This is a genomic window from Mesorhizobium sp. A556, from assembly GCF_054489545.1.
In genome coordinates this window covers 110,579-165,443 of sequence record NZ_JBTMXA010000007.1, presented here as the reverse complement: position 1 = coordinate 165,443, position 54,865 = coordinate 110,579, and the positions used below count along the sequence as shown (strand labels likewise).

General features: G+C 61.7%; 59 protein-coding genes, 1 tRNA gene and 2 pseudogenes (2 of these 62 cut by a window edge). 31 read left to right on the top strand and 31 right to left on the bottom strand.

All coding sequences use genetic code 11. The annotated features are described in order from the left end of the window. The 4 genes in view from ACX3P0_RS15850 to ACX3P0_RS15835 are tightly spaced (at most 21 nt apart) and all read left to right on the top strand, a layout consistent with a single transcriptional unit that may run on beyond the window. Window positions 1–304, top strand: partial view of a tripartite tricarboxylate transporter TctB family protein gene (locus ACX3P0_RS15850; RefSeq protein WP_459089887.1) — the 3' portion only. It extends 155 nt beyond the left edge of the window; the window shows 304 of its 459 coding nt (coding positions 156–459); its start codon lies off the left edge, out of view; it ends in the stop codon at window positions 302–304. A 6-nt stretch (window positions 305–310) separates the two neighbouring features. Beyond that, window positions 311–1,810: a tripartite tricarboxylate transporter permease gene (locus ACX3P0_RS15845; RefSeq protein ID WP_459077712.1), complete on the top strand. Its 1,500-nt coding sequence runs from the start codon at window positions 311–313 to the stop codon at window positions 1,808–1,810. 21 nt (window positions 1,811–1,831) lie between these two features. After that, complete coding sequence (locus ACX3P0_RS15840) at window positions 1,832–2,227, top strand: GlcG/HbpS family heme-binding protein (RefSeq protein ID WP_459077713.1); 396 nt, start codon at window positions 1,832–1,834, stop codon at window positions 2,225–2,227. Then, on the top strand, window positions 2,181–2,585 hold the full coding sequence (locus ACX3P0_RS15835; RefSeq protein WP_459089885.1) for a type II toxin-antitoxin system VapC family toxin: 405 nt from the start codon (window positions 2,181–2,183) through the stop codon (window positions 2,583–2,585). Before ACX3P0_RS15840 ends, ACX3P0_RS15835 begins: the two co-directional genes overlap by 47 nt. On the opposite strand, the gene ACX3P0_RS15830 is transcribed toward ACX3P0_RS15835, so the two are convergent. Continuing rightward, complete coding sequence (locus ACX3P0_RS15830) at window positions 2,582–3,235, bottom strand: FadR/GntR family transcriptional regulator (protein WP_459089995.1); 654 nt, start codon at window positions 3,233–3,235, stop codon at window positions 2,582–2,584. The genes ACX3P0_RS15835 and ACX3P0_RS15830 overlap by 4 nt on opposite strands. Window positions 3,236–3,693: 458 nt before the next feature. On the opposite strand from ACX3P0_RS15830, the gene ACX3P0_RS15825 reads away from it, so the two are divergent. Both ACX3P0_RS15825 and mobF read left to right on the top strand, forming a co-directional pair. After that, entirely contained in the window at window positions 3,694–3,840 is a 147-nt protein-coding gene (locus ACX3P0_RS15825; protein WP_459089884.1) for a hypothetical protein, read from the top strand. A gap of 175 nt (window positions 3,841–4,015) precedes the next feature. Then, window positions 4,016–4,549: pseudogene (gene mobF / locus ACX3P0_RS15820) on the top strand (MobF family relaxase); the annotation flags it as partial. A 123-nt stretch (window positions 4,550–4,672) separates the two neighbouring features. Here mobF and ACX3P0_RS15815 read toward each other — a convergent pair. Continuing rightward, window positions 4,673–4,867, bottom strand: a pseudogene (locus ACX3P0_RS15815) (P27 family phage terminase small subunit); the annotation flags it as partial. Window positions 4,868–5,178: 311 nt separating this feature from the next. On the opposite strand from ACX3P0_RS15815, the gene ACX3P0_RS15810 reads away from it, so the two are divergent. After that, window positions 5,179–5,484, top strand: coding sequence for a hypothetical protein (locus ACX3P0_RS15810; RefSeq protein WP_459089882.1), 306 nt, complete (start codon window positions 5,179–5,181; stop codon window positions 5,482–5,484). A 2-nt stretch (window positions 5,485–5,486) separates the two neighbouring features. Here the strand turns inward: ACX3P0_RS15810 and ACX3P0_RS15805 are convergent, their stop codons facing one another. Continuing rightward, window positions 5,487–5,867 carry an HNH endonuclease gene (locus ACX3P0_RS15805; RefSeq protein ID WP_459089880.1) on the bottom strand — a complete coding sequence of 127 codons (381 nt, stop codon included), beginning with the start codon at window positions 5,865–5,867 and terminating at the stop codon, window positions 5,487–5,489. Window positions 5,868–5,937: 70 nt separating this feature from the next. Between ACX3P0_RS15805 and ACX3P0_RS15800 the strand changes: the two genes are divergently transcribed. The 3 genes from ACX3P0_RS15800 (at window position 5,938) to ACX3P0_RS15790 (ending at window position 7,526) form a co-directional block, all read left to right on the top strand. Further along, window positions 5,938–6,315 carry an MliC family protein gene (locus ACX3P0_RS15800; protein ID WP_459089878.1) on the top strand — a complete coding sequence of 126 codons (378 nt, stop codon included), beginning with the start codon at window positions 5,938–5,940 and terminating at the stop codon, window positions 6,313–6,315. Window positions 6,316–6,746: 431 nt separating this feature from the next. Continuing rightward, a complete protein-coding gene (locus tag ACX3P0_RS15795; RefSeq protein WP_459089876.1) occupies window positions 6,747–7,043 on the top strand; it encodes a DUF982 domain-containing protein in 297 nt (98 codons plus the stop codon). Window positions 7,044–7,103: 60 nt separating this feature from the next. After that, window positions 7,104–7,526 (top strand): hypothetical protein, encoded by a 423-nt coding sequence (locus tag ACX3P0_RS15790; RefSeq protein ID WP_459089874.1) that lies wholly within the window; start codon window positions 7,104–7,106, stop codon window positions 7,524–7,526. A 2-nt stretch (window positions 7,527–7,528) separates the two neighbouring features. Here the strand turns inward: ACX3P0_RS15790 and ACX3P0_RS15785 are convergent, their stop codons facing one another. After that, window positions 7,529–7,750 (bottom strand): TraR/DksA C4-type zinc finger protein, encoded by a 222-nt coding sequence (locus ACX3P0_RS15785; protein WP_459089872.1) that lies wholly within the window; start codon window positions 7,748–7,750, stop codon window positions 7,529–7,531. 224 nt (window positions 7,751–7,974) lie between these two features. Between ACX3P0_RS15785 and ACX3P0_RS15780 the strand changes: the two genes are divergently transcribed. After that, window positions 7,975–8,280: a DUF1236 domain-containing protein gene (locus ACX3P0_RS15780; RefSeq protein ID WP_459089870.1), complete on the top strand. Its 306-nt coding sequence runs from the start codon at window positions 7,975–7,977 to the stop codon at window positions 8,278–8,280. 115 nt (window positions 8,281–8,395) lie between these two features. On the opposite strand, the gene ACX3P0_RS15775 is transcribed toward ACX3P0_RS15780, so the two are convergent. Then, window positions 8,396–9,145 carry a hypothetical protein gene (locus ACX3P0_RS15775; RefSeq protein WP_459089868.1) on the bottom strand — a complete coding sequence of 250 codons (750 nt, stop codon included), beginning with the start codon at window positions 9,143–9,145 and terminating at the stop codon, window positions 8,396–8,398. A gap of 340 nt (window positions 9,146–9,485) precedes the next feature. Between ACX3P0_RS15775 and ACX3P0_RS15770 the strand changes: the two genes are divergently transcribed. Then, a complete protein-coding gene (locus ACX3P0_RS15770; RefSeq protein ID WP_459089866.1) occupies window positions 9,486–9,815 on the top strand; it encodes a hypothetical protein in 330 nt (109 codons plus the stop codon). Between the two features lie 112 nt (window positions 9,816–9,927). On the opposite strand, the gene ACX3P0_RS15765 is transcribed toward ACX3P0_RS15770, so the two are convergent. Genes ACX3P0_RS15765 through ACX3P0_RS15725 form a run of 9 tightly spaced genes read right to left on the bottom strand, consistent with a single transcriptional unit; the run spans window position 9,928 to window position 14,784 of the window. Then, entirely contained in the window at window positions 9,928–10,623 is a 696-nt protein-coding gene (locus ACX3P0_RS15765; RefSeq protein ID WP_459089864.1) for a hypothetical protein, read from the bottom strand. Beyond that, window positions 10,623–10,823 (bottom strand): hypothetical protein, encoded by a 201-nt coding sequence (locus tag ACX3P0_RS15760; protein WP_459089862.1) that lies wholly within the window; start codon window positions 10,821–10,823, stop codon window positions 10,623–10,625. Before ACX3P0_RS15760 ends, ACX3P0_RS15765 begins: the two co-directional genes overlap by 1 nt. Continuing rightward, the gene (locus ACX3P0_RS15755; protein ID WP_459089860.1) at window positions 10,820–11,443 is read right to left on the bottom strand and encodes a toprim domain-containing protein; all 624 of its coding nucleotides are present in this window, start codon (window positions 11,441–11,443) and stop codon (window positions 10,820–10,822) included. The genes ACX3P0_RS15760 and ACX3P0_RS15755 overlap by 4 nt, the downstream gene beginning before the upstream one ends. Continuing rightward, on the bottom strand, window positions 11,440–11,778 hold the full coding sequence (locus tag ACX3P0_RS15750) for a primase-helicase zinc-binding domain-containing protein (protein ID WP_459089858.1): 339 nt from the start codon (window positions 11,776–11,778) through the stop codon (window positions 11,440–11,442). Before ACX3P0_RS15750 ends, ACX3P0_RS15755 begins: the two co-directional genes overlap by 4 nt. Next, on the bottom strand, window positions 11,768–12,871 hold the full coding sequence (locus ACX3P0_RS15745; protein WP_459089856.1) for a DEAD/DEAH box helicase: 1,104 nt from the start codon (window positions 12,869–12,871) through the stop codon (window positions 11,768–11,770). Before ACX3P0_RS15745 ends, ACX3P0_RS15750 begins: the two co-directional genes overlap by 11 nt. Beyond that, window positions 12,769–13,275, bottom strand: coding sequence for a DEAD/DEAH box helicase (locus ACX3P0_RS15740; RefSeq protein WP_459089854.1), 507 nt, complete (start codon window positions 13,273–13,275; stop codon window positions 12,769–12,771). Before ACX3P0_RS15740 ends, ACX3P0_RS15745 begins: the two co-directional genes overlap by 103 nt. Beyond that, window positions 13,272–13,727 carry a helix-turn-helix domain-containing protein gene (locus ACX3P0_RS15735; RefSeq protein ID WP_459089853.1) on the bottom strand — a complete coding sequence of 152 codons (456 nt, stop codon included), beginning with the start codon at window positions 13,725–13,727 and terminating at the stop codon, window positions 13,272–13,274. Before ACX3P0_RS15735 ends, ACX3P0_RS15740 begins: the two co-directional genes overlap by 4 nt. Further along, window positions 13,724–14,608: a ParB/RepB/Spo0J family partition protein gene (locus ACX3P0_RS15730; protein WP_459089852.1), complete on the bottom strand. Its 885-nt coding sequence runs from the start codon at window positions 14,606–14,608 to the stop codon at window positions 13,724–13,726. The genes ACX3P0_RS15735 and ACX3P0_RS15730 overlap by 4 nt, the downstream gene beginning before the upstream one ends. Further along, complete coding sequence (locus tag ACX3P0_RS15725; protein WP_459089851.1) at window positions 14,605–14,784, bottom strand: hypothetical protein; 180 nt, start codon at window positions 14,782–14,784, stop codon at window positions 14,605–14,607. Before ACX3P0_RS15725 ends, ACX3P0_RS15730 begins: the two co-directional genes overlap by 4 nt. A 136-nt stretch (window positions 14,785–14,920) precedes the next feature. Here ACX3P0_RS15725 and ACX3P0_RS15720 point away from each other — a divergent pair, with 136 nt between their 5' ends. The 4 genes from ACX3P0_RS15720 to ACX3P0_RS15705 all read left to right on the top strand — a co-directional run bounded on the left by ACX3P0_RS15720 (window position 14,921) and on the right by ACX3P0_RS15705 (window position 16,812). Continuing rightward, a complete protein-coding gene (locus ACX3P0_RS15720) occupies window positions 14,921–15,124 on the top strand; it encodes a hypothetical protein (RefSeq protein ID WP_459089850.1) in 204 nt (67 codons plus the stop codon). Beyond that, window positions 15,115–15,318 carry a hypothetical protein gene (locus ACX3P0_RS15715; protein ID WP_459089849.1) on the top strand — a complete coding sequence of 68 codons (204 nt, stop codon included), beginning with the start codon at window positions 15,115–15,117 and terminating at the stop codon, window positions 15,316–15,318. Before ACX3P0_RS15720 ends, ACX3P0_RS15715 begins: the two co-directional genes overlap by 10 nt. A gap of 349 nt (window positions 15,319–15,667) precedes the next feature. After that, entirely contained in the window at window positions 15,668–15,967 is a 300-nt protein-coding gene (locus tag ACX3P0_RS15710) for a helix-turn-helix domain-containing protein (protein ID WP_459089848.1), read from the top strand. Between the two features lie 17 nt (window positions 15,968–15,984). Continuing rightward, window positions 15,985–16,812, top strand: coding sequence for a tyrosine-type recombinase/integrase (locus tag ACX3P0_RS15705; protein ID WP_459089847.1), 828 nt, complete (start codon window positions 15,985–15,987; stop codon window positions 16,810–16,812). Between the two features lie 62 nt (window positions 16,813–16,874). On the opposite strand, the gene ACX3P0_RS15700 is transcribed toward ACX3P0_RS15705, so the two are convergent. After that, window positions 16,875–16,951, bottom strand: a tRNA-Arg gene (locus tag ACX3P0_RS15700). A gap of 581 nt (window positions 16,952–17,532) precedes the next feature. Beyond that, window positions 17,533–19,458 carry a long-chain-fatty-acid--CoA ligase gene (locus ACX3P0_RS15695; RefSeq protein ID WP_459089993.1) on the bottom strand — a complete coding sequence of 642 codons (1,926 nt, stop codon included), beginning with the start codon at window positions 19,456–19,458 and terminating at the stop codon, window positions 17,533–17,535. A gap of 256 nt (window positions 19,459–19,714) precedes the next feature. Between ACX3P0_RS15695 and ACX3P0_RS15690 the strand changes: the two genes are divergently transcribed. The 5 genes from ACX3P0_RS15690 (at window position 19,715) to ACX3P0_RS15670 (ending at window position 24,979) form a co-directional block, all read left to right on the top strand. Beyond that, window positions 19,715–21,307, top strand: a complete 1,593-nt coding sequence (locus ACX3P0_RS15690; protein ID WP_459089846.1) for an ABC transporter substrate-binding protein — start codon at window positions 19,715–19,717, stop codon at window positions 21,305–21,307. Between the two features lie 65 nt (window positions 21,308–21,372). After that, a complete protein-coding gene (locus ACX3P0_RS15685) occupies window positions 21,373–22,380 on the top strand; it encodes an ABC transporter permease subunit (protein ID WP_459077781.1) in 1,008 nt (335 codons plus the stop codon). Further along, a complete protein-coding gene (locus ACX3P0_RS15680; RefSeq protein ID WP_459089845.1) occupies window positions 22,381–23,295 on the top strand; it encodes an ABC transporter permease subunit in 915 nt (304 codons plus the stop codon). A 2-nt stretch (window positions 23,296–23,297) separates the two neighbouring features. Next, window positions 23,298–24,155, top strand: coding sequence for an ABC transporter ATP-binding protein (locus tag ACX3P0_RS15675; protein WP_459077918.1), 858 nt, complete (start codon window positions 23,298–23,300; stop codon window positions 24,153–24,155). Continuing rightward, complete coding sequence (locus ACX3P0_RS15670; RefSeq protein WP_459089844.1) at window positions 24,152–24,979, top strand: dipeptide ABC transporter ATP-binding protein; 828 nt, start codon at window positions 24,152–24,154, stop codon at window positions 24,977–24,979. Before ACX3P0_RS15675 ends, ACX3P0_RS15670 begins: the two co-directional genes overlap by 4 nt. Before the next feature lie 10 nt (window positions 24,980–24,989). On the opposite strand, the gene ACX3P0_RS15665 is transcribed toward ACX3P0_RS15670, so the two are convergent. From ACX3P0_RS15665 to ACX3P0_RS15640, 6 genes are all read right to left on the bottom strand, one after another. Then, window positions 24,990–26,096, bottom strand: coding sequence for a DUF1513 domain-containing protein (locus ACX3P0_RS15665; protein ID WP_459089843.1), 1,107 nt, complete (start codon window positions 26,094–26,096; stop codon window positions 24,990–24,992). Between the two features lie 2 nt (window positions 26,097–26,098). Beyond that, window positions 26,099–27,202, bottom strand: a complete 1,104-nt coding sequence (locus tag ACX3P0_RS15660; RefSeq protein WP_459089842.1) for an imelysin family protein — start codon at window positions 27,200–27,202, stop codon at window positions 26,099–26,101. Beyond that, window positions 27,202–28,698 carry a di-heme oxidoreductase family protein gene (locus tag ACX3P0_RS15655; RefSeq protein ID WP_459089841.1) on the bottom strand — a complete coding sequence of 499 codons (1,497 nt, stop codon included), beginning with the start codon at window positions 28,696–28,698 and terminating at the stop codon, window positions 27,202–27,204. The genes ACX3P0_RS15660 and ACX3P0_RS15655 overlap by 1 nt, the downstream gene beginning before the upstream one ends. Window positions 28,699–28,896: 198 nt before the next feature. After that, a complete protein-coding gene (bfr, locus tag ACX3P0_RS15650) occupies window positions 28,897–29,382 on the bottom strand; it encodes a bacterioferritin (protein ID WP_459077786.1) in 486 nt (161 codons plus the stop codon). After that, a complete protein-coding gene (locus ACX3P0_RS15645; protein ID WP_459089839.1) occupies window positions 29,348–29,659 on the bottom strand; it encodes a (2Fe-2S)-binding protein in 312 nt (103 codons plus the stop codon). The genes bfr and ACX3P0_RS15645 overlap by 35 nt, the downstream gene beginning before the upstream one ends. Before the next feature lie 108 nt (window positions 29,660–29,767). Then, on the bottom strand, window positions 29,768–31,069 hold the full coding sequence (locus tag ACX3P0_RS15640; RefSeq protein WP_459077788.1) for an imelysin family protein: 1,302 nt from the start codon (window positions 31,067–31,069) through the stop codon (window positions 29,768–29,770). Window positions 31,070–31,544: 475 nt separating this feature from the next. Here ACX3P0_RS15640 and ACX3P0_RS15635 point away from each other — a divergent pair, with 475 nt between their 5' ends. The 4 genes from ACX3P0_RS15635 to ACX3P0_RS15620 all read left to right on the top strand — a co-directional run bounded on the left by ACX3P0_RS15635 (window position 31,545) and on the right by ACX3P0_RS15620 (window position 36,554). Then, entirely contained in the window at window positions 31,545–32,789 is a 1,245-nt protein-coding gene (locus ACX3P0_RS15635; protein ID WP_459089837.1) for an NAD(P)/FAD-dependent oxidoreductase, read from the top strand. A gap of 81 nt (window positions 32,790–32,870) precedes the next feature. Beyond that, window positions 32,871–35,393: a ligase-associated DNA damage response DEXH box helicase gene (locus ACX3P0_RS15630; protein ID WP_459089991.1), complete on the top strand. Its 2,523-nt coding sequence runs from the start codon at window positions 32,871–32,873 to the stop codon at window positions 35,391–35,393. Then, the gene (gene pdeM, locus ACX3P0_RS15625; RefSeq protein WP_459077790.1) at window positions 35,390–36,118 is read left to right on the top strand and encodes a ligase-associated DNA damage response endonuclease PdeM; all 729 of its coding nucleotides are present in this window, start codon (window positions 35,390–35,392) and stop codon (window positions 36,116–36,118) included. The genes ACX3P0_RS15630 and pdeM overlap by 4 nt, the downstream gene beginning before the upstream one ends. 40 nt (window positions 36,119–36,158) lie before the next feature. Then, a complete protein-coding gene (locus ACX3P0_RS15620) occupies window positions 36,159–36,554 on the top strand; it encodes an MAPEG family protein (RefSeq protein ID WP_459077791.1) in 396 nt (131 codons plus the stop codon). Window positions 36,555–36,561: 7 nt separating this feature from the next. Here ACX3P0_RS15620 and ACX3P0_RS15615 read toward each other — a convergent pair whose 3' ends face one another. From ACX3P0_RS15615 to ACX3P0_RS15605, 3 genes are all read right to left on the bottom strand, one after another. After that, entirely contained in the window at window positions 36,562–37,362 is an 801-nt protein-coding gene (locus ACX3P0_RS15615) for a TIGR02186 family protein (RefSeq protein WP_459089989.1), read from the bottom strand. A 26-nt stretch (window positions 37,363–37,388) separates the two neighbouring features. Further along, window positions 37,389–38,312 carry a sulfite exporter TauE/SafE family protein gene (locus ACX3P0_RS15610; RefSeq protein WP_459077793.1) on the bottom strand — a complete coding sequence of 308 codons (924 nt, stop codon included), beginning with the start codon at window positions 38,310–38,312 and terminating at the stop codon, window positions 37,389–37,391. 180 nt (window positions 38,313–38,492) lie between these two features. Then, window positions 38,493–42,365 (bottom strand): peptidoglycan-binding protein, encoded by a 3,873-nt coding sequence (locus ACX3P0_RS15605; RefSeq protein ID WP_459089835.1) that lies wholly within the window; start codon window positions 42,363–42,365, stop codon window positions 38,493–38,495. Window positions 42,366–42,886: 521 nt separating this feature from the next. On the opposite strand from ACX3P0_RS15605, the gene ACX3P0_RS15600 reads away from it, so the two are divergent. The 6 genes from ACX3P0_RS15600 (at window position 42,887) to ACX3P0_RS15575 (ending at window position 50,748) form a co-directional block, all read left to right on the top strand. After that, entirely contained in the window at window positions 42,887–43,342 is a 456-nt protein-coding gene (locus tag ACX3P0_RS15600; RefSeq protein ID WP_459089833.1) for a MerR family transcriptional regulator, read from the top strand. Window positions 43,343–43,452: 110 nt separating this feature from the next. Further along, window positions 43,453–45,225, top strand: a complete 1,773-nt coding sequence (locus ACX3P0_RS15595; protein WP_459089831.1) for an acyl-CoA dehydrogenase — start codon at window positions 43,453–43,455, stop codon at window positions 45,223–45,225. Between the two features lie 12 nt (window positions 45,226–45,237). Continuing rightward, window positions 45,238–46,410, top strand: a complete 1,173-nt coding sequence (locus ACX3P0_RS15590; RefSeq protein ID WP_459089829.1) for an acyl-CoA dehydrogenase family protein — start codon at window positions 45,238–45,240, stop codon at window positions 46,408–46,410. Window positions 46,411–46,439: 29 nt separating this feature from the next. After that, window positions 46,440–47,648 (top strand): acetyl-CoA C-acetyltransferase, encoded by a 1,209-nt coding sequence (locus ACX3P0_RS15585; RefSeq protein WP_459089827.1) that lies wholly within the window; start codon window positions 46,440–46,442, stop codon window positions 47,646–47,648. 13 nt (window positions 47,649–47,661) lie between these two features. Next, entirely contained in the window at window positions 47,662–49,881 is a 2,220-nt protein-coding gene (locus tag ACX3P0_RS15580; RefSeq protein ID WP_459089825.1) for a 3-hydroxyacyl-CoA dehydrogenase NAD-binding domain-containing protein, read from the top strand. Window positions 49,882–49,911: 30 nt separating this feature from the next. Further along, window positions 49,912–50,748, top strand: a complete 837-nt coding sequence (locus ACX3P0_RS15575) for an amidohydrolase family protein (RefSeq protein WP_459077800.1) — start codon at window positions 49,912–49,914, stop codon at window positions 50,746–50,748. A gap of 113 nt (window positions 50,749–50,861) precedes the next feature. On the opposite strand, the gene ACX3P0_RS15570 is transcribed toward ACX3P0_RS15575, so the two are convergent. The 6 genes from ACX3P0_RS15570 to dnaK form a co-directional block, all read right to left on the bottom strand. Next, window positions 50,862–51,149, bottom strand: a complete 288-nt coding sequence (locus ACX3P0_RS15570; RefSeq protein WP_459077801.1) for a DUF1330 domain-containing protein — start codon at window positions 51,147–51,149, stop codon at window positions 50,862–50,864. A gap of 23 nt (window positions 51,150–51,172) precedes the next feature. Continuing rightward, complete coding sequence (gene pyrF / locus ACX3P0_RS15565; RefSeq protein ID WP_459077802.1) at window positions 51,173–51,877, bottom strand: orotidine-5'-phosphate decarboxylase; 705 nt, start codon at window positions 51,875–51,877, stop codon at window positions 51,173–51,175. Next, the gene (locus ACX3P0_RS15560) at window positions 51,874–52,470 is read right to left on the bottom strand and encodes an NADPH-dependent FMN reductase (protein WP_459089823.1); all 597 of its coding nucleotides are present in this window, start codon (window positions 52,468–52,470) and stop codon (window positions 51,874–51,876) included. The genes pyrF and ACX3P0_RS15560 overlap by 4 nt, the downstream gene beginning before the upstream one ends. A gap of 115 nt (window positions 52,471–52,585) precedes the next feature. Beyond that, window positions 52,586–53,191 carry a phospholipid N-methyltransferase PmtA gene (gene pmtA, locus ACX3P0_RS15555; RefSeq protein WP_459077804.1) on the bottom strand — a complete coding sequence of 202 codons (606 nt, stop codon included), beginning with the start codon at window positions 53,189–53,191 and terminating at the stop codon, window positions 52,586–52,588. Between the two features lie 105 nt (window positions 53,192–53,296). After that, a complete protein-coding gene (dnaJ, locus tag ACX3P0_RS15550; protein ID WP_459089821.1) occupies window positions 53,297–54,427 on the bottom strand; it encodes a molecular chaperone DnaJ in 1,131 nt (376 codons plus the stop codon). Window positions 54,428–54,619: 192 nt separating this feature from the next. Then, window positions 54,620–54,865: the final stretch of a molecular chaperone DnaK gene (gene dnaK / locus ACX3P0_RS15545; protein ID WP_459089819.1), read on the bottom strand. Its footprint extends 1,671 nt past the window's final position; the window shows 246 of its 1,917 coding nt (coding positions 1,672–1,917); the start codon falls outside the window, past its right edge — the gene reads right to left on this strand; it ends in the stop codon at window positions 54,620–54,622.

Sequence of the window (54,865 nt, the reverse complement as noted above, 5' to 3'; positions counted from 1 at the left end):
CATCAGTATTGGTCGGGCCATTGCCGCCGGCCGGCCGAAATTTTCCTCCATTCGTTTAATATCCAAGGGTGCTCTGCCGATCATGATCGTGGTCGTGTCGGTCGTGACATTTGCAATTGTCTGCGATCGGATAGGCCTGTTCCCATCGACGCTGCTGCTCATTCTGATGGCTGCCACCGCGAGTCCCGAATTCAGGTTGAAGCCAATCCCGATTGCCGGCGCCATCGTCCTGACGGGAGGATTTTCTTATATATTCGTGAGATTCCTGGGCCTGCCGATCCCTTATATAAATCTGCCTGGGTAATTAATTATGTCCTATCTTGATAATCTTTCCCTCGGCTTCTCGACAGCGCTCAGCCTAGGTAATGTAACCTATTGCTTTATTGGCGTCTTCCTTGGAACCGCTGTCGGCGTCCTGCCCGGCCTCGGTCCGGTCGCCACCATCGCCATGCTGCTGCCGATTACCTACGGTCTCGATCCCACCACCGCGCTCATCATGCTTGCAGGCATCTATTACGGTGCTCAGTATGGCGGCTCGACGACCGCGATCCTGATCAATCTTCCCGGCGAATCCTCGGCTGTCGTGGCGACGCTCGACGGTCATCAGATGGCGCGCAATGGGCGTGCCGGCGTGGCGCTGGCCACCGCTGCGATCGGGTCCTTCGTTGCAGGCACAATTGCCACGGGCGTGATCGTGGTCTTCGCGCCAATCCTTGCCGGCCTCGCGATCCAGTTCGGGGCGGCGGAGTATTTCGCTCTCATGGTGTTGGGGCTGATTGCATCCGTTGTTCTGGCCAGCGGCTCGCTGTTTCATGCGCTCGCGATGATCCTGATAGGCATTCTTCTGGGCTTTGTCGGGATCGACGTGAATTCCGGGCTGGCGCGCTACAGTTTCGGCAGCATGCAGTTGTCCGATGGCATCGACTTCGTGGTGATCGCGATGGGCGTGTTCGGGCTTGGCGAGATCATGGCCAACATTCATGAGCAGTCGAAGCGTATCACCACGCAAAAGGTTACGTCCCTTTGGCCGACACGCGCTGATTATTCACGGATGTGGAAGCCGATTCTGCGCGGGACCGCCATTGGTTCGGTGCTGGGCGTGCTGCCCGGCGGGGGCGCGCTCATGTCGGCCTTTGCCGCTTACGCCATCGAGAAAAGATGCTCGCCCAACAGTGCGGAATTTGGCCATGGCGCCATCGAGGGGATCGCGGCGCCGGAATCCGCCAACAATGCCGGTGCGCAGACATCCTTCATCCCCATGCTGACGCTTGGCATTCCCTCCAATGCGGTCATGGCGATGATGGTTGGCGCGCTGATCCTGCAAGGCATACAGCCCGGACCGTCCGTGATCACGGAGAACCCGACCTTGTTCTGGGGGCTCATTGTCTCGATGTGGATCGGCAACCTGATGCTGGTGGTCCTGAACCTGCCGCTGGTAGGCATGTGGGCCAAGCTGGCCAGCATTCCCTATCATTTTCTATTCCCGGCGATCCTGATGTTCTGCTGCGTTGGCGTTTACAGTCTGGAGAACAACAATTTCGGCATCTTCCTGATGGCTGGCTTTGGTCTTTTTGGCTATGCGCTCAAGCGTCTTGGCGCGGAACCGGCACCATTGCTGCTAGCCTTCATTCTTGGGCCGATGCTGGAAGAGTATTTCCGGCGCGCGCTGCTCATATCACGCGGTGACTTGAGCGTTTTCGTCACCAGCCCGATCAGTGCCGCCATGCTGGCTGTTGCAGCAATCCTGATCCTGATCGTTGCCCTGCCAAGCGTTACCCGGAAACGCGAAATCGTCTTCAAGGAAGACTAATTCGTCACTAGGAGATAATCGATGAAGCTCGCCTATGCCCAAGCGTTGTGTACTACCATGATCGAGCAGGCGCGGTCCGGCGGGTTCAAGCCGGTTGCAGCGGCCGTACTCGATGCGAGAGGCTCGGTTCGTGCCGTTCTGGTCGATGACGGTTGCAGTATTCGGCGGGCCGAAATCGCCATCGCCAAGGCCAATGCCGCACTTGCGATGGGAGAAACCACCCGGGAACTGGCAGCAAAACCGCCACACTTCCTCGCAGGTATCGCGCATATAGTCGGGGGAATGGTTCCAACGGCTGGAGGTGTGTTCGTGCGGGATGCGTCTGGCGCTGTCATCGGCGCTGTCGGCGTGTCGGGCGAGTCTTCAGATAATGACGAGCGTATCGCACTGGCAGCGATCGAAGCTGCTTCTGCCTGACCAACGTTGGGCGGATTGGTCGATCGCGCAGCTTGAGGCGGCCAGCCTTGATGGGCCGCTGGTTATCAACGATGTCGTCTATGCAGAACTCGCTGTCCGCTACGACAGGGTCGAAGATCTTGACAGGTTTCTCGACGAGGCCGGGTTGGAGATGGTGCCGATGCCCCGGGCAGCCCTGTTTCTAGCCGGAAAGGTGCTCACAAAATATCGCCATGCGGTCGGATCGCGTACTGGCGTATTGCCGGACTTTTTCATTGGCGCCCATGCGGCGGTCAGCCAACTTCCTGTGTTGACCCGGGATGTTGGTCGCTACCGCACGTATTTTCCATCTCTACGATTGATAGCACCGGCTTTCTAGCGAATACCCAGACGCTTCTGAGCGCTTTCCAAATGCGCGCGCAGGCCGCGTCTGGCAGCCTCGGCATCGCCTCCGCAGATGGCGTCATAGATGACGCGATGCTCATTGAGAACCAACTCTGCATATCCGGCGGTTTTGGCTGAATTGTGCCGCGCTACGCTGATGTTCTCTCGCAGGACCTTCTCGAGATAACTGGTGAATCTGGTGATCTGGCTGTTCTTGGACATCTTCGAAATTGCCAGGTGGAACTCCAGGTCGGCCGCAACGCCCAATTCAAGGTCTGACGTTCCTGCCACCAGGCTCTTGAAAACGTCCTTGAACGTTCGCAGGTCAGTCTTGGTCCGGCGCAGTGCGGCGAGGGCGGCGGCCTCGGCCTCCACGCCGACGCGCAGCTCGAATATCTCGCGCACGATCTCAGGGTTCTGCGTGTCTTCGATTCGAAACGGTCTTGCGATGTCGTCCGCTGCGGTCACGAACACTCCCAGCCCCTGCTTGCTGATGACCAGACCGTCCGCCTTCATGCGCGAAATCGCTTCGCGGATGACCGAGCGGCTGACCTCAAAGCTGTCTGCCAGTTCCGCCTCGGAGGGAAGGCACTCCTGGGGCTGGATCGCGCCGCTGTTGATATCGGCGCTGAGCACCTCGACAATCTGGTCGGAAAGGCGGAGTTGATGGGGATATAGTCCGGTCGGCCCGAACCATGGATCCGCGCACGAAAGTCAGCGCGAGATACATCTTCCATCCGGTTCTCGAAACCGAGCTTGATGATGTCGTATAGCTCGCGCATCCCGGCGGCGTTGTCGCCCCAGCTAAAATTCTTCGTAAAACTTCCAGGCTTCCAGACTTCGGGTTCGTCGGCCATTGCTTTGAGTTCAGAGATCGGAAAGACAACCTACGTGTTAAGATTTAAGAATCAACTGGCCACCACTCGTAAACGCTGCGTCTTGGTTCCATCCTCAAAAAGGGAACAAAGCGAGAGCACATTCCGTTGACCGGAGAAGATTCTAGCCACCTACGAAGACCGTCATGGCCGCAACCCAGTTGTGCCTGATCGGTTTCATCGAGTCCTAAACTCCCACATCCGTCATCGATCTCGTCGACACGATCCTTGGCCACCACCACGGCAACGCCGCGCGCCCCGATCCGGGACCTGCTCGAAGACGCCGACTTCCTGCGGGACCATCTCCACGTCGCCGCCACCTTGATGACCAAGGGCACGGGTAGAGGCTGGCGGCCGAGGCACGAGCGCGTCTGACGATCTCAGCATGGTCCGGTTTCAATATTGCGGAACGCAGCCTCCATTTGGTTCGCAAGCTCGTATTATCGATCCCTAGGTTTCCCGAAGTGGCCGGCTTTCTTCCATTTGTTCCCGATCTCGCGCGCCCAATTCCAGTGATCATCGACGGCATTGATCAGTGGAGACTCTTCCGATGGTGGCAACGATCGCGGCGGGCACGAGCGCCGGATATTATCTCGCACAATCCGAATATTATCTCGGCGGCAGCGAGCCGCCGGGAACGTGGATATCTGCCGGCGCCGCCTTCGGCATCGTGAGGGGCGGGACAGTCGAGCGGCTGCATGCCGCCACCGGCCTTGATGGTCACACGCTGCTCAGCAATGGCGGCGGTCGCATTGACCGCGTTCCCGGCTACGACGTGACCTTTTCGGCGCCCAAATCCGTTTCAGTACTGTGGGCCTTGGGCGACCCGGAACTGCGGCAGAAAATAGAACAGGTGCAGGCGGCAGCGGTAGAGGCTTCGATCGGCATTCTGGAGAAAAATGCCACCTTCAGCCGGCGCGGCAGGAACGGGCTGAGAAGCGAGGTGGTTGGTCTGAGCGTTGCCGCGTTCCTGCATGGCGAGGCGCGGCCGACTGAACATGCCGATGGCCGTGTCTTCGCTGATCCGCAGCTTCACACCCATGCTGTTATCCTGAACCTCGCCCGGCGCGCCGACAGTACCGTTGGCACACTCGATGGAAGAAGGTTGTTTGCCTGGAAAATGGCGGCGGGTGCGGCCTATAGCTTTGTTGTTTCCGCGACGGGGCTTGGAGACCACGCCGCTCTCCGCGACTTCTCGATACATACGGTCGAACATCAGATACGCGCACACCAGGCGCTGGATCGAATGACCATTGGCAGCTGCCAGCAACTGCCGATCCTTCAATTCCGTGGTCGCGATGCGCCAGTGTTCCTTGGCCGCCGCTATCTCCAGCACATCGGAGAACAGGCTTTCCCAATCCGGCTCGACAACGATGGAGCCGGTGCCTTCAATTACGTTCATGTTTCGAACCTGTCACAAATCGTTGGTCGACCGAATCGAAGTGCCTTGCCTACAACCACCAAGCGGCGGACCCTCGGGCGAGCAAGCGGGCTGGGGTCTCGGCAATGCTCCTTCGGGAGCGCCAGCTTATGCCTTCGATGCACATCATCCCTACGGGATGGCCCCAACTTTTATGTTTGATTTTGGTCTCGGTGAATTCGGAGGGGGGACGCGGGTCTCCATCTGGATCGGTTCCAGACTTTGACCCACCCCCACCTGGGATCGGCTTCGCCGTTCGTGCGTTGTGAACCCACAAAATGGGAGCCAGAGCCATGAACGTTGCCAACCTCCAACTAGAAGGCCTCTTGATGGCCATCGCATCGCTTAATCACGTCCTCGTTCGGAAGGGGATCGTCTCAGCGGAGGAATTAGACATCGCCTTACGCAAGGCTGAGGCAGGCGAGACTGACCAGGAGCGGGCTGAGGGTATGTCCTCGTCCAATCGAGACGCCATCAACTTTCCGATAAGGCTACTGCAACTTGCTAACCAGTGTCAGCCAGAGGCGGACATGCCCTCATTTTCGAAGCTAACTCGTATGGTTGGTCAGGTGAAGGAGCCTTACAACGACGAAATGTGAGATCACTCAAGGTTCCATGGATGCTGTGGGTCCACTGGCCTGCCTGCCTCATCGCACCCGATCGTGTAGCCGCGCGCTTCCTCCTTCTGGATCAGCGTGTCATGGCAGGACTTGCAGACAGCTTCCGTGTTCTCCAGGTCGAAGAACAAGGCAGGGTCTCCCTTGTGAGGCGTCTTGTGGTTGACCACCGCAGCACGGGGATGGTGTCGGTTGCCGGCGACCAGCAGGCAGGTGCAGCGCTGGCAGGTGTAGAGGTCGCGCAGTAACGCCTGCTGCCTGACGCCGTGTGGACCGCACCAGCGCTTATCGCGGTAGAGCTTGCGGTATGCCTCGGCCTCGGCGGTTCGGTGATGCCGGCGCCGCTGCTTGTCGACCAGCGCCATCTGCGGTTACCTTATGTGCTTTCAAGCTGGTTGCTCCCAGCGACAGGACCCAACAAACCGATGGATCTTCATGAAACGTATTCACAAAATCGCTACCGCAATTGCTGCTGGCTTGGCGTCTAGCGCCAGCTATGCACAGCAGACCCAGCCCAACGTCACAATCTCAATCGACATGCCAGCCGAAGCGGTCGTCAATTCCGTGACATACGGATGCGGCGACGGAGTATCATTATCCGTCAGCTATGTGAACGCAGACCCAAACTTTCTCGCTATCGTTCCGGTCGAGGGCAAGTCGATCATTTTCGCCTCAGCCATTTCAGGATCGGGTGCGCGATACACATCAGGCAGGTATGAATGGTGGACGAAAGGCGACGATGCATTTCTCCGAGACCTGACCGATGACGAAAGTGAAAAGCCTATGCTGGAGTGTAAGGTTCCCCAGAACTGATCTCCAGTAGCCGGGTAGGTTCGAGCCGAAGCTTCTGCCATTGCCTGCCGTAGCCTCGCTCGGTGGGGCTTTGCGGTGGCTTGCTGGGCATGGGAGGTTGGCTCCATCGAACTCAGCACATGGACCAAGCCAGATCATTGAAACGGCAGGGCGCGACCTTATGTCAGTCGTGCGCTGATCATTCTCCTCCCACTGTGGTCGGCGCGTTCCCCCTCTGAACTTGGCCGGGCATCGTGCTCGGCCTTTTTCGTAAGGTTCTGCTGCTTCCTGACGCCTGTGCCTGGTGGGTGGTGGCCTGGTGGCTTGCTAGGCATGACGGTCCTGTACATCCTCACGTAAACGCCTGCCTCTTTCTCCATTTGTGACGGAGCGAATCTCGGTTCGGACTATTTCTGCTGCTGGATGAACCTCATCACAATGGAGCGGCACCAATGACCAATCTCACCTTCGCTAAGCCCGTATCAGTTTTCATAGGCCTCGGCTTTCCCCGTGATGTGGGAACCGTCTCGGGCGCCTACGACCTGTTGCTGGAATGGAATGGCATTTCGGACATGGATTACCACGGTGCGCTTGAGGTTTGTCGCAAGGCACTCAATGGTGAGAGAACGGCTGAAGATGCGTGTGAGGCGCTTGAACGCTTTGCCCATAACAGGGGCATTCTTTCAGAAGAGGCTCTCGATCGAGCTGCTAGCAACGTTGCTCGGGAATGGGGAAGGCTAAGCGCCTGACCCTGCTGCTTGTCGGTCAGCGCCATGTGTGGTTTCCTGTTTCAAAAGCGGAGGATCGCTATGTTTATCCGACACACGTTGGCGGCAGCCGTCCTGTCAGGTGCCGCGCTCGGATGGATGCTGGTCAACGCGATGGCTGGCGAAATAAGCAGCCAAGTTCGTGAACAGGCACTAGCGACCGTGGCGCTGTATGGAACGGAGAAAGCGGACGCTCTCAACTGTCTCACGCATGAACCAGCGGTCGGCATCGATATGCGGAAGGTCTTTAGCGAGGACGAGGCTCACGTACATACGTCATGGCTGTCAAATGGTGGAACGGCAGAAGAATGGTCCAAGTTCGAAGGTTCATTCAGCCTGACGGTCGAGACTCCAACGGATCAGTGCCCCGAGATATTGGACGACCTCTATCTGATGAGGTTTTCTGGCCGTCTACTTTCCATGCGCTCCCCGTTCAAAGAGATGAGCTCCCGTCCGCAGTTCTGATCTCAACGCCGGATGATCGCGATATCGTTGTCGCGCATCGAATCCAGCATTCGTTTGTGCCTACGCTCGCGGGCCTTCTCACATGAGATGCAGCGTTTAGCCAGCGGCATGGACTGAAGGCGGGCCGTCTCGATGTCGTCGCCGCAGTCCACGCACTTGACGGGTTTAGGGATTGCCTTGCCGAGTTTCTGCCTGCCTCGGGCGAGACTGATGACTTGGCCCATGGCCACTCCTGATATTTGCCCTAGTCGGACCCTTTCGGGCGAGGCGCTCACGAGACTTTCCAGCCACCATTAACCGACTGCGGCTATCTTCGGCGGCCGTCGCCTACTCGCACCGCGCACTGTCGGAAGGGTAACGCGGAAACATTAAGCCGAGCGAGGTGCCACGTGTACGGAACCGTTTCGCTCGCGAACGGTTGGTGCACGTAAACCCAGGAGATATTGAAATGATGTTACGCAACACGCTTGCTATCACCATCCTTCTCGCGGGAACCGCATTCGCGGCTGCCCAAACGGTCATAGTCTCCCCCGAACAGGAGATCGTGGTCCGTGAATACGTGAAAACCAACCCGGTAGTCGTTGACCGTCCATCCAACTTTGAACTGGCAGTCGGGGCTATCATCCCGGATATCCTCAAGCCGGGTGAGCTTGCCGAAAACACGCTGGATACCAAGTATCAGTATGTCGTCATGGACGGCCGCACCGTTCTGATCGAGCCGGAAACCCGCAAGGTCGTACACATCATCGACTGATCCGGCGGGCGCCCTGGATGAAGGACACTGCATCGGGGCGCCTTTACCACCCGACAGCGACAGAAATCAACTGCCGCAATAGATCGACCCCATCCCTGATCGGGCCGCCTCTGATCTAAGCCGCCTTCCGCCGCGCCTCTCGCTGGTGCGAAATTAAAAGGGCCTGCTGTAAAATGTAGAAGGTCAGTAAAATGGCCGCGTTAAGCTCGAAGACTTCTTCCATGGCGGAGAGAACGCGCGCCGATGTGCCGGCGTCGATGATCTGCGCCAAGCCGATGAATCCGACATGCAGGAAGAGCAGAGCATGGCCGGATAGCTGGGTCGCAGTACCACCGATACCCTTCATCAGGGCGAATGTCATCAGTCCCATCGACACCACAAGCATCAGGCCCAGCCACAGCCAGGCGATATCCTGGTTGAAGCCGCGCAATAGCCGGTATGCAAGGATCAGCAGGTCGTGAAAGCCGTCCAACTGCCCGCCACCATAAAGCGGAAGAGGCTCAAATCCGAATAGCCTTGATCCGAAGCTGGTTTCATCCATTAGCTCGGCGAACCCGATCAAGCCCGCCAGCAGAAGCGGTATCCGCAGCCCCAAAGTCCCAACCAAAACTGCTGCCCCGAGCACTGCTGCGATCAGGAAGACGACGCTGCCCATTTCGATGATACCGTCTTCCTGCAACAGCAAAGGCCGGATGTCAGGTGAGAGAATAGCGACCAGCGCGGCAGAGACGGTAACAATTCCGACCGTGACTAAAGCGCAAATCCGAACATGGAATTGGCTTGACGGGCTTAGGCGATTCTCGATGGTATCGCCTTGCGTTACCCCGCTGCTATCTGTCGGATGCATTATTTGCGACACGATCATCTCCCGTAACAGCATCGTCACGGAACCGTCATGTAACCTCCGTTTTAGGCAAAGGAAGGGCAACCGGCAAACGCGGCCGCCTCGCAAATGGCGTTCCCGCACTCTGGCGGGAGGAATTGCCTTGCCCGCGCTGGCTAACCGCTGAACATCTAGCTCCTGGGGTGTGGGGCACTTGGCGGGCAACTGGTTGCGCAGGTCCGATTTGAACGGACGAACTCTGGATTTGGAGATCAGTGAGCTACCGGGCTGCTCCGTCCTGCTGAAAAGACGGCGTCGTTGGAACAAAAGGATGCGCGCTTCTGTTCTGTTTATTGGGCACTTAAACAGAAGGACGTGTTAGATGAAAAACCGCTTGTTGATACTAGTCGCAGCGATTTCGATGACCGCTGGGTCCGCATTTGCTGCCTGTCCTGATAAGTCGGCACCAAATAGCGGGACTGAGCAAACCGCCGGTATTTCCAAGGACGGCACACACGCTCCGCTCGAGAAGCCGAAAGCGGAAAACGATGCCAATAATGCCGTCAAAAAGGACGGTAACACTATGCCGCTCGCAACTGAGGAAGGCGGTGGCGACAAGAACTTGGCCACATCTCAGCAGGATGTTGAGGCGCAGCAGCAGGGAGACAAGACCGCCGCTGCCAAGACTGATGACGAAGCGTGTAAAGATTGAGCCGAGACAGGTCAGCGGTACCCTAAAACGCAAAACCCGCAGCTCAATCGGGGCGGGTCACCGGCGCAACTTTGCACCATGACTATCCGTATAGGGGTTTCGTGACGAAAGGTCAACTCGTTTCGGGTGCGGAACGAATTGACCTGTTCGCATTCCCCAGGAATTGGAAATGGATTGCACATTGGCGAAGATCATTGGCCAGCACGATCGCGATCTCCCGTTCGCCTCGCATTTCCAGCCTGCCGATCTCGGATGCGGTCATGCCCTCGACGCAGTACATCATCAGCCTTTCAAACGAGAAATGGCCAAGTTTGGCGACCGCGCCGTGCAAGTCGTCGATTGCGGCCACGCGCCCGTCGCTGATCCCCGTCGCATAGCCTGACGCTGTTCCACGAAGGAAGTCGGCGGAACTCGCCACAGCAATGCCGGCGCGCTCCCAAAGCATTGCGAACTGGTTGCCAGCGTGGAAAAGCGCATTCTGCTTGTTGCGGCCGTACCGCCATTCCAAGGTGCCGGGCCGACAACGAATGGTGCGGCGTGCTGTCCGATCGATTGAGATTTTCACCTTGACCTTGGAAAGCTGCGAACTTTCTTTGCCGCCATCGTCGCGCTGAAGTTTCGCCGTTTGCCGGCGCGCACGTTCGTCGGCCTGGTGTCGCGCCTTGTTGGTCGCTCGGATTTGCACGTCGGTCCGTGGAGGCTTGACGACACCCGCCATGCGCCCAGCCACTCGCTCCTTATTCAGATCGCGGCGCTTGGCACCGTCGATGCGGATGCCGACCATCGGTGCTTTCTCGTGTTGCACCATTATGCCGACTTCCTCTCTGCTGCGTTGCGATAGCCGGCCTCGGCCTGTTGCAAGACACCCAGTTCGCGTTGCCTCGTTTCGAGGTCATGTTCCGGCCGGCGCTTTGCCCCGGTTGAAAACGTGTCGAGCCAGGTCTGTTTGCTCCAGACCAGCTTGGCGATCTCATCGGCCATTTCGGAGTGGGTGAATTGCCTGCTCATGCCGCCGCGCTCCTTTCGCGGAGGATGTCGTTCCAGTCGATGCCGGCTCGTTGAGGCAACTCGACCGTGACCGTCAGCTTCTTGGCCTTCAATCGCCTCGCCAGCCCGTAGGCCACGGCCTGTCCAGTAAAGCTCGCGTCGTTGTCGCCAAACACCATGACGGTTTCGACGTTTGCCGGCGGTTCCCATGCCGCGAGCAGATCAGCGGTGAGCGCTGCCCATACCGGCACCCCAAACAGCAGCGAGGCCGACAGTGCGGTTTCGATGCCCTCGGCTATGCCGAGCGTGCCTTCGTGCGGCATAAGCCGGACAGCGGCTCCGGTTGGCATGAATCCGAGCATCCGGCGCGGCGAAGACACCCCGGCCTTGTCGCCTTCCTTGCTGAGATAGATGCGGTGAAGCGCGGCGCGCTCGCCAGCGTTCCGAGCAGCGTCGGAAGGATCGACGCGAGCAATCATGGCGGGGTGCCAAGACGCTCTCTGACCGTCTTCGAAATAGCGTTCATCTGCGACTTGGCGAAGTCCAGTTGGGAAAGTCGCGATCCCAACACGCCGGTTCAGATATCGACCGGCGGCATCGTCTAGCGTGATCGGCTTTGCCCGTTTCCACAACGCGCTCATGTCGTCGCGCTTTTTTGGTCGTCGTCGCGCTGCCCGGCCTTCGTGGGCATAACGACTGCACCGCCAAGATGTTTTTCGATCTCCCTGACCGCTTCCTTGAATTCCACGCCCATGAACCGCTTGGCGAACTCAACACCTTTGCCGGCACCGCATTGCGAGCAGTAGAACGACCCGCTTCCGGCCTTGTCGTCGAAGCGGAACCGATCCTTGCCGCCACAGCCGGCAAACGGGCACGGGCCATGCTTGCCACTCAGCGCCTTCACCGGAACGCCGACGCATTCGAGTACATGGCGCCATTTGCCGTGCGCGCGGTCGGCTATCGGCTCACGCTGCATGTTGCGTCTCCGACTTCGCCCGACCCTTGGCGTAGCGAATGTTCTGCGACCGTATCCAATTCAAGAAAGCCGCGTCGGGGGCTTTCGGCTCACGATGCAAACCGTTCGGCCAAGTGCCGTAGCGGGCCATGTATTTTGCTTTCGCGTAGTTCGAGCTGTAGTCACGATCCTGCTGGATCCAGAGCAGCATCGACCAAACCTCCTGCTTGGAATGCGGGGTGACGTCCTCCTTCGATTTCTTCTTGCCCTTGAGCGCGATCAATTCGCCCTGGCGTTCTTCGATTGCCGACTGCCGTTGAGGTTCGAACCCGCAGGACGGACATTTCCGAACGCCAGCCGGCTTGAGACGCGAACAGGACGGGCATTCCTTCGGCAGCGACAGTTGGCGTTCCCTCTTGCTCCCGACACTCTTCTGGTGCTTCCCGGTGTCCAGCGCCTCGTGGTGGATATCGTCGACGAAGCCGAGACGGATCGTTGTGTCGCTATGGTCGAGGATCAGGCAATCGGCCTTTCCCTCGGTTGAACGCAAGCCGCGCCCGATTATCTGCGTGAACAGGATTTCCGATTTCGTCGGCCTTGTCAGGATAATGCAGCGCACGTCCCAATCGACGCCGGTCGTGAGGGTGTAGACGTTGCAGACAACCTTGATCTGGCCATTGCGAAGCCTATCGCCGATCAGATTCCTCTCGTCGGGAGGCGTGTCCATGTCGATGTAGCCGGTCGACACTCCAGCGGCTTCGAACTCGTCGGCCAGCTTCCGGGCATGGGCGCGGTCGACCCCAAAGCAAAGCGTCGGACGATCCTCGCCAAGTTTGAGCCATGTCGACACCGCATCGGCGATCAGCATCGGTTGGCTCATCACGTCGGACAGTTCACCCTCGTGATAGTCTCCGGCCACGGTGTGAACCTTCGACAGGTCGGGGTGCGACGGCGCGAAAACCTTGTAGGGCGAAAGGTACGTCCGACCCGTGACCGGGTTGACGGTGTTGATCAGTTGCTTGGTCGTGGTCGGGATAAGCAGATCGTCGTAGTGCTTGCCCAGCCCCTTGGTCCAAGGCGAGGCCGTAGCCCGATGAACGGCACTTTCTGCCATTCGTCCTTGGCCATCCACGTACCGTAGAAATCGAACCACTTATGGGCCTCATCGACGAGCACCACGCCAGCGCGGGGGATACGCCGGTGTATCAATGTTTGGATCGTGGCCACCTGTATGGGCTGATCCGGGTCGGTGCCGGGATGGTCCGCCTGCATGATGCCGATGGACGTGATGCCCTGCTCGTTCAGGCGTTCGACCGTCTGGTCCACGAGCGACAGGAACGGCACCACGAACAGGACTGGGTTGCCCTTGGCCATAGCACCTTCAACGATCGCCGCTCCGATGACCGTCTTGCCGGCACCGGTCGGAGCTTGGAGCATCGGGCGCTTGTGGCCCGTCGCCAGCGAGTGCCGGAGCAATTCGAGCGCGTGGTCCTGATGATCGTGCAGGGTGAACTTCAAAGGGCATCCTCCGAAGCCGGCATCCCACCCTTGTAGGTCAGTGCTCTACCTTGAGAGGTTAGTGCCCCGCCTTGGGTAAGATAGTTCCTTGGTGGTTTACCGGACTCTGTGTCCGCTGGTCGGGCGTGAAAGTCCGCTGGTGATTTCGGCTTTGGCGACCTGCGGACAAGTTGTCCTATGGCAGCCAAATTTAGGTGGATTTTGTCCGATTGAAGCTGACCAGACGGCAGCGACGGACGCTTTTCCCGGCGAAGCAAATCGCGCTTTTCCAGTTCGGCAAGCGCGCGCCGAATTGAACGATCAGTAAGCTCCGACTCAGCCGCGATTGTCTGCTGGCTGGGCCAAGCAACCCCGTCATCGTTCGCATAGTCGGCAATCGTCAGAAGGACGAGCTTGCGCGTGGCGCTGCCCGTTTTCTGCTTCTTTGCCCATGCCATCGCGTGAACGCTCATTTGTCGAGCGCCTCCATAATCGCGCTCATGCGATCGGCAAGGCCTGATGCCCTCTGGCCAAGAACTGCACGTTGCCGGCCGGCAGAGCGGATCAGATCATCGATTGGAACTGTCACGATGCTGTCCGTCATCGCGATGAAGGCCTCGAACATTTTGGAGCCGCCTTCGCTTTGGCCATTCGAGGCTGTGGCGGCGTATCGTCCGGCTATCCCGCCATGGCGAGGCTCCTTGTCCTTCTGGCGCTCATAGGCTAGGTCGCGCTTGACCGCGTGGACCTGTTCGTTGGGAAGCAGGCGCTTGATCTTGTCGAGGTAGGCCCCGGTGTCGAGCTTGGTTCCTCGGATGAGGTTTGCGGCCTCATCGATGACCTTTTCGCCCCGCTCCGCGTCTCGCTGGACGGCTCGCTCGGAACGACCGGTTGCGGCGGCTGTTTCCGCCGTGAAGCGGTCCACTGGTCCCGTTTCGCCAACTTGGCGACTCGGGAGTTCATCGCCCCGTTTGAGCGTCGATTCCCGCTTAGTCTCGGGGTGCAATTCCTCGTAGATCGCCTTGCGGCGCGCGGTTTGCTTCGTCCGGTCCACCGGCGAAAGTTCCGCCCGGCAGAGGTTTTCGTCGATCATTGCCAATTCGGCGTGAAGATCGTCGTCCTTCACGATGATGCAGGGGATTTCCCGCATACTGGCCAGATCGCAGGCGGCAAAGCGATGACTTCCGGCGATCACCTCGTAGCCAGTTCCCGACTTGCGGACGCGGATCGGATTGACAAGGCCAATCGTCTCGATGCTTTCAGACAGACCGGCAAGGACGGCATCGTTTAGAGGCCGGGCGTCGGCGCGGCGGTGTAATAGTTCAACTGGAAGGATGGTGATTTGGGTGGTCAAGCGCCGCCTCCAAAGGTTGGGTTGACGGGAGGAAACATCACGACGTTGGCCGTGGCTTCATCGTCGACAATGTTGAGAAAAAGCCACCACGTGCGCTTAGCGGCCATGGCGTTCTCGAATGTCGGCTCGTTGTCGGCCAGTAGCTTCGCCGCCCTGTAGGCCTCGAAAGCCGCCAACTGACCGTCCTGAAATCGAGGGGGGGGGGCGGTGGGAAAGGCATCGTTCACGCCGCTTTGCACTGGCCAATACCGGAACGGGCGGACTGCTCGACGAGGCGGTCGCGGTCCTTGCTGACCGGAAAGGCGGTGCAGTATGAGCGCTGAGCGCAATATCCCGGTCGACTGCATTGACCAGCTTCGCCAGATCGAAAACGAACTCCGCACGATCTGGCTGGCGCTCGGGAACACGACCGACATCGCCGAGGACTACCTTTGCGATGTTCGCGAGGCAGTGAACGGAGTCACCAACCGTCTTGATGACACCTGCAAGATAATGGAGGGCAGATCATGCGGCTGATCCGCTCCCTGACAGCCCTTGCCTTGCTCAAGGCCGGATTCTGGCTACTCGACCGCGCCGGTGGCCTGCTGGCCGATAAACCGGGTCCGTTTGCGACCCGGTATCGCCCCGTCGAGCGCATGCTGCTCGGCTCTATCATAGGCCTTGCCATCTGCACCTTGTGGATATGGATCAGCGCGAGGGCGGGCCGATGAACGCGGCCTTTCACCTTGTCGGTATCGGCGCAGGGTCCGGCCCGGGATCAGGCATTGGCCCCGGAGGCATCGGCGGCTGTGGATCGGGTATCGGATGCGGCTGGGTCGCCATTCCGTGCAGCGGTGGATTTCTCGTCTCGTCCGGGTTCGGATTTGGTTCCTCGTCCGGCAGTCGATCCGGGTCCGGCTCATCAATCGGCCTGGGTTCACGACCAGGTACTGGCGGTACATCTGGGTCTGGATTTGGCTTGCGCGGGTCGGGCATGGCTCTGTCTCCCTTTCGGGCTACCAACTGCGATTCGGTCGGATTGGTTCCTGATGCGCTGAAATCGTTGGGGAGGGAGTCGTGATGAGCGCGAACGACAACGTCGTCGGACATGCTCAGTCCTTCACGCCTGAGACGCTCGCCGCGAGATGGCAATGTTCTGCCCAGCATATCCGTGACCTGGTGGCCAAGGGCGAGTTGCCTTCTTTCCGCGTTGGCCGTTTAATCAGGATTTCCGTCGAGAGCGTGCAGGAGTTGGAATGCCAGAGATCAGATCGAAACTCTTTCGGGGCTCATGGTATGCTGTCTGGTCCGATGATTCCGGTGAAACTCAACGTCGCTCCCTCCGCACCAAGGATAGTGAAGAGGCCGAACGTCGGCTGATCGACTTTCGAAGGGACATGGCCGCGCCGCCGGGATCGCTCGTCGGCGATATCGTTCAAGCCTACCTCGACGAGAAGAAAGACCGGATCGCCGCGCACGACCGGCTTGTCTTCGGCTGGAAGCAGGCCAAGGCGACTTTCGCCCATCTGCGTCCCGACCAGATTACACGCGAACCCTGCCGAGATTACATCGACATGCGGCGCTTGGCTGGCCGGCAAGATGCGACCATCCTGAAAGAGATAAACATCATTCGGCAGGCGCTGAACTGGCGGAAAGTGACTGGTGCCGCCTTCGAAGCGCCGAGCGCCCCACCGCCGCGTGACAACCATTTGACCAAGGCGGAATACAACAAACTGCTCGCCTCATGCATACAGCCTCATGTCCGCCTGTTCTGCGTCCTGGCGCTGACGACTGCCGGCCGAAAGACGGCCATCCTGCAGTTGACGTGGGATCGGATCGATTTCGAGCGCGGGCTTATCCATCTGGCCGTGGTCGGCGAGAAAAACCGGAAGGGCAGGGCAGTGGTGCCGATGACCGATCGCGCTCGCGCCGAACTGCTGACCGCCAAGAAGGCAGCACAGTCGCCCTATGTGATCGAGTATGGCGGCGAGAAAGTCTTGGACGTGAAGAAGGGGGTCGCGGCGGCCGTCACGCGCGCCAAGCTTCCGGGCACCGTTCCTCACGATCTACGACACAGCGCGGCCGTCTGGATGGCCGAGGCAGGCATCAGCATGGACGAGATCGCCCAGTTTTTGGGCCACACGGACCCCGGCGTCACGTTCAGGGTCTACGCCCGCTTTTCGCCCAATTACCTACGAAAAGCGGCTTCAGCGCTCGAATATTGATCCAAGCCGGTTCATTTGAACCGGTGAGCGCTGTCTGAGGTGCTCGTAAGTGGTTGATTTTTTGGCGCACCCGACAGGATTCGAACCTGTGACCTCTGCCTTCGGAGGGCAGCGCTCTATCCAGCTGAGCTACGGGTGCCTTCGGGATCGGCGGATAAGATCCAGAAAACGAACCGGTCGGCGAACCGAACGGTCGCAGCTTCTTAGCGGAAGCTTCGCAAGGCTTCAACGGGGGAAATGGGAAATGACCCCTGGCCCCAAGGACAAAGCCGAAGCGGGTTTGTCGAACACGGCGGCCGGTCATTGTCGACAGGAACGACGCGCCAATGCAGCAGGGGCCGATCGGCTATCGCTCAAGGAGCCTTCGGGCATACAGTCTGAAACCGGCGCCCCTTTACGGAGACTTGCCGTAGGATCAACCGACATTCATGGATCGGGCGTGGCGCGAGTCGGTTTTTGTGTTCAAGGCGGCGAAAAGGCAGCAGTGGTGTCGGCCACCACAAGGGCCTTTCAACAAACTTGAACGCGAAAATCCGCCGCGTCCTATAGGGATATGGTGCATCGCCCGGTTCGTCGTCGCAAGACCTCGATGGAGGCCACCTCCACCTTCGATCGTGTTCCTGGAACCGAACGATTTGCGCGCATATCGCGCTCCGATCGCTGCATGTCGATTGTTCTTAGAACCCGCGACCTTGGCACTTCGGCCTACATCGCACAGCTTCAGGTTGTGGTCTTATCCCGCAGCGCTCGGCGCAGAATCTTGCCGACCGGCGACTTCGGCAATTCGGTCCGGAACTCGATAGAGCGAGGCCGCTTGTAGCCGGTCAGGTTCTCGCGGCAATAGGCGATCAGCATGGCTTCCGTCAGGTTCGGGTCCTTCTTGACCACGAACAGTTTCGGCACCTCGCCCGAATGCTCGTCGGGCACGCCGATGGCGGCCACTTCGAGCACGCCGGGATGCTGGGCGACTACTTCCTCCAGTTCGTTCGGATAGACGTTGAAGCCGGAGACGAGGATCATGTCCTTCTTGCGATCGACGATCTTGGTAAAACCTTGAGCGTCCATGAAGCCCATGTCGCCCGACTTGAAGAAGCCGTCGCCGGTCATCGCCCTGGCGGTCTCGTCCGGTCGGTTCCAGTAGCCGCCCATGACCTGCGGACCCTTGATGCAGATCTCGCCGACCTCGCCCAGCGGCAGGTCGTTGCCCTCGTCGTCGCGGATGGCGATCTCGGTCGAGGGCAGCGGCAGGCCGATGGTGCCGGTGAAATCGGGCGACGAGCATTTATTGGCGGTGGCCACCGGCGACGTTTCGGAAAGTCCGTAGCCTTCGGTGATGTGGCTCTTGGTGAGTTCCTTCCAGCGGTCGGCGACGGCCTTCTGCACGGCCATGCCGCCGCCCAGGCTGAGGCGCAGCGCGCTAAAATCCAGTTTGCGAAAGTCGTCATTGTTCAATAGCGCGTTGAACAGCGTGTTGAGGCCGGGGAATATATGGACCGGATATTTTTGCAGCTCCTTGACGAAGCCAGGAATATCGCGCGGGTTGGGAATGAGAATGTTCTGCGCGCCCTGCTGCATCCCCATCAGTGCGTTCACCGTCAGGGCGAAGATATGATAGAGCGGCAGCGCGCAGACATAGGTGAGATGCGCCGGCCTCGGCTTGACCGTGTAGGCATCCTCCACCCACAGAGCCAGTTGCGCGACATTGGCGAGTACGTTGCGGTGCAGCAGCGTCGCGCCCTTGGAGACGCCCGTCGTACCGCCGGTATATTGCAGGAAGGCGATGTCGTCGGCTGCAGTCTTCACCGGCTTGAAGCTCATCGCGCTACCTGACTTCAGCGCGGCATTGAACTTGACATGGCCGGGCAGCGACCATGACGGCACCAGCTTCTTGACGCGCCGCACCACCAGGTTGACGAGCGCGCCCTTGAGCGTACCCAGCATGTCGCCCATCGAGGCGACAACCACATGCTTGACCGCCGTATGCGCGATGACCGCCTGCAAGGTGGTCGCAAAATTTTCGAGAATGACGATCGCCTCTGCGCCGGAATCCTTGAGTTGGTGCTCCAGTTCGCGCCGCGTGTAGAGCGGATTGACGTTTACCACCACGTAGCCGGCATGTAGGCAGGCCATCATGGCGACGGGATACTGCAACACGTTCGGCATCATCAGCGCGACGCGCGCGCCCTTCTGGATGCCGCGCGATTGCAGCCATGCGGCAAAGGCGCGGGATTGCTGCTCAAGCTCGGCATAGGTCAGGCTCTTGCCCATGCAGGTGAAGGCGGGCTGGCCGGCAAACTGCTTGCAAGCCCGCACCAGCAACTCGCCGATGGAAGCGCTCGGCAACGCGCCGATCTCGGCCGGCATGTTTTTCGGGTAGCTGGCAAGCCACGGTTTTTCGCGCCCGGCGGCGGTCTGCGTTTTGGATCGGGCTGCCTGTGGGATTGCTTTTACAGCGGGCTTTGCAGCCGCCTTAGCCGTTGTCGCCTTCGTTCCGGCGACGGCCGTTTTTTCGGGTGCTTTTTTAGACGAAGCGCCCTTTTCTGCGTGCTTTGTGGGAGCAGGCGCGGTTCGTGCCTCGTCTTTCGCCGAGCCGATCCTTGCTGTCGTCTTGGCCACACGCTCCTCCCTTGCCGGACACCTATCTATCGCGGACTATCCCGATCCTTGCAAGGGTTGCCGAGGCGACGCACGGTCAAGGCGAAAATGGCGAAAAAAAGACCATTGATATATGACAAAACGACAGGAATTAGAAAAATATCCTGCGTCACGCGGTGCCAGTAAATCATTTTTCGCTTTGTGGGCGGAATGCAAGCAGGGTGTTCCACTCCAAAAAGAATGGTGCTTATATGCGGCCTTCGAAAGCCTTGCCAAAAAGGGCTTGAAACAAATCAGGGAGTCTTCAATGAAAAAGAAACTGGCTTTTGCGGCCGCCTTGCTGGCTGCAACCGTCATGGGCGGCATGGCCGAGGCCAAGCAATTGGTTTATTGCTCGGAGGCTTCGCCCGCCGGCTTCGATCCGTCGCCCTGGAGCGGCGGCAACGATTTCGACGCATCCTCGCGCACCATCTATTCGCGCCTTGTCGAGTTCGAGCATGGCAAGACCACCATTGCACCCGGCCTCGCCGAAAGCTGGACCGTGTCCGATGACGGGCTGGAATACACCTTCAAGCTGCGTCCCGGCGTAAAGTTCCAGACCACCGACTATTTCACGCCGACGCGCGATCTCACCGCCGCCGACGTCATCTTTTCGTTCGAGCGTCAGTGGAAGAAGGACAATCCGTGGTTCGAATACCTGCCCGGCACCGGCTGGGAGTATTTCGCAGGCATGGGCTTCCCGGACCTTCTCAAGGAGATCGTCAAGGTTGATGATCTGACCGTGAAGTTCGTCCTCAACAAGCCGGAAGTCGCCTTCCTGCCCGACCTTGGCATGGACTTCGCTTCCATCGTCTCCAAGGAGTATGCCGACCAGCTCGAAAAGGCCGGCACCAAGGACCAGTTCACGCAAAAGCCGATAGGCACCGGCCCCTTCCAGTTCGTGGACTACCAGGTCGATGCGGTCATCCGCTATCAGGCATGGGACGGCTATTTCGGCGGCCGCCAGAAGATCGACGACCTGATCTTCGCCATCACCCCCGATCCGGCGGTGCGCGCGCAAAAGCTGATGGCCGGCGAATGCGATATCATGTCCTATCCGGCACCTGCCGACATCAAGGGCCTGCAGGCAGACACGAAGCTCAATGTCGAGGAGCAGGAAGGCCTGAACATCGGCTACATGGCCTACAACACGACCATGCCGCCCTTCGACAAGGTCGAGGTCCGCAAGGCCCTCAACATGGCCGTCAACAAGCAGGCGATCATCGACGCGGTCTATCAGGGCGCCGGCCAGGTTGCCATCAACCCGATCCCGCCGACGATGTGGTCCTACAACAAGGACGTCAAGGACGATCCCTACGATCCGGAAGCGGCCAAGAAGATGCTGGCCGATGCCGGGGTCAAGGATCTGAACATGAAGATCTGGGCGATGCCGGTCAGCCGTCCATACAACCCGAACGCCAAGCGCGTGGCTGAACTGATACAGGCCGATTATGCCAAGATTGGCGTCAAGGCCGAGATTGTCAGCTACGAGTGGACGGAATACCGCGAACGCGGCAAGGCCAAGGATCGCGACGGCGCCTTCCAGCTTGGCTGGACGGGTGACAATGGCGATCCGGACAACTTCCTGTTCCTGCTCGGCTGCGACGCCATCGGCCAGTCCAACTACGCGATCTGGTGCAACAAGGAGTTCCAGGACCTGCTCTTGAAGGGCAAGGCCACCACGGATGTCGCCGAACGCACCAAGATCTACGAAGAGGCTCAGGTCGTTTTCAAGCGTGAGGCTCCGTGGCTGACGATCGCCCATTCCAAGGTGTTCATGCCCATGAACAAGAAGGTGGTCGGCTTCGTCATGGATCCGCTCGGCATTCACCGCTTCGACGGCGTTGATGTCACCGAATAGGATCGTGAAATCAAAATAAGGAACGGCGGCGCTGGACATCTGGCGCCGCCGTTTTATTAAAGAACATGCTCCGATACCTTCTCCAGAAGCTGGCCCTCATCATTCCGACCGTGTTCGGCATTTCGCTGGCGGCGTTCGCTTTCGTGCGGCTTTTGCCCGGCGACCCGATCCTCGCAATGGCGGGCGAGCGCGGCGTCTCGCCGGAACGCTATGCCGAGCTGATCGTCCGCTTTGGCTATGACAAGCCGTATGTGGTGCAATACCTGAACTATATCGGCAACGTGCTGACCGGCGATTTCGGCATCTCCATCGCCACCAAGCGCCCGGTGCTGGGCGAGTTCCTGGTACTGTTTCCGGCAACCCTCGAACTGGCGACCATCGCGCTTATCCTGGCCGTTGCCATCGGCATCCCGGCTGGCATTTTCGCCGCCGTCAAGCGTGGTTCGTGGTTCGATCAGGCAACCATGGGCGTGGCGCTGACCGGCTATTCGATGCCGATTTTCTGGTGGGGCCTGCTGCTCATCATCTTCTTTTCCGGTTATCTTGGCTGGACGCCTGTTTCCGGCCGCATCGGCCTGCAATATTTCTTCAAGCCGGTCACCGGCTTCATGCTGATCGACAGCCTGATCTCGGGCAGGCCCGGTGCGTTCGGCTCGGCCGTCAGCCATCTCATCTTGCCTTCCATCGTGCTGGCGACCATTCCGCTTGCCGTCATCGCGCGCCAGACGCGGTCCGCCATGCTCGAGGTGCTGGGCGAGGATTATGTGCGCACCGCCCGCGCCAAGGGCCTGGCGCCCCGCCGCGTCATCGGCCTGCATGCCTTCCGCAATGCGCTTATCCCGGTGGTCACCACCATCGGCCTGCAGGTCGGAACGCTGATGGCGGGCGCAATCCTGACCGAAACGATCTTCTCCTGGCCCGGCATCGGCAAGTGGATGATCGATGCCATCGGCAAGCGCGACTATGTCGTCGTCCAGAGCGGTCTTCTCATCATCGCGCTGATCGTCATGTCGGTGAACCTGCTCGTCGACGTGCTCTACGCCGTCATCAACCCGCGCATCAGGGTGCAGTAGATGACCGACCAGTCCGCAGGCGAAGCTACCGCCGCCGTCCCGACCGGCCCGCGCCAGCGCGCTTTTGCCGAATTCTGGCACTATTTTTCGATGAACACCGGCGCCGTCATCGGCCTCGTGGTGTTCACGCTGCTGGTGCTTGCGGCGATCTTCGCGCCGCTGATCGCGCCGCATCTGCCCGACGAACAGTTCCGCGATTCGCTGCTGACGCCGCCCATGTGGAGCGAAGGCGGCAAGTCGACCTTCATCCTGGGCACCGACGCCGTTGGCCGCGACATGCTTTCACGCCTCATCTTCGGCGCGCGCTATTCGCTGTTCATCGGCCTTATGGTGGTGGTGTTCTCTCTCTCCAGCGGCATCATCCTCGGCGTGCTCGCCGGCTATTTCCGCGGCTGGGTCGACGCGCTGATCATGCGTATCATGGACATCATCCTGTCCTTCCCCTCGCTGCTGCTGGCGCTGGTGCTGGTGGCGATCCTCGGGCCTGGCCTGTTCAACGCCATGCTGGCCATCGCGCTGGTCTTACAGCCGCACTTCGCGCGCCTGACCCGTGCCGCCGTGATGGCGGAAAAGAACCGCGAATATGTGGTATCGGCCAAGGTGGCCGGCGCGAGCCATCTGCGCATGATGCTGGTGACCATCCTGCCCAATTGCGTCGCCCCGCTCATCGTGCAGGCGACCTTGTCGTTCTCCAACGCCATTCTGGAAGCGGCAGCCCTCGGCTTCCTCGGCATGGGCGCACAGCCGCCGACGCCCGAATGGGGCACCATGCTGGCCAACGCGCGCGAGTTCATCCTGCGCGCACCCTGGGTGGTCACCTATCCCGGACTCGCCATCCTGATTACGGTGCTGGCCATCAACCTGATCGGCGACGGCCTGCGCGACGCGCTCGACCCCAAGCTGAAGAGGTCGTGACCATGCCCCTTCTCGACATCAAAAACCTCACCGTCTCGTTCGACACCTCGACCGGTCCGTTCATGGCGGTTCAGGGCATCGACCTGTCGGTCGAGCCGCGCGAAGTGCTGGCCATCGTCGGCGAAAGCGGCTCCGGCAAGTCGGTATCGATGCTTGGCGTCATGGGGCTGCTGCCAAGTTCGGCGACGGTCAAGGCCGACCGCATGGCTTTCGATGGCATCGATCTTCTGGCGCTGACGCCCGAGCAGCGGCGCAAGATCGTCGGCAAGGACATTTCGATGATCTTCCAGGAGCCGATGGCGAGCCTCAACCCGTGCTTCACGGCCGGCTTCCAGATCGAGGAAGTGCTGCGCTTCCACATGGGCATGGACCGTGCCCAGCGCCGCGCCCGCGCCATCGAACTGATGACGCTGGTGGGTATTGCAGAACCGGCCGAGCGGCTGAATTCTTTCCCGCATCAGATGTCGGGCGGCCAGTGCCAGCGGGTCATGATCGCCATCGCCATCGCCTGCAACCCGAAACTTCTGATTGCCGACGAGCCGACCACCGCGCTCGACGTCACCATCCAGAAGCAGATTCTCGACCTGCTGGTTTCGCTGCAGGCCGAATACGGCATGGGCCTGATCATGATCACCCACAATATGGGCGTGGTGGCCGAGACGGCCGACCGCGTGATCGTCCAGTACAAGGGCCGCAAGATGGAAGAGGCCGACGTTCTGTCGCTGTTCGAAAACCCGCAGAGCAATTACACGCGTGCACTTTTGTCGGCGCTGCCGGACAATGCTACGGGCGATCGCCTGCCGACCATCTCCGACATGCTGTTCGAACCGGCCGCCAATGCCACGGGAGCTGCATCATGACGCCGGTCCTCGAAGGCAGGAACATCGTGCGCGACTACCATGTCGCCGGCAGCGTGTTTCGCGCCGCGCGCACGGTGCACGCGGTCAAGGGCGTCTCCTTCAGCGTGGAAAAGGGCAAGACGCTGGCCATCGTCGGCGAATCTGGTTGCGGCAAGTCCACCCTGGCGCGCATCATCACGCTGATCGACCCCGCAACCGCAGGCGACCTGCTGATCGACGGGCACAAGGTCGACATCGCCAAGGAAAGCCTGTCCAGGGAAATGCGCCGCAAGGTGCAGATCGTTTTCCAGAACCCTTACGGATCGCTCAACCCCCGCCAGAAGATCGGCGATATTCTGGGCGAGCCGCTCAAGATCAATACTGGCAAGCCGGCCGCTGAACGGCGCGACCTTGCCATGGCCATGCTGAAAAAGGTTGGGCTGGGAACCGAACACTACAACCGCTATCCGCACATGTTTTCCGGCGGCCAGCGCCAGCGTATCGCCATCGCCCGCGCACTCATGCTGAACCCGTCGCTGTTGGTGCTGGACGAGCCGGTGTCGGCGCTCGACCTTTCCGTGCAGGCGCAGGTGTTGAACCTGCTGGCCGATTTGCAGGACGAGTTCCAACTGACCTATGTGTTCATCAGCCACGATTTGTCCGTCGTGCGCTACATCGCCGACGACGTCATGGTGATGTATTTCGGCGAAGCGGTGGAATACGGTTCTCGCGACGAGGTTTTTTCCGACCCCAAGCACAGCTATACCAAGACGCTGTTTGCCGCCACGCCCCGCGCCGACATCGCCAGCATCAAGGCGCGGCTGGCCGGCAAGAGAGCCGCTTAGGCGTAAGGCGCTATCGCGCCTGTGCGATGCGGTGCATGTGGTTGTCCCAGACATAATCCGGCTTGGAGATGCCGGCGCTGTTTGCTGGAACGATCATGCCAGCGCCGCTGGTGGCGATGAAGCCTTTGCGGTCCGGCGCGATGCCGCAAACTTCCGTCAGGCCGGTGGCTGAAACCACCCTGCCGCTTTTCGTGTCGAAGACGACATAGCTGTTGCCGGCGGGCGACGACACCGCCATCGTCCCTGCCTCACGGTTGGCGGCCATGGCGCCGATATAATTGTGCAGGCCGTTCAGCACCTTTTCCGGCATCTCCAATAGTTCCAAATCCTTGCCGCGCGCGGCGCGCCCGACCAGCGACGGCCTGTCCATGGTCGCTCCCTCATACTGGCAACTGAACCAGATCGTGCCGGCATGGTCGGCGTCCATGTGGCGGATGGAAAGCCGGTTCAGGTCCGGCGGCAACTGGTGCTTTTCGATGAGATCGCCGGACAGGCGGTCGATCAGCACATAGGACGGCTGCATCGTCGCCAGATTGAGCTTGGCCTTGCCGAAGTCGGGATGCGTTTCGATGCCGCCATTGGCGATGGCGAGCGTCCGGTCGTCGCCCATCAGCAGCAATTCGTGCGGGCCGACGCCGTGGGTCGGAAATTCGCCGATGCGCGAAAACCCGTCGCGCGCATCGTAGATGCCGATCATGCCGGCGGCATTGTCGAAATCGTTCTCGGTCGCGTAGAGCAACGCGCCGTCGCTCGAGAACACCCCATGCCCGTAGAAGTGGCGGCCGGTAATGCTGGCGATGGTCAGCGGCTGGGCATGCCCGGTGTGGTCGAAGACGACGGCGATGGTGCCCGGCTTGCGCGGAAAAACCACCGAGCGCCGCGTGACCGGGTCGAAGGTTACATCATGGCCTCGGTCCGGTAATTCGACCGCATAGATGAGCTTGCCGGCCTCGGAAAGAATGCCCGCGCCGTAGCTGCCGTCGCGCTTGACGAAGGCGGTGGCGAATATGGCGTCCGCGTCGAGCGTCGCAGCCCATGCGGACGGCGCAAGGGCTGCCGCGAAGCCCGCGCCGGCGGCCTTCAGGAAATCGCGCCGATCGATCAACGGCGTGCGCACCCTCAATCCCCGTCGAGCGAGGAAAAGCCGGCGGTAAGGCCGAACTCGGCGGTCATGCGGGTGCCGATCAGGCCGGAAAGCGTACTCGTCACCAGCGCGAAATGATCGAGTTTTGCCCGGCGCGCCGGGTCGGCCAGCGCCTCGCCGATCGGCCCGGTAACGGCACGCGCGTCCGCCGCGCCGTTGGCGAGCAGGATATGGGTCGAATCCGCCATCCAGTGCGCCTCGGGCGAAAGCGCATCGCCGACATGCGAAACCGTAAACAACCGGTCCATGCCGTCCAGATTGGCGGCGAGCGAAGCGGCCGTGTTGCCGGAGCGCCAGTAGATCGCCTGCTTCGGCTTGTCGGCCTCGGGGTTGGCGCCGAAAAAGCCATTCAGGCGCACGTCGCGCACCATCTCGAGTTCGTTGATGAAAACGCCCATCAATTCCGTGACGGCCTCGTTGCCGTCGCGATAGAGCGGATTGTCCGGGCCCGGATTGGCCCACAGCTCGGCAAACCCGTCCTTCTTGTCCCAGTCCGCCGCGACATCGCCGGCCATCGTCTCGATATTGCCGGCGACCGCCGCGCCATAGGCGCAGCGATACGGATCGTCGCTGGTCGCCAGCGCTTCCGCGCCGGTGCCGTAGAGCACGAATTCCAGTGCCCCGAACCCCTGCATGGCAACGCTTTTGCCGGAAAGCCGGGCAGGATCGGTCGCCGTCGCATCCTTGTCGGCCAAGGCTGCCTGCACCTGTTTGAGACCTATCGATTTGCGGTCGGGCCAAAACAACATCCGCTCGAGCCTGTTATTCTCGCGGATCGGCCCGAAGGTTATGATCTCGACCGTCGACCATGCCTCGACAGCGCCGGAAAATTCGGCGCGAGCTTTCACGAGGTTGCCCGGCGAGGGGGCTTCGCAAAGCGCCCGCATGGTCGTCGTCAAGGTCGCTGCATGATCGTGCAGGCTGGCATAAGCGGGCCGAATGAAGCCGTCGATGGCCGCACCGATGACGTCGGCTGCTTTCACCGCGGCCGCGGCAGGCTGAACCATCGGCAACAGCAACGGCGCGGCCAGCGCAAAAGCCAGCCCAAGGGGCCGCGGAGCGAAAAACCGCTTCGACATCACAACGACTCCAGGAATTTGATCAGCGCATCGCGCTCGGTGGCAGGGGCGGCAGCGAAGCGGTCGCGGGCCTTTTGCGCCTCGCCGCCATGCCACAGGATTGCCTCGGTAAGGTTGCGGGCGCGTCCGTCATGCAGGAAGAAAGTATGGCCGTTGACCTTTTTCGTCAGGCCGATGCCCCATAGCGGCGGCGTGCGCCATTCGCTGCCGGTGGCATCGCCCACCTGTTGTCCGTCGGCCAGACCGTCGCCCAGATCGTGCAGCAGGAAGTCCGAATATGGCCATATCAGCTGGAAAGCCTGCGCCTTGTTCGGCGTATCGCGCCGCGTGACGAATTTCGGCGTATGGCACGAAACGCAGCCCATGGCGTAAAACGCCTGCTTGCCGGCCAATACGTCCGGCTTTTCGATGGCGCGGCGGGCCGGCACGGCCAGGTTCTGCGAATAGAAGGTGATGAGGTCCATCACCGGCACCGGCGCTTCGGTATCGCCAAGACGTTGCTGGACACCGTTCGGCATGGCGAGGCAGTTGACCTGCGCTGCCGTGCAGTCGCCCCAGTGGCGCGGCGCTTCCGGAGATGAAATGCCGATGTCGCCTGCCAGCGCGTCCGCCGACTGCGCGCGCACGCTCGACTGCTGCGCCTTCCAGCCGAAGCGGCCGAGCGTAAGATCGCCGCTGACAGGATCGCGCACGATGGCCGCCTTGCCGGAAATACCGTCGCCGTCGCCGTCGTCCGGGTCGGCCCGCGCCAGTATGTCGGCGGGATGGATCTGCTCGACCAGCCCTAGCCCGATCATTGGGTTGGCGATGCGCGGCGACAGCATCGTGCGCGGGTCCAGCGGGCCGTAGGCGAGGTCGTCAACCGAATAACTCGGCTTGCGCAGCGACAGTGTCGTGCCGTCGCCCAGTGTCACCGGCATTTCCTGATAGTCTATGCGCATGCGGCCTTCGCCGGACAGGCCCGGTACCGCCAAGTCCTGCAACTGCGTGCCATAGATAGGGTCGGGGAAATTGAGCGCTTCGTGATTGGCGACCGCCGCCTTTTCCTGCGCCGTCTCTGCCGTGCGCGCCAGCCGCAGGAACATGGAGGTGGCGTCGAGACTGGCTTCCGGCGGGTGACCGCGCCCGTCCTTCAGGTGGCAGGACTGGCAGGCGCGCGCGTTGAACAGCGGCCCAAGCCCATCGGATGCCTGCGTCGAGGATGGCGACGACACCCAGTTCTTGCGGAAAAGCGCATTGCCGAGCTTGAACGTGCCTTCTTCCTCGAAGGTGATGTTGGCCGAGGAGTGCGAGAAGGCGTCGGCGTTGACGCGCTTCTTCGAGGTGCCGGCGCCGCCCTGCATCAGCTCGAACTGCTCGGCCTTGGAAAAATCGCGGGTCGGCTTGGTGACCGTCTCGACCCGCGCCAGATCCTTCGGCGTCAGGTCGGATCGGGTAGTGGCAAGGCCGTCGGCGAAGGCCGGCCATGCCGCAAATAGGAAAACAGTGCCAAACAAGGCAGCAAGACTGAAGATAGCGGGCTTCTCCCCGTAAACGGAGAGAAGATGCCGGCAGGCAGATGAGGGGCGACGCGAGCGTGGCACGCGCTGCCCCTCATCTGTCACTTCGTGACACCCTCTCCCCGTAAACGGAGAGAAGGAAGAACCTCGCGCGCGGCGCAGAAAATCTAGTATGCGCCGCATTCCCGCATGTCCTTATTCCGCCTCGTTGGCGGCGTCGGCGTTGAGCAGGCCGTACTTTTCGTCGCCGATGGAAGCGAGCAGGTCGAGCTGCGTCTCGAGGAAGTCGATGTGCCCTTCCTCGTCCGCCAGCAATTCCTCGAACAGCTTCATGGTCACGTAGTCGCCCAGTTCATTGCAAATCTCGCGCGAGCGCTTGTAGGCGGTACGGGCCTCGTATTCGCCCGCGAGATCGGATTCCAGCACTTCCTTCACGTTCTGCCCGATGCGCAACGGCGCGACGGACTGCAGGTTCGGATGGCCTTCGAGAAAGATGATGCGGGCGACAAGGCGGTCTGCATGGTGCATCTCTTCGATCGATTCTGCCCGCTCCTTCTTGGCGAGCTTGGTGTAGCCCCAGTCCTCCAGCAGACGGAAATGCACCCAGTACTGATTGACGGCTCCGAGTTCCAGAAAAAGGGCTTCGTTAAGCCGCTCGATGATTTGCGGTTCGCCTTTCATGGGTCGTACTCCCGTATTGGACGCGCAGTTCCCTGACACGGTCCAGGTGTGTAACGATATCCACGCCGTCCGTCGCGGATTTGGCGTGATACGCCTCGGTTACCCGAATGATCGTTTCCACCACATTTGGAAAGCAGCCGCAACAGCGCCCGCGCTTGTGCATCGAATGATAGACCTTGGCCGGGACGATAAGCTGCCACCGGTCCTGGTCGAGCAGGGCGATGATTGCCTGCTCGACTTCCTTTTGCGTGATGACATTGCACTGACAGATCAGCATTTTCGTCTCTTTGGCTGATGGAGCGCACCTCCATCTGGCTAATCGTTCCTGTGAAGCGGGTTTCGCTCCCGCTTCCGGAGAAACCCCGACTTACTGGAAAACCCCGACTTACTGAAACACCTTGTCCGGTGCGTCGAGGCTGTCCGAGCTTTCGAAAGCGATGGCGTCGAGCTTCAACGCCGACACGACGCGCTCGATCGACTTGGTCTGGTCGACCAGTCCGTCGATTGCCGCCTGCACGGTGGCGTTACCCTCGGTATTGCCTTCGCCGATCTGCTGGTCGTAGGCCTCGCCGGCCTCGGCGCGCGCCTTGATCGCCTCCATTTTGGCGACGGTCAGGCCGAGCTTGTCGGACAATTCCTTGTCCAGTGCCGGATCGGCAGCCTTGACCATGTCGGACACCGAAGGACCGGATACGACTGAGCCGTCGATGCGCTTGTAGCTGGCATGATAGGCGTCGCGGATGCCGACCGCATCCTCAAGGTGCGAGATATGGGTATTGTCGGAGAAGCAGTCATGCTCTTCCTCCGGGTCGTGCAGCAACAGGCCGAGTTTCATGCGCTCGCCCGCCAGTTCGCCATAGGACAGCGAACCCATGCCGGTCAGGATGGCCGAAATGCCGGCATTCGGCTCGCCCTCCTCGAGGTTCTTGCGCGCCGCGCCGCCGTCTTTCCAGTTGCCGACCATCTCCTCCAGGTCCGAGACCAAAAGGTCGCTTGCCGACTTCAGGTACTGGCCGCGGCGGTCGCAATTGCCGTTGGTGCAGTTGGCGGTGTCGTAGTCGCTATAGGCGCGCTCGCCGGCGCCTGGGCCGGTGCCGTGCAAATCCTGCCCCCATAGAAGGAATTCGACGGCGTGATAACCGATAGCCACATTGGCCTCGATATCGCCCGCCTCCTGCAGCGTGCCGGAGAGGAATTCCGGTGTCAGGTTCGAGGCGTCGATTTCCTTGCCGTCGATCTTGATCGTCTTGTTGGCGATGACATTGGCCGTGTAGAGCGAGTTCCCGTCCGATTCGGTGCCGTAGCCCTTGTCGACATAGTCGATCAGGCCTTCATCCAGCGGCCAGGCATTCACCCGGCCTTCCCATTCGTCGACGATGGGGTTGCCGAAACGATAGACTTCCGTCTGCTGGTAGGGAATGCGCGCCGCCTTCCAGGCTTCGCGCGCCGCATTCAGCGCCTCAGTCGAGGGCTTGGCGATCAGCGCAGCGACCGCCTTGTCGAGCGCCTGCGCGGTGGTCAGCGAATCCTCGTATTTGGCCAGAGCGATATCGGAATAGGTCTTGATGACCGTCTTGGCGTCGGTTTCCGCCTTTGCCGGCAACACGAAGACGGCGGCCGTCAGCGCGACCGTGGCGGCAAGGGCAGCAAGCCTGCCGGCATATCGGGTCTTGACGATTTTCAGCATTGTCGTCTCCTGGGAACTGTCAGCATGGAAGGGCAGCGGCCGTGCCATGGGCATGGCCGGGAGCCAGTTGCGGAATGTGCGAATGACGATCAAGGCGCAGGCTTTGCTGCGCGGACGGCAAGTCGAAAAATGGCCGCGTCGCGCGGTCCGGATAACAAGACACCGAAATGCCTCCAATCGAACGGGTTCAAGGCCCAGACATCAAAGGGATGCGCTGTAGCGCTGCCTCACATAAAACGATGCTCGTCCGTAAAGTCAACCGTCTTTGTCAAGAAAAGACAATCGAAACAATAGTTTAGAATAATTCTAAACTAAATGGCTCATGTTTTACGCAGGCCAGCTATTTCAGGCGCTCCATGGGTGGGAGATTGACAAAAGGGCATTCCGGGTGCGACCCGGAGTGCGGCATTCGCGGCGGAACTGGACAATCGCCGGTTTCGCGGCCTGGCTAGGATGCCGAACGGATAGGTGCAGCATGAAGAACGGCGTCGTCATTGTCGGTGCGGGTCACGCGGGGGTGCAGGCGGCGGCCAGCCTGCGCGAGGAGGGCTATGATAGTCCGGTCATCCTGCTCGGCGACGAGAACGAACTTCCCTACCACAAGCCGCCGCTGTCCAAGACCTTCATCAAGGATACCGAGGCCAAGCCACAGCCGCTCCGCGGAGAGCCCTTCTATACCGGAAATGCCATCGATTTCCGCCCCGGCGTCACGGTCGAGCGCATCGACCTTGGCGGCCAGCGGCTGAAGATCGCCGGCGGCGATACGCTGGCCTTCGACCGCCTGGTCCTAGCCACAGGTTCGCGCCCGCGCCTGCTGCCGCTGTCCGGCTCGGATCTTGCCGGCGTGCTGTCTCTGCGCTCGATTAGTGATGCGCGCCTGATCCGCGACCAGAGCGGCCAAAGCGAGGAAGTCGTTATCCTCGGCGGTGGCTTCATAGGCCTGGAAATCGCCGCGACACTGACGGCGGGTGGCCGCAAGGTCACGGTGGTCGAGGCGGCGCCGCGTCTGCTCGGCCGCGCCGTTGCGCCGGTCGTCGCCAGCCATGTGCACAAGCGGCTGGAGGCGCTGGGCGTGCGCATCCTGACCGCCACGACGGTCCAGCGGCTGGAGGGCGAAAACGGCCATGTCGTGGCGGCGGTTACGTGCGCCGGCGAGCGGCTGCCGGCGAAAATGGTCATCATCGGCATCGGCGTGGTGCCCAACATGGAATTGGCTGGAGCCGCCGGCCTCGCCATCGGCAATGGTATCAGCGTCGACCAGCAGATGCGAAGCTCGACGCCGCAGGTGCTGGCGATCGGCGACGCCGCCAGCTACCGCCACTGGTTCACCGGCGGCGACGTGCGGCTGGAATCGGTGCAGAACGCCACCGACCAGGCGCGTCTCGCGGCGCGCACCATCACCGGCCATGCGGATGCCTTTGCCGCGGTGCCGTGGTTCTGGTCGGACATCGGCGACATGAAGTTGCAGATGGTTGGCCTCACCGCCGGCAGCGACAGCAATGTGGTGCTGGGCGATTTCGACGAGAACCGGTTTTCCCTCTACCACTATGCTGGCGACCGACTGCTCGGCATTGAATCCGTCAACCGTCCCGGCGACCACATGCTTGGCCGCAAGATGCTGGGCGCTGGCTTTTCACCGTTGCCGGAAACGGTGGCAGCCGGTCCTGACGGGCTGAAGGCTGCCCTTGCCGCCTTCCAGCAGGGCGTCGCGGCAGAGTAGGCCGGGAGCGTCACCGGCTCCGATCACCTTTTGTTCCAGAATTTCCTTGGCGATTGCCCGCCGCCGCGCTACCTCTGCCGGGTGACCATCGAGCAGCCCCTTGCCGACGAAAATACCGCTGTCCGTTTTCCCGAACCGTTCGTAAAATGGTTCGCGGCAAAGGGGTGGACTCCGCGCGCGCATCAGATCGAACTGCTTTCCCGCGCTCAAGCCGGGCAATCGGTGCTGCTTATCGCGCCGACCGGGGCCGGCAAGACGCTGGCCGGGTTCTTGCCGACGCTGACCGAACTGGCGCATCGGCCCAAGCGAAAACCCGGCGCTGCCCGGCGCGGCATCCACACGCTCTACATCTCGCCGCTCAAGGCGCTGGCCGTCGATATCGAGCGCAATCTCGGCAAGCCGGTGGCGGAAATCGGCTTGTCCATCACGATAGAAACCCGCACCGGCGACACGCCGCAGCACAAGCGCGCGCGGCAGAAACTGGTGCCACCGGACATTTTGCTGACGACGCCTGAACAACTGGCGCTGCTGATCGCGTCTGCCGACGCCGTGCGCTTCTTCGAGGATTTGCGCTACGTCGTGCTCGACGAGTTGCATTCGCTGGTAACATCGAAGCGCGGCCATCTGCTGGCGCTGGGACTGGCGCGGCTGCGCAAATTCGTGCCCGCCATGCAGACCATCGGCCTGTCGGCGACGGTAGCCGAGCCGGACGAATTGCGGCGCTGGCTGGTCAGCCAGAATCCGCCCGGCGAAATGGCCAGCCTCATCACCGTCGAAGGCGGCGCAAAGCCGGATATTACCATCCTCGATTCAGAAGAACACGTGCCGTGGGCGGGGCATTCGGCGCGCTATGCGACGCCAGAGATTTACGACGCCATCAAACGGCACAGGACAACGCTTTTGTTCGTCAACACGCGCAGCCAGGCGGAACTGCTGTTTCGGGAACTGTGGCGGGTCAATGAGGATACGTTGCCGATCGCGCTGCATCACGGCTCGCTCGATGTCGGCCAGCGCCGGCGCGTCGAAAAGGCGATGGGCGACAATGCGCTACGCGCCATCGTCGCTACCTCGACGCTCGATCTCGGCATCGACTGGGGCGATGTCGATCTGGTGGTGCATGTCGGCGCGCCGAAGGGGGCGAGCCGGCTGGCACAGCGCATCGGCCGTTCCAATCACCGCATGGATGAGCCGTCGAAGGCAATCCTGATCCCGGCCAACCGTTTCGAGGTGCTGGAGTGCCGGGCAGCCCTCGACGCCAACTATCTTGGCGCGCAGGACACGCCGCCGCTGACTGCCGGCGGGCTCGACGTGCTGGCGCAGCATGTGCTGGGTTGCGCTTGCGGTGCACCGTTTCTGGCCGACGACCTGTTCGCGGAAATCCGCACGGCAGCCCCCTATGCCGATCTCGACCGCGAAACATTCGACCGCGTCGTCGATTTCGTCGCCACCGGTGGCTATGCGCTGAAAGCCTATGAGCGCTATGCCCGCATCCGTCAGAACAAGGACGGCTTCTGGCGCGTCTCGCATCCGCGCTTCGCCCAGCAATACCGGCTCAATGTCGGCACCATCATCGAGGTGCCGGCGCTCAACGTGCGCTATGTAAAGGCGGGCTCGAAAGCGTCGACGTCACGCGGCGGCATGACATTGGGCAAGATCGAGGAAGCGTTTCTCGAAACGCTGACGCATGGCGACACGTTTCTGTTTGCCGGAAAAGTTCTGCGCTTCGAGGGCATCCGCGAGAGCGAATGTTTCGTCTCGAACGCGCCGGGCAGCGACGCCAAGGTGCCTTATTATGGCGGCGGCAAATTTCCGCTTTCGACCTATCTGGCCGAACAGGTACGCGTCATGCTGGACGACCCGGCGCGCTGGAAAAACCTGCCGGAGCAGGTCGCCGACTGGCTGCGCATCCAGGCGGAAAAGTCGGTGCTGCCGAAGCGCGCAGATCTTTTGATCGAAACTTTTCCACGCGGCAACCGGCACTATCTGGTCGCCTATCCGTTCGAGGGCAGGCTGGCGCACCAGACGCTCGGCATGTTGCTGACACGCAGGCTGGAGCGGGCTGGCGCGCGGCCGCTCGGTTTCGTCGCCACCGACTACGCGCTTGCCGTCTGGTCGCTGGGCGACATGGGACAGATGTTCCGGGCGAAAAAGCCGTCGCTCAGTGAACTGTTCGATGAGGACATGCTGGGTGACGATCTCGAGGCTTGGCTGGCCGATTCATGGCTTTTGAAGCGTACCTTCCGCGCCTGTGCGCTGATTTCGGGGTTGATCGAAAAGCGCCATCCCGGTCAGGAAAAGAGTGGGCGGCAGGTGACGGTGTCGACCGATCTCATCTACGACGTGCTGCGCAGCCACGAGCCGGACCATATCCTGCTGCAGGCGACGCGGGCGGATGCTGCCGCCGGGCTGCTCGATGTCAGGAGACTGGCCGACATGCTCTCGCGCATCCACGGGCGAATCGTGCATAAGCACCTTGAACACATCTCGCCGCTGGCCGTGCCGATCATGCTGGAAGTCGGCAAGATGCCGGTCAATGGCGAGGCCGACGAAACGCTTCTGATGGATGCCGCCGATCTGGTCGAGGAGGCCATGGGCAAAGGATGAATTTCGCTGCCGCCAGCGCCCCGCCGATCCACGGTGACCCTGTTCGGGGCGACCTTGTCGGCATCGCCGGCGAGTTTGCTGTCTGCGACAGGCGCGGCGTGCTTTATTTCCCAGAATACCAGCTTCTGGTGGTGTCCGATCTGCATCTGGAAAAAGGTTCGTCGTTGGCCAGGCGCGGTGCGCTGATCCCGCCCTATGATACGGCAGCGACCCTCCTGCGGCTTCAAGCAGTGATCGCGGATTACCAGCCGGTCATCGTCATCAGCCTTGGCGACAGCTTTCATGACGGCGGCGGGGCTGCGCGCATGCACCCGGCCTTTCGCGAACAGCTTGAAGCCCTGATGGCAGGGCGCGATTGGTTCTGGGTCGCCGGCAACCACGATCCCGATGCGCCTGCCGGCCTGTCCGGCAAGACGGTGCGCGAGATCGCCATTGGCGCGCTTTCGTTCAGGCACGAGCCTTCTGCGGAAAGGATCGAGGGCGAGATTTCAGGCCATCTGCATCCGTGCGCGCGCATCGTGCAGCGGGGCCGCTCGGTACGGCGGCGCTGCTTTGCCGGCGATGGCGGGCGCATGATCATGCCGGCCTTCGGCGCCTATACCGGCTCGCTCAACGTGCTCGACCGCGCCTATGCCGGGCTGTTTCGCCGCGAAAGCCTGATGGCCTACATGCTCGGCGCGCAGCGTATCTTCGCGCTGCCACACTCGATGCTGCGGCCGGGGTGAGGGTTGCGGCTATCTGGGGCGGAGGCAGAAGGGAGCTGACATGGAAAGGTACTACTCGGTCGCTATCGTGACCCTGCTTTGCGGGCTCGTGATATTCGCAATGGCCCTGACCGTGGCGAGAACCCATGGCAAGACCGGTATCCTCGCCCCGACCATGACCGGCGATCCGCTGCTCGAAAGAGCCGTTCGGGCCCACACGAACACGCTCGAATGGTTGCTGATCTTCCTTCCCGCGATGTGGCTGTTCGCGATTTATTGGAGCGCCGGCTGGGCAGCCGGCTTCGGCGTCCTGTGGCTTATCGGCCGCGTGGCGTATTTCGTCGGATACATCTCGGAGCCGAAAAAGCGATATCCTGGATTCTTCATCCAGGCCATCGCGACATTTGTGCTGCTCCTCGGCGCGCTGGGGCGGATTGTCTACCTCGCCTTGACTTAGCGCCGCATCAGTCCTTGCGGAACAGGACACGGCCCAGCCAGCCGGTCACGATCGCCAGGAAGACGGCGAAGAGGCCGTAGAAGACCGAATGGTTATGGGCGAGGCGGAAAATCATCTGCTCGAAGCCGGACTTGCGGATCTCGAGTTGCGCGGAGTTTTCCTTGATGAAGAGGCCGTTCTTGAACAGAAAGGCGCGCGCCTTGTGGGTGCCGATCTGCACGTCGGGCGCCAGCCGCACCGTGGCGCGAAACAGGTTTTGCGACAGGAACTGCACACCGCCGACATTCTCGCTGTAGAGCCCGGCGGCCGCCTTGCGGTCGCGCAGCGCCTGGGTGAATTCCTTGATGGTTGAGGGGCTGCTGTCGTCGCCTTCCGCTGGCTGCATGTAGATGTTGCTAGGGCCGAGCGACAATTGCCTGTAGCTGTTGGGTTCGGTAATGTCCTGAAGCGGCCTTGTGCTGGCCATCGAATAGGAAACCGGCACGTTGTCGAAGGTTTCCGATTCGAGATTGACCCACACGCCCAACACCTTGTCCTTGCGGCGGACCACGATTGGCTGCCCCGGCCCTTCCAGCACCACGATGACGTCGTAGCGCCCCTGCCTTGCGACCTGCGGGTCAGCGTCCTCCAGCGAACCGAAAATGGTGAGATCGGCGCCCGAAAAGCCCGCCGTGATCGACACATTGTCCGTGGACAGGCCGATCTGGATGCCTTCGTGATGCGCGGGGGTCTGCACGCGCGGCGCCTGTGGCTGCGCCTGTGCTGCTGCGGCCAAAGCGAATGCTAGCGTGCCTTGCGCCGCGAGCATACAGAGGAATTTGTGCAAGACCCTCATCAACTGAGGCCTACGGTTGACAGCGAATAGAGGTTGGGCGGCCGGGCGAACAGGTCGATGGCAAGGCGGATGGCGACCGCCAGCACCAGCAGCGCCAGCAGCGCCCGCAGCTGCTCGCCGCGCAGCTTCTGCCCGACCTTGGCGCCGTATTGCGCGCCGGCGACGCCGCCCGCCATCAGGATGAAGGCGAGGATGATATCGACGGTCTGGTTGGTCGCCGAATGGATCAGCGTCGTATAGGCCGAAGTGAAGATGATCTGGAACAGCGAAGTGCCGATGACGACGTTGGTGGGAACCTTCAGGAGGTAGATCAGCGCCGGCACCATGATGAAACCGCCGCCAACGCCCATGATGGAAGACAGGAAGCCGATGGCCGCGCCAAGGCCCAGCACCGGGATGACGCTGACGAACAGTTTCGAGGCGCGGAAGCGCATCTTCAGGGGCAGGCGGTGGATCCAGTTGTGCTGGCCGGGCTTCTTCAGCACGGGCGCAGCCCCGCTGCGGGTCTTGCGCAGCGCATTGACGCTTTCGACCAGCATCAGGCCGCCCACGGTCCCGAGCAGCACGACATAGAGCAGCGAAATGAACAGGTCGAGCTGGCCCAGCCGGCGCAGTATCCCGAAGACGAAAATGCCCCCGGTCGAGCCGACGACGCCGCCAGCCAGCAACACCCCGCCGAGCTTGAAGTCGAGGGTTCCGCGTTTCATGTGCGACAGCGCGCCGGAAAAGGATGAGGCGATGACCTGGTTGGCGCCGGTGGCGACCGCTATGGCCGGCGGGATGTTATAGAAGATCAGCAGCGGGGTGATGAGGAAGCCGCCACCCACGCCGAACATACCCGACAGAAAGCCGACCGCTGTGCCCATTGCCAGCAGTACGAAGACATTGACGGAAATTTCCGCGATCGGGAGATAAATGCCCACCCGTCTGTCTCAACCAATTTGCCTGTCGGCCGACATGGCCGCTGCTTGTCTATAACACCGAAAAGCTAACCCGATCTTGCCGTGACGGCTCAATGCGGGTCAGATGTCGAAACGAAAGACATCTCAAGCGGTTAACAGGCAAATTTGTGGCGTGGCGTCGTGGAAACGACGCCGACGCCGTTATTTGTGCGCAAGCAGCGCCTTGACCAGCTTTTCGTCGACTTCGCCGGTCGGCTTCATGTCGTTGTCGCCCTGGAAGGCCATGATGGCGGTCTTCGTCTTCTGCCCCATCACGCCGTCGGCGCCGCCGGCATCGTAGCCGTTCTTGTTCAGGATGCGCTGGATGTTCTGCACGGCCTTCTTCATGTCGATGCTGGCCGTCACGGCAGGCGTTCCCTCGTGCCAGGATTCGGGAATGTCGACCGAGTTGGCCGCCTGGTCGAGGGGTTTGGCCTTCCAAAGCTCCGTCGTGGCGCGGGCGCGCTCAAGCTGCTCGGGGCGCAGCGCCTTGGCGATCTCGTCGCGCTTGGAGGCGGCGTCCTTGTCGCCGGTCTTGGCCACGAGCGCGAACCATTTATAGGCGTCCTCGAGATTCTGCGGCATGCCGACGCCCTTAGCCGCAAGGATGCCGAGGTTGAACTGGCTGTCCTTGACCCCCAGATCCGCCGCCGCCTGGAACCAGCGCGCGGCCGACTCATTGTCGGTCACGCCGTCGGCCGCCATCGCAAACAGCACGGCAAGATTGTGCATGGCGCTGGCATTGCCCTGTCCGGCTGCGAGTTGATACCAGGTCTTGGCCTTCTGGATGTCGCGGGCAACGCCGAGGCCCTTTTCGTAGAAATTTCCGATACGGTATTCGGCCGGCGCGAAACCGAGTTCAGCCGATTTTTCGTACCATTTGGCGGCGGAAGCCATATCTTCCTTGACGCCGCGCGCTTCGGCATAGCGAGAGCCGATTTCGAACAGTGCCTTGGCGTCGCCTTCCGATGCGGCCTGGCGCAAAGCCTCCGGGCCGGCCCCGGCCGGAATGTCGATGGCGGTCGGCGCAGGGTCGGCTGCGGCAAGCTTGGCCGATGCGGGGATCACCGCGCCGGTGGTGTCGGCTGCGATCGTTGCTGGCGCTTGTCCGATGGATGCGTGTTCGATCTCGGGCGTCGCCGTCTCGGTGCCGGTCAGATCGGCATGGACCGGCGATACCTCGTCATGCGACCCGGCGGTCATGGCGGGTGGCTCTTCGGCGCCACTGCCGGTCGTTGCATCGGAAGCATCCGGCCTGCCGACGACGCGTACCGGTTCGGTGCCGGCGGTGTTCTGCGCCTTTTCGACGGCCCCGATATTTTCGGCGGCCCCCATGTCTTCGACAGCAACAGGCGTCGGAGCGGCCGAAGCGATTTCCGTCTTCTGTTCGACCACGGCAGGCGGCGCGTCGTTGCTGGCGGCCTGGTCGGGATTGGACAGGAAGGCCTTGCCGAGCTGCATGCCGGCAAGCGCCAGCATGATGGCGGCGGCGGCCATCATGATCGGCTTGCGGCGCGCCCTGAGCAGGTCGCCCAGCTTGCGCGAGCCGGTCGTGCCGGCAAGGCTCGACTGGCGCTTCAGCGTATCGGCCTCGGCTGCGGCGGCTTGCGCGGCGCGCCTGGCGGCGGCGATGAAGTCCGACTTGGAGGCGTCGACCTCGCCTTGGCGGGTCGGTTGCGCACGCTCGTCGCGCACCCGCCTCATGATGGCGTTCAGGTCCGGCGCGCCAGAACCCGGTTCCAGCGGCCGGTTGGCAAGCTTGGGATCGAGCGGCTCGTCAAGGTCGACGCTTGGCGCATCCACTGTCGGCGCGGAACCGGCAGGCGCGTCAGCGTCGACATCCTTCTTCGCGAAGGCGCGGGCGAGGCCGCCCAGCATGGACTTTCTGCGCCCGGTCCGCTCCGGCTGGTCGACGATGGTGTCCGAGCCGAGCGCTGCAAGCGCCGCAGCTGCGGCCGCCTGCGCCGGCGTGCGCGTCACCGGCTCGACGTCATCGACGGCGGACATCGTGTCGGCTGTGCTCATGGCATCCGCCAGCGATGCGGGCTGGTCGATATCCATGGAGGGCGCGTCGTGGATCGCGATCTTTGCCGCCGGGATCGGCTCGGCTGCCTCGCGGTGCTCGAGCGAGCCGAGCCGCTCGACGATCTTCAGCAGCGTGTCGTGGATGGCCTCGAAGGTCTTCGAGTTGCGCTCGTCCGAACGCCGCGTCAGCTTCTCCAGGGTTTTCAGGTCATCGGCAAGGCCGGAAACGGCCTGCGTGTTGGCGCTCGACCCGGCCAGCGAGCGCACGGCGTTCTCCGCCGCCTCGCGCGCCGCGCTGATGATCGTGTCATGCGCTCCGGTCAGCGAGCGCTCGATCTCGCTCAGCCGGGGGCTGATGTCCTCGAACTCCGGCAGCGGCGTGCCGGGGCGGGAAAGATGGGCGGACAGGCCGGTGACCTGCGCTTCCAGGCTGCGGATCAGTTCCGGATCGATATTGGCGACCTGGGCCGCGGAAGCATCCAGCCGCGCCGAAATGTCTTCGAGCCGGCTTTCCAGCCCGCGCAGCGCCGCCTGGCCTGCCGGATCCGGCGCACGTGTCTCCAGCCGCTGCGCCAGCGAGTTGAAGCGGGCGTCGATGGCATCCATGATGCCGCCGCTGTCGATGTCCACGCCCGAGGCACGCTCGTCCAGCCTGCCGGCAACCTCGCTCAGCCGCCGCTCCAGATCGCGAAACAGCATGTTGCCTTGTTCCAGCGCATCGTCCTGGCGGCGTTCCATCATGCCGGAAAGCGCATCGAAGCGCTGCTCCAGCCCCTGGAAGATATAGTCGGCATCCGGCGTGGCCGGCGCATGTTCGATCTTGTCGGCAATCATCGCGATCTGTTGCCCGAGGCGCTCCATCGCCTGCTCCGGCAGATTGGCGTTGGCTACCAGATCGTCGACGCGGGCCGACAGCATGTTGAGGCGGTCGATCGTCTCGCCGCCCGGCCGCTCGGCCGCCACTTCCTCGATCTGCTGCGCAAGGGCGGCGATGCGGTGTTCGATGCGCTCGAACAGTTCCGGGTCCAGATTGCTGGACTGCGCGGCGACGCTCGAGGCGACGATGGCGCGTGAAATCTCGTCCAGCCGCTCGTCGATCATGCCCAGCGTATCGGGGCCGAAATCGTTCTCGCGGCTGGCAAAATGATCGACGGCGCTGGCCAGCGTGCGCAGTTTCTCTTCCAGCGATCGAAGCGACAGCGATTCGGGCAAATTGTTGACGGCGCTGCCGATCTGCTCCAGCCGTTCGGCCAGCATGGCGATGCCGGGGCCGTCCGCCCGCGAGCCTGCGGCGGCGTCGACCCGGTTTTCGAAGGCGCTCCAGCGCCGGTCGAAATCGTCGAAGCGGCGGTCGACCGACTGGACGCTTTCCTCGCGCGCCAGAAGATCGAGCGCGCCCTTGATCTGTTCCATTTCCAGCCGAAGCATGTTGATGCTGCGGTCGTCGCCCTTGTCGGCGAGCGTCTGGATCGCGCCTGAAAGCCGCTCGAATTCGCGCCCAAGCTCCGCGCTTTCCTTGGAAGACGGCGCCGATTTGTAGGCGCGCCCGATATCGTTGCGCAGCGATTCGAATTCACGGTGCAGGCCGGCCGTCATCTGGTGGCGAAGTTCTTCGCGCAGGCTGCTCAGTTCGCTGGCGATCTTGCCGACCGTCGCGATGCCGTCTTCCTGGCTGCGAGCGCGGTCGATGTCGCGGGCAAGCGCCTGGTAGTTCTGCTCGAAACGCGGCGCGGCCTGCGGCGCCGGACGTTGTTCCGGGTAACGGTGGGGCTCCTGATAAGAACGGGGCTGCGGGTAGGGTATCGGCCGTTCGCGGCTTTGCGCACGAAGCTCTTCGAGCGGCCGCTGCGCGTAAGGCTGCGTGCCGGGATAGCGCGGCTCCGCGTCGCGCGGCCGGGCGATCTGCCGTTCCAGCGCCTCCAGCGACTGGTTGAGTTGATCCAGCGAGCCGAGCGGCCTGCGTTGCCGGCCGGCGTTGAGTGTATCGAGATAGGACCGCTTGCTGTTCATCGGGACGCCCGTTTTCGAAATGACCGGCGAAGGCCGGTTTCCCCTCAACTCCTGTCGCGATCGCAGCGGCTTCACAAAAAGGCGACCTGATGGCCCGTTCTGCTCAGCGCTTCGAAGTCCGTGAAAAACTCGATACAGGGGTGACCACGGTGACCGACATGCGCACATTTCCCCCGACATGGTAAACAACGCGTTAACCAAACTTAAGAACCTTCAAGATTTGTTCAGGAACGGGCCACCGGAAGCAGCCGGAGAAGGAGCTGCGTCGCTGGAGCGGTACGCGCGCCTCAGCCTCGTTTGATATGATCGCGTCGTCTTAAAACCGGTTTCCCCTTCGCGCGTCAGGCGATGCGATGCCTCTTGCAACCCGGGGTCGAATTTCGTATACCGTTTACGTAAACGTAAGAAGCAGACACGCAAATCTCGCTATTTGCCCTGTCCACGATCCGGAAGGGCGAGCCGGAAGCGGTCTGCACGGGCAAGGCAATCCAGACTGCGCCGTGGATACGGGGAGGGTGACCATGGAATTGAACGTCGACAGCCAAACTGAAATTCGCGCCGCCGGCTCGAAGGGCGATGACGGCCTGACCCGCATCGGCGAGATGGCGAAAGCCTTTGACGTGACCCTACGGACGTTGCGTTTCTACGAGGACAAGGGCCTGCTCCATCCACAGAGGGAGGGCGCGACCCGGCTCTATACCAGGCGCGACAAGGCGCGGCTGAAGCTTATCCTGCTGGGCCGCAAGGTTGGCTTCTCGTTGCGCGACGTCAAGCAGATGATCGATCTCTACGATCCGGCGAGCGCCAATACGAAACAGCTCAAGGTGGCGCTCGACAAGTCGGAAAAGCAGATGGCCCGCCTGTTGAAGCAGCGTGCCGCCATCGAGGAAGCTATCGCCGAGCTTGGCGAATCGATGTCGGTGGTCCGCATCATGCTGACCGAGCGCACGGCTGCTGCTGCGCGCGCGGCCCGATAGGTCTTCGTGGCTAGTGACGTTTACGCAAACGTCACTTTTTGATAATGGATGGGCGTCGATCCGCGACGCTTTCGGGTGCCTGTCGCCAATACTGCAAGGTGGAGAAAGACATGCCGATTTATACGGCGCCAGTGCGCGATACCCTGTTCGTGCTGAAGGAAGTCCTGGGGTACGAGCGCTATTCGAACCTTCCCGGCTTTTCCGATGCCACGCCCGACGTGCTCGAGGCGATCCTCGCAGAGGGCGCCAAGCTTGCCGAACACGTCATGCTGCCGCTCAACCGCGTCGGCGACATGGAGGGCTGCGTCCGCCACGACGACGGCTCGGTGACGACACCGAATGGGTTTCGCGAAGCCTACGATCAATACCGAGAAGGTGGCTGGATGGGATTGGCGGCGCCCGTGGAGCATGGCGGGCAGGGCCTGCCCTATGCGGTGTATTCGGCGGTTAGCGAATACATGATCTCGGCCAACATGGCGCTGATGATGTATCCGGGCCTGACGCAGGGAGCCATTGCGGCCATCGTCACCCACGGCAGCGACGAGCAGAAGACTACCTTTCTGCCCAAAATGATCGAGGGTTCGTGGACCGGCACCATGAACCTGACCGAACCACATTGCGGCACCGATCTCGGCCTGTTGCGCACCAGGGCCGTGCCGAATGGCGACGGCACCTACAAGATTTCCGGCCAGAAGATATTCATCTCGGCCGGCGAGCACGACATGGCCGACAACATCGTTCATCTGGTGCTGGCCCGCATCGAGGGCGCGCCGGAAGGCACCAAGGGCATTTCCCTTTTCATCGTGCCCAAATTTAAGCTCGATGGTAAAAGCGGCGAGCGTAACAAGGTTTCCTGCGGTTCCATCGAGGAGAAGATGGGCATCCACGGCAATGCCACCTGCGTCATGAATTACGACGAAGCTGAAGGCGCGCTGCTCGGCGAGGAAAATGGCGGCCTCAAAGCCATGTTCACGATGATGAACGAGGCGCGCCTGGGCGTCGGCCTGCAAGGGCAATCCCTGTCGGAAATCGCCTACCAGAACGCTGTCGCCTATGCGAAAGACCGCCTGCAAGGCCGCTCGCTAACCGGCCCGAAGAATAAGGACGGCAAGGCCGATCCGATCATCGTCCATCCCGACATCCGCCGTGCGCTGATGACCATGAAGGCCTTTAACGAGGCCGGCCGCGCGCTGGTGCTGTGGACCGCACTCAAATCCGACGTGGCGCACCGCTCAGGTGACGCCGCCGACCGGCAGGCGTCGGACGACCTGCTCGGCCTGATGACGCCCATCGTCAAGGGCGTGCTGACCGACAAGGGTTTCGACCACGCGGTGATGGCGCAACAGGTGTTCGGCGGCCACGGTTATATCGAAGAACACGGCATGAGCCAGTTCGTGCGCGATGCCCGCATCGCCATGATCTATGAGGGTGCGAACGGCATCCAGGCGCTCGACCTCGTCGGCCGCAAGCTGGGGCTGAATGGGGGCCGTGCCGTACAGGCCTTCTTTAAGGAAGTCGGCGAGTTCTGCGAAGAAAGCCGCGCCGACGAGCAGATGGCGCCCTTCACCAAGGCGCTGAAGAAGGGCCTCAACGATCTGCAGGCGGCCACGTTGTGGCTGATGGAGAACGGCGTGAAGAACCCCGACAATGCCGGAGCCGCTTCCACCGACTACATGCACCTCTTCGGCCTCGTCGCGCTCGGCTACATGTGGGGACAGATGGCCAAGGTCGCGCAGGCAAAGGCCGGCGAGGCATTCTACGGGAACAAGCTTGTCACGGCGCGTTTCTTCATGGAGCGTGTGATGCCGGAAACTTCGGCCCATCTGGCGCGTCTATCCAGTGGCGCGGATACGATGATGGCGCTGCCGGCGGAGGCGTTCTGACGGAGCAAAGGCATGGCCAACAACCCCTCGGAAATCCTCTCCCTCCCCAAGCCCGGCTGGGTCAGCGAAGACGTCGCCATGCTCTATGATATGGCGCACCGGTTCATGTCGGAGGAAATCGCGCCGCGCTACGACGCGTTCGAAAAAGCGGAGATGGTCGACCGTTCGGCCTGGGAAAAAGCGGGCAGCGCCGGCCTATTGTGCGCCTCGATGCCGGAGGAATATGGCGGCTCGGGCGGCACGTTTGCCCATGAAAGCGCGATCATCGAAGCCATCGGCCATGTCGGCGTCGACGGCTTCGGCATCGGCCTGCACAACGCCATCGTCGCGCCCTACATCCTCCATTACGGCTCGGAGGAGCAGAAGAAAAAGTGGCTGCCGAAGCTTGCCACCGGCGAACTGATCGGCGCGATTGCCATGACCGAACCGGGTGCCGGCTCCGACCTGCAGGGCGTGAAAACGCGAGCGGAGAAGGACGGCAACCACTACCGTATCAACGGCTCGAAAACCTTCATCACCAACGGCCAGCTTGCCAATTTGATCGTCGTCGTCGTCAAGACCGACCCGGAGAAGGGCGCGAAGGGCACGTCGCTGATCGTCATCGAAACAGACGGGCAAGAAGGCTTTGAGCGCGGCCGCAACCTCGACAAGATCGGGCTGAAGGCCAACGACACATCGGAACTGTTCTTCACCGACATGCGCGTGCCGACCGCCAATCTGCTCGGGTCCGAGGAAGGGCAGGGCTTCGTTCAACTCATGCAGCAATTGCCGCAGGAACGGCTGATGATCGGCACCACGGCGATTGCCATGGCCGAGCGTGCGTTGGCGCTTACCATAGACTACGTCAAGGAACGCAAGGCGTTCGGCAAGGCGATCCTCGATTTCCAGAATACCCAGTTCAGGCTTGCCGAACTGAAGACCGAGATCACTATCGGCCGTGTTTTCTACAATGATTGCGTCCAGCGCCACCTTGCCGGCGGGCTCGATCCTGTGACGGCCTCGATGGCGAAATACTGGCTTTCCGACCTGCAGGGAAAAGTTGTCGACGAATGCCTTCAATTGCATGGCGGCTATGGCTACATGAATGAGTATCCCATTGCCCGCATGTACCGCGACGCCCGCGTCCAGCGCATCTATGGCGGCACCAACGAGATCATGAAATTGCTGATCGGCCGCTCGCTCTAGCGTCGATCCGCAAACCGAGGAGTCGAAAAATGGCTGATGCTTACATCTATGACGCGGTGCGCACGCCGCGCGGACGCGGCAAGAAGGATGGTGCGCTGCATGAGGTGCCGGCGGTGCGGCTGGCGGCCAGGACGCTGGAAGCCATCCGCGACCGTAACGGGCTCGACACTTCGACGGTGGACGACATCATCTTCGGCTGCGTCGATCCGGTCGGCGAGGCGGGCGCGGTCATTCCGCGCTCGGCCGCCTTCGAGGCCGGCTATGACGACAAGGCCCCCGGCATGCAGATTTCGCGCTTCTGCGCTAGCGGACTCGACGCCGTCAATCTCGCTGCCGCCAAGATCGCACAGGGGGCGGACGACATCGTCATCGCCGGCGGCGTCGAATCCATGAGCCGCGTCGGCATGGGCGCGTCGGGCGGGGCCTGGTACATGGACCCCTCCGTCGGCTTTCCCGGCTGGTTCGTGCCGCAGGGCATTTCGGCCGACCTGATCGCCACCAAATACGGTTTTTCGCGCGACGACGTCGACGCCTATGCCGTGGAAAGCCAGAAGCGCGCCGCGCACGCCTGGGAAAAGGGCTGGTTCAAGAATTCGGTCATTCCGATCAAGGACCAGAACGGATTGACCATCCTCGACCATGACGAGCACATGCGCCCGTCCACCGACATGCAGTCGCTGGCGGCCCTCAACCCGTCCTTCGTCATGCCCGGCGAAATGGGCGGCTTCGACGCGGTCGCCGTGCAGAAACACCCGGAAGTGGAAGAAGTGATCCACGTCCACCATGCCGGCAATTCCTCCGGCATCGTCGATGGTGCCGCCGCTGTGCTGCTCGGCTCCAAGAAAGCCGGCAAGGCGATGGGGCTGAAGCCGCGCGCCCGCATCCGCACCTTCGCCAACATCGGCTCCGAGCCGGTGCTGATGCTGACCGGCCCGGTCGACGTGACCGAAAAACTGCTCAATCGCGCCAAGATGAAGCTGTCCGATATCGATCTGTTCGAGTTGAACGAAGCGTTCGCCGCCGTGGTGCTGCGCTACATGCAGGCTTTCGACATCCCGCACGACAAGATCAACGTCAATGGCGGCGCGATCGCCATGGGCCACCCGCTGGGTGCCACCGGCGCGATGATTTTGGGCACGGTGCTGGACGAACTCGAACGGCGCGACCTCAACACCGCTCTGGTGACGCTGTGCATCGGCGCCGGCATGGGCACCGCCACGATCATCGAGCGCGTATAAGGGGGCCTGGAAAATGACCTACACCAATTTCACTTTCGAAACCGATGCCGACGGCATTGCGCTGATTACCTGGGACATGCCCGACCGTTCGATGAACGTCTTCACCGAGGGGGTGATAAGCGAACTGGACGCCATCGTCGATCACGTCGCCTCGAACGCGGCCATCAAGGGCGCGGTCATCACCTCCGGAAAGGAGACTTTCTCCGGCGGCGCGGACATCGCCATGCTGCAAAAGATGTTGAAGACCTTCGCCAAGGAAAAGGCGGGCAATCTCGAAAAAGCGACCCAAAAACTGTTCGATACGGCCGGCTTCATGAGCGGCCTGTTCCGCAAGCTGGAAACCTGCGGCAAGCCGTTCGTCTCGGCCATCAACGGCACCTGCATGGGCGGCGCGTTCGAGATGTCGCTCGCCTGCCACGGCCGCATAGCCGCGGATTCGGACAAGGTGAAGATGGCGCTGCCCGAGGTAAAAATCGGCATCTTTCCGGGTGCCGGCGGCACCCAGCGCGTGCCGCGCCTGACCGACCAGCAGCAGGCTTTGCAGATGCTGACCTCCGGCCAGACGCTGACGCCGAAGAAGGCCAAGGCGATGGGGTTGATCCACGAGATCGCCGAGCCAGCAAAGCTGGTCGAGACCGCCAAGGCGATGATCAAGGGCGGCTTGAAGCCGGTTCAGCCCTGGGACGAAAAGGGGTTTCGGCTTCCCGGCGGCCCGATCTATTCGGCGGCGGGCGCTAATCTGTGGCCGCCGGCGATCGCCATTCTTCGCCGTGAAACCTACGGCAATTATCCGGCCGCGAACGCCATCCTGAAATGCGTTTATGAGGGGCTGCTGGTGCCGTTCGACACCGGCCTGCGCATAGAACTGCGCTATTTCACGGAAATCATGCAGACGAGGGAAGCAGCGGCGATGATCCGCTCGCTGTTCATTTCGCTGCAGGAACTGAACAAGGGCGCGCGCCGCCCCGCCGACGTTCCGGAAACGAAGTTCAAGAAGATCGGCGTGCTTGGCGCGGGCTTCATGGGCGCGGGCATCGCCTACGTCACTGCCAAGGCGGGCATCCCGGTGGTGCTGCTCGACCGCGACACGGCATCGGCCGAAAAGGGCAAGGCGCATTCGGAAGGCTTGATGGACGGCCTGATCAAGAAGGGCCGCGCTACGCTAGAGGACAAGGAAAAGCTTCTCGGCCTGATAACGCCCACGGCCGACTATGCGCTGCTTGCCGGCTGCGAACTGGTGGTCGAAGCGGTGTTCGAGGATTCAGGTGTCAAGAAGGCCGCCACCGAACAGGCCGAGGCGGTGCTCAAATCGTCGGCCGTGTTTGCGTCGAACACCTCGACCATCCCGATCACGTCGCTGGCGAAGAATTCGGCGCGCCCGAAGAATTTTGTCGGCATCCACTTCTTCTCGCCGGTCGACAAGATGCTGCTGGTCGAGATCATTCTGGGCAAGAAGACCGGCGACAAGGCGCTGGCGACCGCGATCGATTTCGTGCGCGCCATCAAGAAAACGCCGATCGTCGTCAACGATACGCGCGGCTTCTACGTCAACCGTTGCGTGCTGCGCTACATGTCGGAAGCCTACAAGATGCTGATCGAAGGCGTGCCGGCAGCCATGATCGAAAACGCCGCGCGCGCCGCCGGCATGCCGGTCGGGCCGCTGGCTTTGACCGACGAAACGGCGGTCGATCTGGCCCAAAAGATCATGCACCAGACCGTCCGCGACCTGGGCGACAAGGCCGTCGACCCTGAGCAGATGAAGCTCATCGACACGCTGGTCGATACGCATCAGCGTTTCGGCCGCAAGAACGGCAAGGGCTTTTACGATTACCCGGCAAAGCCGGCCAAGAAAAAGCTGTGGCCGGGCCTGAAAGATCTGTACCCGCAAAAGAAGGCCGACGACGTCGATTTCGAGGAATTGCAGCAACGACTCCTCGTCACCATCGCGCTGGAGGCGGTGCGTGTCATGGAGGAAAAGATCGTCATCGACCCGCGCGAGGCCGATGTCGGCTCGATCCTCGCCTTCGGCTTCGCACCCTATACGGGCGGCACGCTGTCCTACATCGACGGCATCGGCGCGAAGGAATTTGTCCAGATTGCCAAGCGGTTGCAGAAGAAATACGGGGCGGAGTTCAAGGCGCCGAAGCTGCTTCTCGACATGGCCGAAAAGGGCGAAAGCTTCTACCAGCGCTTTGACCCTTACGCGAAAGGCGAGGCGAAGAAGGCGGCATAGGGCCAACAAGGCGCAGGGGGAGCAGAACGGATGATCGTCGATACCCATCTGCATCTGATCGACCGCTCCGCCCTGCGTTACCCCTGGCTTGCCGGCGTCCCGGCGCTGGACCGTGATTTCCTGTACGAGGAATACGCGGTTCAGGCCAAGCGTGCCGGCATAGCGGCCGCTCTCCACATGGAAGTCGATGTGGATCCCACCGACATCGATGCCGAGACGGAGCGTGTCAAGGCGCTGGCCTCGCGGGTGGGCAGCTTGCTGGTGGGCGCGATCGCCTCCTGCCGCCCCGAGGAAAAAGGTTTTGCCGCCCATCTCGAACGCCAGCAGGCCGATCCCTTCGTGAAGGGATTTCGTCGCGTTCTGCATGTGGTGCCCGACGACCTCTCCGAAGGCGCGCTGTTTCGCGAAAACATCGCCCGCATGGCAGGGCAGCACCTGACCTTCGATCTGGTCGTACAGCCGCACCAGATACCCAAGGCCATCGCGTTGGCCGACCTCGCACCCGACGTTTCTTTCGTGCTCGACCATTGCGGCGCGCCCGACATCAAGGGCGCAAACGAGCATCCATGGCGCGAGCACATGGCGGAGATTGCCCGGCGGCCTAACGTTACCGCCAAGATTTCCGGCGTGGTCGCCTATGCCGACCCCGGCACATGGGCGGTGGAAACCTTAAAACCCTATGTCGAGCATACGATCGGCGCGTTCGGCTGGGATCGCGTCGTGTGGGGCAGCGACTGGCCGGTCTGCACGCTGGGTGGCGGGCTTGCGCCCTGGATTGCGGCGACGCATGCGCTGCTGGCCGGCGTCAGCGACGACGACCGGGCAAAGCTGCTTTCGGGCAATGCAAGGAAACTCTGGCGGCTGTGATCGGGCGCCCCCCGGCGCTTCGCGCCTGGATGGATTTACGCGGTGCGCTTCAAGTCCTTGTTTTGATGCATGTCGTTGCCCCGAAACCGGTTCCCACTTTCGGGCGACATGCCTCAGGCGCCTTCGATCAGCACGATCTCGCCATCGGCCACCTTTTGGCGGATCGCCTTGGCAGCCTGGTATTCGGGCGAGTTGTAGCAGTCCTTCGCGACCGCCAGCGATTCGAATTCGATGATGACGTTGCGCGCGCGCCCCGGCCCTTCCACGTTTTCGTGTTCGCCGCCACGCGCCAGAAACTTCGCACCGAAGCGCTCGAAGGCCGGCTTGGCGGTCGAAACATAATCCTTGTAGTGCTCGGGGTCGCGAACATCGACACGGGCGATCCAGTATCCCTTGGCCATCTTTTCTCTCCCAAGCGCACGAGTTACGCGGCGCGCATCTCGTCGAGAATAGCGTGCGCCGCCCCCCGCCTGTCAACCGCGCCGACGATGGGCCGGCCAACGACGAGATGGCTGGAGCCGTTGCGGATCGCCTGGCCGGGCGTGACCACGCGCTTCTGGTCTCCATGGTCAGCGCCTGCGGGCCGGATGCCGGGCGTCACCACCGCCATGCCCGGCCCGACGATGCGGCGCACCGCTTCCGCTTCGCTGGCCGAGCAGACGATGCCGCCCATGCCCGCATGCAGCGCCTGTTCGGCGCGCCGCAACACCAGCGTGTGCGGGTCGTATTCGTAGCCTGCGTCGATCACGTCCTGCTCGTCCATCGAGGTCAGCACGGTGACGCCGAGCAGGCATAGGTCGCTGCCTCTGGCGGCTTCCACCGCCGCGCGCATCGTCTTCGGGTAGGCGTGCAGGGTCAGCATGGTCATGCCCATGCGCACGATATTCTCGACACCCTTGGCGACGGTGTTGTCGATGTCGAGCAGTTTCATGTCGAGGAATACTTTTGTGCCGCCCGACGCCAGTTCGCGGGCGAAGTCGAGCCCTCCGGCAAAGGCAAGCTGGTAGCCGATCTTGTAGAAGGAAACCATGCCCTCCAGTTCGCGCACCACGGTCTCGGCGTCCGCGACGCTCGGCACGTCGAGGCCGACGATCAGCCGCTGCTGCATCCCCATCATTTCGTCACTCATGGTTCGATCCTTTCCGAGAGCATCCGGGCGCGCTCGATGAGCGCCGTTGCAACCGTTTCCATGGCGCGGTGCTGCCGCCGGTTCCTGAATTCGCCCGCCTCGTCGAAGGCTTCCGCCCCCGCCGGCACGGAGCATTCCGGCGAAATCACCTCCATCTGGCAGCGTACCAGAACCGCGCGCAGATGGTTGATGCAGCGGATGCCGGCGAACGGGCTGCTGGAGGACGAACACAGCGCAACGGGCTTGCCGGATAGCGGCCGGACCGGCCGGCCGGCGTCGGTGCGCACCCGGCTTACCCAATCGATGGCGTTTTTCAGGAGCGGCGGGATGGAGCCGTTATATTCGGGCGTGGCGATCAGAAGTCCGTCATGAGCGGCGATCTGGCGCGCCAGCCGGACCGCGTTTTCGGGAACGCCATGCTCTTTCTCCAGATCCTCGTCGATGATCGGAAGCGGATAGTCCCCAAGTGAAATGCGCGTCACTTCGGCACCCTGGATCGCCAGTTCCTTTTGCGCCACGTCGGCGGTCTTGCCGCTATAGGCGCCGACGCGAACCGATCCGGCGAAGACGAGAATTCTCGGGGTGACGGGCACACGGCGCTCCTGTTCGGGCATCGGATCGACCACGGAACGGATTCGGTCTGTTCCGGTACTCGGTCAGACCGCAGCTATAGGCAAAGCGCGGGCCAAATCAATCGTACAGTCGGGATCAATGAGCAGGACGCCGGTAAATCCACAGATGGGCCGGCGGGATGTTGCGGATGATGAAATCGAAATGCTTCACCGTGTAGTCGCCCTTGCCGGCGGGGATAGGCGACATCGGCCCATAGGTGATCTGGATCACCGGCCGCCCGGCCGGAATGCGCGCCAGAAGATCGTTCAGATAGGCAACGCGGCGCTCCACCGGGAAGTTGAGCAGCGGGACGGCCGAGATCGCGCAATCGAAGATCGTGTCGCGCTTGTCGCCGAGCGTATGATCGATATTGAAAGCGTCGCCCTCGATGATGTTGACGCTTGGGTAGAGCCGGCGCAAATGGCGAACGAAGTTCGCGGAATATTCGATAGCGTAGAGGCTTTCTGGCCTTACCCCGCGCGCCAGGATCGCCTTCGTTATGACGCCGGTTCCGGGGCCGACCTCCAGCACCGGCAGGTTCGAACCGGTATCGATGACAGACGCCATCCGCCGCGCCGTCACGGAGCTGGTAGGCACGATAGCACCGACGGCCTTGGGCTTGTCCATCCAGCCTTTGAAAAAGCTGACTTCGTCGCTGAATTTTTCCGCGAGCGCTTTGCGCAATTCGGAACCACGTATCATGCAAGCATCTCCCGTGCGTCCCCCGCGCGCTATGTAGCATCTACCGGCGGGGCATCAACCAAAAATCACGCGAAAATGTCGTTATCGAAACAAAAAAAGTCGCACTCACTGCTCTCCGAACGACTCGAAGAAATCCTTCATGCGAGAGAAAAAGCCGCTCGACTGTGGAGAATTGTCCGTGGACGAGAGCTTTTCGAACTCTTCCAGCAATTCGCGTTGGCGGCGCGACAGGTTTTGCGGCGTTTCCACAGCGGTCTGGATGTAGAGATCGCCGATATTCGGCTGGCGCAGCACCGGCATGCCCTTGCCCTTCAGGCGGAACTGACGGCCGTTCTGCGTGCCCTCCGGCACTTTCACGCGGGTCTGGGTGCCATCCAGCGTCGTCACCTCGAACTGGCCGCCGAGCGCTGCCGTGGTCATCGAGATCGGCACCTTGCAATAGAGGTCGGCACCGTCGCGCTGGAAGAATTCGTGCGGCTTTACCGCCAGGAAAATATAGAGATCGCCTGAAGGCCCGCCGCGCTGCCCGGCTTCGCCTTCGTTGGCGAGGCGAATGCGGGTGCCGTCCTCGATGCCGGCCGGGATATTGACCGATAGCGAACGCTCCTCGATGACGCGGCCCTGGCCGGCGCATTTCGGGCATGGGTCCTTGATCGTCTGGCCGCGACCCTGGCATTGCGGGCAGGTGCGCTCGATGGAGAAGAAGCCCTGGCTGGCGCGCACCTTGCCGTGGCCGTTGCACATCGAGCAGGTGACCGGCTGGGTGCCGGGCTTGGCGCCGGTACCCGAGCATTCGATGCAGGAAATGGGAGCAGGCACGCGAATCTGCGCGGTTTTACCGGCAAACGCTTCTTCCAGCGTGATTTCCATATTGTAGCGCAGGTCGGCGCCGCGTTCGCGCCCGCCCGAAGAGCGACGCCTGCCGCCGCCCATCATGTCGCCGAAAATGTCCTCGAAGATGTCGGCGAAGCCGCCGCTGGCGAAGCCCTGGCCGCCGCCGTTCATGCCGCCCTGTTCGAAAGCCGCGTGGCCGAAGCGGTCGTAGGCGGCCCGCTTCTGCGGGTCTTTCAGCGTCTCATAGGCTTCGTTGATTTCCTTGAACTTGTGCTCGCAGGCGTCGTCGCCCGGATTCCGGTCCGGATGGAACTGCATGGCAAGCTTGCGGAAAGCGCCTTTCAGTTCCTTCTCGTCGGCGCCTTTTTGCACGCCCAGCGTTTCGTAGAAATCAGCCTTCATTTTGTCCCGCTGCCCGGATGTTCAATGTCTTGAAGCATTGTTGCGTCATTTGCCGGCTCCATGCGTTCGATTTAGGAATTGAAAGGCCGGGGCGCCATAGCTGCCGCGGCGTTCATCGCACATTTCCGGAATTGGTTGCAAAAAAGCCCGGCCTTTGCGCCGGGCTTTCCGTTTTACCTGCAATCAGGCCGCTTACGCCGACTTCTTCTTGTCGTCGTCCTCGTCGATTTCCTCGAAATCGGCGTCGACCACATCGTCGTCCTTGGCGGCATCCGCCTGGGCGTCGGCTTCGGCGGCTTCTTTCTGGCTGGCCTCGTACATGGCTTGGCCCAGCTTCATCGAAACTTCGGCCAGCGCCTGGCTCTTTGCCTCGATCTCGGCGGCGTCATCGCCTTCCGCGGCAGTCTTGAGCGCTGCGATCGCATCGGAGATCGCCTT

Coding starts and splice junctions, on each gene's coding strand:
- ACX3P0_RS15600 (WP_459089833.1), top strand. CDS start 42,887: ATGGAATTGAACGTCGACAGCCAAACTGAAATTCGCGCCGCCGGCTCG.
- ACX3P0_RS15790 (WP_459089874.1), top strand. CDS start 7,104: ATGTTTATCCGACACACGTTGGCGGCAGCCGTCCTGTCAGGTGCCGCG.
- ACX3P0_RS15685 (WP_459077781.1), top strand. CDS start 21,373: ATGCTCCGATACCTTCTCCAGAAGCTGGCCCTCATCATTCCGACCGTG.
- ACX3P0_RS15760 (WP_459089862.1), bottom strand. CDS start 10,823: ATGAGCAGGCAATTCACCCACTCCGAAATGGCCGATGAGATCGCCAAG.
- ACX3P0_RS15795 (WP_459089876.1), top strand. CDS start 6,747: ATGACCAATCTCACCTTCGCTAAGCCCGTATCAGTTTTCATAGGCCTC.
- pmtA (WP_459077804.1), bottom strand. CDS start 53,191: ATGATACGTGGTTCCGAATTGCGCAAAGCGCTCGCGGAAAAATTCAGC.
- ACX3P0_RS15785 (WP_459089872.1), bottom strand. CDS start 7,750: ATGGGCCAAGTCATCAGTCTCGCCCGAGGCAGGCAGAAACTCGGCAAG.
- ACX3P0_RS15645 (WP_459089839.1), bottom strand. CDS start 29,659: ATGCTGATCTGTCAGTGCAATGTCATCACGCAAAAGGAAGTCGAGCAG.
- ACX3P0_RS15575 (WP_459077800.1), top strand. CDS start 49,912: ATGATCGTCGATACCCATCTGCATCTGATCGACCGCTCCGCCCTGCGT.
- ACX3P0_RS15590 (WP_459089829.1), top strand. CDS start 45,238: ATGGCCAACAACCCCTCGGAAATCCTCTCCCTCCCCAAGCCCGGCTGG.
- ACX3P0_RS15715 (WP_459089849.1), top strand. CDS start 15,115: ATGCGGCTGATCCGCTCCCTGACAGCCCTTGCCTTGCTCAAGGCCGGA.
- pdeM (WP_459077790.1), top strand. CDS start 35,390: ATGAATTTCGCTGCCGCCAGCGCCCCGCCGATCCACGGTGACCCTGTT.
- ACX3P0_RS15580 (WP_459089825.1), top strand. CDS start 47,662: ATGACCTACACCAATTTCACTTTCGAAACCGATGCCGACGGCATTGCG.
- ACX3P0_RS15780 (WP_459089870.1), top strand. CDS start 7,975: ATGATGTTACGCAACACGCTTGCTATCACCATCCTTCTCGCGGGAACC.
- ACX3P0_RS15735 (WP_459089853.1), bottom strand. CDS start 13,727: ATGAGCGTTCACGCGATGGCATGGGCAAAGAAGCAGAAAACGGGCAGC.
- ACX3P0_RS15675 (WP_459077918.1), top strand. CDS start 23,298: ATGCCCCTTCTCGACATCAAAAACCTCACCGTCTCGTTCGACACCTCG.
- ACX3P0_RS15835 (WP_459089885.1), top strand. CDS start 2,181: ATGACGAGCGTATCGCACTGGCAGCGATCGAAGCTGCTTCTGCCTGAC.
- ACX3P0_RS15615 (WP_459089989.1), bottom strand. CDS start 37,362: ATGCTCGCGGCGCAAGGCACGCTAGCATTCGCTTTGGCCGCAGCAGCA.
- ACX3P0_RS15640 (WP_459077788.1), bottom strand. CDS start 31,069: ATGCTGAAAATCGTCAAGACCCGATATGCCGGCAGGCTTGCTGCCCTT.
- ACX3P0_RS15660 (WP_459089842.1), bottom strand. CDS start 27,202: ATGTCGAAGCGGTTTTTCGCTCCGCGGCCCCTTGGGCTGGCTTTTGCG.
- pyrF (WP_459077802.1), bottom strand. CDS start 51,877: ATGAGTGACGAAATGATGGGGATGCAGCAGCGGCTGATCGTCGGCCTC.
- ACX3P0_RS15670 (WP_459089844.1), top strand. CDS start 24,152: ATGACGCCGGTCCTCGAAGGCAGGAACATCGTGCGCGACTACCATGTC.
- ACX3P0_RS15750 (WP_459089858.1), bottom strand. CDS start 11,778: ATGCAGCGTGAGCCGATAGCCGACCGCGCGCACGGCAAATGGCGCCAT.
- bfr (WP_459077786.1), bottom strand. CDS start 29,382: ATGAAAGGCGAACCGCAAATCATCGAGCGGCTTAACGAAGCCCTTTTT.
- ACX3P0_RS15810 (WP_459089882.1), top strand. CDS start 5,179: ATGAACGTTGCCAACCTCCAACTAGAAGGCCTCTTGATGGCCATCGCA.
- ACX3P0_RS15595 (WP_459089831.1), top strand. CDS start 43,453: ATGCCGATTTATACGGCGCCAGTGCGCGATACCCTGTTCGTGCTGAAG.
- dnaJ (WP_459089821.1), bottom strand. CDS start 54,427: ATGAAGGCTGATTTCTACGAAACGCTGGGCGTGCAAAAAGGCGCCGAC.
- ACX3P0_RS15720 (WP_459089850.1), top strand. CDS start 14,921: ATGAGCGCTGAGCGCAATATCCCGGTCGACTGCATTGACCAGCTTCGC.
- ACX3P0_RS15755 (WP_459089860.1), bottom strand. CDS start 11,443: ATGAGCGCGTTGTGGAAACGGGCAAAGCCGATCACGCTAGACGATGCC.
- ACX3P0_RS15680 (WP_459089845.1), top strand. CDS start 22,381: ATGACCGACCAGTCCGCAGGCGAAGCTACCGCCGCCGTCCCGACCGGC.
- ACX3P0_RS15745 (WP_459089856.1), bottom strand. CDS start 12,871: ATGGCAGAAAGTGCCGTTCATCGGGCTACGGCCTCGCCTTGGACCAAG.
- ACX3P0_RS15620 (WP_459077791.1), top strand. CDS start 36,159: ATGGAAAGGTACTACTCGGTCGCTATCGTGACCCTGCTTTGCGGGCTC.
- ACX3P0_RS15705 (WP_459089847.1), top strand. CDS start 15,985: ATGGCCGCGCCGCCGGGATCGCTCGTCGGCGATATCGTTCAAGCCTAC.
- ACX3P0_RS15710 (WP_459089848.1), top strand. CDS start 15,668: ATGAGCGCGAACGACAACGTCGTCGGACATGCTCAGTCCTTCACGCCT.
- ACX3P0_RS15800 (WP_459089878.1), top strand. CDS start 5,938: ATGAAACGTATTCACAAAATCGCTACCGCAATTGCTGCTGGCTTGGCG.
- ACX3P0_RS15845 (WP_459077712.1), top strand. CDS start 311: ATGTCCTATCTTGATAATCTTTCCCTCGGCTTCTCGACAGCGCTCAGC.
- ACX3P0_RS15775 (WP_459089868.1), bottom strand. CDS start 9,145: ATGATCGTGTCGCAAATAATGCATCCGACAGATAGCAGCGGGGTAACG.
- ACX3P0_RS15765 (WP_459089864.1), bottom strand. CDS start 10,623: ATGGTGCAACACGAGAAAGCACCGATGGTCGGCATCCGCATCGACGGT.
- ACX3P0_RS15605 (WP_459089835.1), bottom strand. CDS start 42,365: ATGAACAGCAAGCGGTCCTATCTCGATACACTCAACGCCGGCCGGCAA.
- ACX3P0_RS15585 (WP_459089827.1), top strand. CDS start 46,440: ATGGCTGATGCTTACATCTATGACGCGGTGCGCACGCCGCGCGGACGC.
- ACX3P0_RS15570 (WP_459077801.1), bottom strand. CDS start 51,149: ATGGCCAAGGGATACTGGATCGCCCGTGTCGATGTTCGCGACCCCGAG.
- ACX3P0_RS15805 (WP_459089880.1), bottom strand. CDS start 5,867: ATGGCGCTGGTCGACAAGCAGCGGCGCCGGCATCACCGAACCGCCGAG.
- ACX3P0_RS15840 (WP_459077713.1), top strand. CDS start 1,832: ATGAAGCTCGCCTATGCCCAAGCGTTGTGTACTACCATGATCGAGCAG.
- ACX3P0_RS15690 (WP_459089846.1), top strand. CDS start 19,715: ATGAAAAAGAAACTGGCTTTTGCGGCCGCCTTGCTGGCTGCAACCGTC.
- ACX3P0_RS15635 (WP_459089837.1), top strand. CDS start 31,545: ATGAAGAACGGCGTCGTCATTGTCGGTGCGGGTCACGCGGGGGTGCAG.
- ACX3P0_RS15770 (WP_459089866.1), top strand. CDS start 9,486: ATGAAAAACCGCTTGTTGATACTAGTCGCAGCGATTTCGATGACCGCT.